Source organism: Bradyrhizobium sp. KB893862 SZCCT0404, from assembly GCF_018130885.1.
Taxonomy (GTDB): domain Bacteria; phylum Pseudomonadota; class Alphaproteobacteria; order Rhizobiales; family Xanthobacteraceae; genus Bradyrhizobium; species Bradyrhizobium stylosanthis.
Window position 1 is genome coordinate 333750 of record NZ_JAFCLT010000004.1, and the last position, 56174, is coordinate 389923.

Here is a 56174-nt window from a genome sequence, read left to right on the forward strand (position 1 = left end):
TGTCAGCCATAGTGTCTCCATAGCTTTCAGCGGCCGGCGCAACGGCCGGTCGATGGCTATTTCAACATGTCGTTCTGACGTGTGCAGCACGTTTGAAGCTGATGTGGTGGGAAATTACCACGCACAATCACAGCAGGTGTTTTGTCGCATGATGGAGGGGAGCGTGCGTGTGAAGGGGTTCACAGGCTGGGTGCGACAAATTGGGCAGCGGGGATGAAGGACTTCGGGATCGGTGGCGATGGTCGAGGGTGGCCGCGACCGACACGACGGACTCCGGACAAGACAATCCGAATGTCGTAGCAGCGGGGATGCTGCAATTCCCTCCGCCGCTAGGCTTGACACTTCCAGAATTAGCCCACTCAATACAACTTTAAATCGCAACGCTCAGATTGGAGAATCTTCGTGGCTCGCCGCGAACGTTTTCTCACTGTACGGGCTCGTTTCAGAAGCGCCCTCGCACTGTAAGACTCCAAGCAAGCGGTCTTTATTGATTCGAGCAACTTCGGAACGGCATGCAAATTGGCAACGAAGAACTGGGTGCCAATATGCCTGCAAGTCGATCGACCCGCGTGCGACAACTCACTTACAAACTTCTCTGGATCAGAATAGAATCCAAACTTCTTACCTGCGCTGGATAATTCCTTCTTTACGACCCGAGCACGTGCCATTCGCTCATCTAAATCGTCCCGAAAAATCGTCCGCACATGATCTTCAAAATCGGGACCGTAGTCCGAGTAAAGAATGGCAACATCGATAGGCGTTGAAATATCATCCAGCGCCGCTGCCGACTTTACGAGCTGGATGTTCACACTTCGATTGAGCAGGCGTAGCGGTGCATTCGTTACAAGTATGCTTGTAAAAAAGATTCCGTTTCTTTCTTCCAGATGCCCGTTATAGAGATCAAAGTCGACCATGCGCCGCAGCAGCGCGGGGGCGGCAAATCTTAGCTGCTGAATGCCGTGTCGAACTTCCTCTTCGATGGCACCGCCATCAAAAATCTCAACACCCTTGTAGACATACGGCAGTTCCTGTTCCATCGCCACAAACCCATTTAGTGGTAGATGAAAAGGCGCGAAGGCATCAAAGCTCGCTACGGTCCCCCCCAAGGTGACAGGCGAGAATTCTTCGTTGGGATCCTCGAGCAATAAAAGCGTCTTCTCAGGTGATCGGTATTTGCACTCCACAAGAGTATGAAGCTCAAAGCCCACGTCATTCTCTGATGGACCATAAAATTGGGCAGCGATATCGACAGATAGCTCCTTTAACCCAGCAATATCGCGACGCATGAAGGGAAAATCGGCTTCGACAGCCATCCCGGCCTGGGACATCGCTGAGGCAACTTCGTATTCCAGCGGCACACCGGACTTCAGGAGATGGTCTTTCCAAGATTTCATCGTGCCGCGGGCCCGCCCCCTACTCCCACTCAATCGTCCCAGGCGGCTTGCTGGTCACATCATACACCACCCGGTTCACGCCCTTCACCTCGTTGATGATGCGCGTGGCCGTCTCGCCCAAAAACTTCATGTCGAACTGGTAGAAGTCCGCGGTCATGCCGTCCGTTGACGTGACGGCGCGCAGGCCCACGACGTAGTCGTAGGTCCGGCCGTCGCCCATGACGCCGACGGTCTTCACCGGGAGCAGCACGGCAAAGGCCTGCCAGATGTCGTCGTAGAGGCCGTGCTTGCGGATCTGGTCGATGTAGACGGCATCGGCCTTGCGCAGGATGTCGAGCTTGTCCCTGGTGATGTCGCCGGGGCAGCGGATGGCGAGGCCGGGGCCCGGGAACGGGTGGCGGCCGACGAAGATTTCGGGAAGGCCCAGCTCGTAGCCGAGCTTGCGGACCTCGTCCTTGAACAGCTCGCGCAAGGGCTCGACGAGCTTCATGTTCATGCGCTCGGGCAGACCGCCGACATTGTGGTGCGACTTGATCGTCACCGAAGGGCCGCCGGTGAAGGAGACGCTCTCGATCACGTCGGGATAGAGCGTGCCCTGCGCCAGGAAGTCGGCGCCGCCGAGCTTCTTGGCTTCCTGCTCGAACACCTCGATGAAGAGGCGGCCGATGGTCTTGCGCTTCACTTCCGGGTCGGTGACGCCTTCGAGCTCGCCGAGGAATTGCTTGGACGCATCCACGTGGACGAGCGGGATGTTGTAGTGGTGACGGAACAGGTCGACGACGGTCTTGGCCTCGTCGAGGCGCAGCATGCCGTGGTCGACGAAGACGCAGGTGAGCTGGTCGCCGATGGCTTCGTGGATCAGCACGGCCGCGACGGCGGAATCGACGCCGCCGGACAGGCCGCAGATCACCCTGCCCTTGCCGACCTGCTGGCGGATCTTCTGGATCTCCTCCTCGCGGAAGGCGCGCATGGTCCAGTCGCCGGTGAGGCCGGCGATCTTGCGCACGAAGTTGCGGATCAGCTTGGCACCGTCGGGCGTGTGCACCACTTCGGGGTGGAACATCAGGCCGTAGTACTTGCGCTTCTCGTCCTGGATGATCGCGAAGGGCGCGTTCGGCGAGGTGCCGGCGACGGAGAAGCCCGGCGGCATCTTGGTGATGCGGTCGCCATGGCTCATCCAGACCTGGTTCTTGCTGCCTGACGACCAGACGTCCTCGAACAGCTTGCTGTCGGCTTTGACCTCGACATCGGCGCGGCCGAATTCGCGGTGATGGCCGCCCTCGACGGTGCCGCCAAGCTGCTCCGCCATGGTCATCTGGCCGTAGCAGATGCCCATCACGGGCACGCCGGACGCGAAGATCAATTGCGGGGCGCGGGGCGAGCCGGCTTCGTGCACCGACTCGGGGCCGCCGGAGAGGATCACCGCTTTCGGCTTCATCTCCTTGAAGGCCTCTTCGGCCTTGTTGAACGGGACGATCTCGCAATAGACGCCGTCCTCGCGCACGCGACGCGCGATCAGCTGCGTCACCTGGCTGCCGAAGTCGACGATGAGAATCTTGTCATGCGCCGAGGCCACCGAGGGCGTCGACGCGGAGCGGTCGTTCTGTGCTGCTGTCATGGCAAGCAGATACGCGATGAGCCCCCTGCCCGCAACCGCGCTCGCTCGCGCGCCCACATGCTTCTTTGGGCATGGACAAATGGATATAGGTAAGTATTATTGACCTAATTTGCCCCACCAGCAAACAGGGGCCGATCAGGGAGGAATGCCATGTCTTTGCATCATCAGCCATCGACGCTCGCCGCGCTCGGCCGGACCTGGGTCAAGGCCTGGAATACGCGCGACCTCGAGCGCGTGCTGACGCTCTACGACGAGGCCGCCGTGATGACCTCGGACCGGATTCCGGCGCTGGGGTTCGATGCCAGCGGCACGGTGCGCGGCAAGGACGCGCTGCGGGCCTATTGGGGCAAGGCGCTGGGGCTGCTGCCGGGGCTGCACTTCACGCTGATCGATGTGTTCGTCAGCCCCGACAGCGTGGTGGTGTTTTACGAGAATGAGCGGGGGAAGAGGATCTGCGAATATCTGCGGGTGAACGAGGCGGGGCTGATCGTGCAGGGATCGGCTAATCATCTGCCGCATTGATGCTAGCACGCGTTGCTCTCGCAGCCGCGCGCCTGTCGTGTGAGGCCAGCGCGCGCCCCACCCACCGCGTCATTCCCCGCGAAGGCGGGGAATCCAGTACGCCGCGGCCTATCGGCTCAATCACGCCCGCTGGTGGAATACTGGATCGCCCGCCTTCGCGGGCGATGACACCGTGTGAGAGGCGCGAGCGCGCCCCACATCGTCATTGCGAGGAGCCCTTGCGACGAAGCAATCCAGACTGCGGCCGCGGATGCATTTCTGGATTGCTTCGCTTCGCTCGCAATGACGGAGGCGACAGCGTGCGCTAACACTGCCCGCCGGCTCTGACACAGGATTCCCCGATGAAACTCCCCACCTCCCCCTTCACCGTCACCGACTGGAGCAAGGTCGAGGCCACCACGCATGCCGGCGAGACCGGCAAGGCCACGTGGCGCACGCTCAATATCGGCGATCTCCGGGTGCGGATGGTCGAGTATTCGCCGGGCTATCTCGCCGATCACTGGTGCGATCGCGGCCACGTGCTCTACGTGCTCGCGGGCGAGCTCGATTCCGAGCTGCGCGACGGGCGCAAGTTCAAGCTGACGGCGGGGATGAGCTACCAGGTCTCGGACTTCGGCGACGCCGCGCACCGGTCCTCGACGGCCACCGGTGCCACGCTTTTCATCGTCGATTGAGGTGCGCCAGGACGGTTAATTTGCACCGCAAAATAGCAAAGTTTCGCGGCATCCCGAGCCACGGGTGGTGCCTTGAAGTGGCCCCAAATTCTCGCTATATTGTGATCATCGATACTTGGCCGAACGACTGGGCCGCTTCGCTTCGTTTCAGACGGGCGCGCACGTTTCCAGATGAATTCTCCAAACATCGACTCATCAGGGCTATGGGCGCAATGCTGCGCACCGGCCCACGTGCGTAACCTCATCTAACTAACTAAAGGAAATTCCCATGGCTATGGGCACCGTGAAGTGGTTCAACACCCAAAAGGGTTATGGTTTCATCCAGCCGGACGACGGCCAGAAGGACGTGTTCGTGCACATCAGCGCCGTCGAGCGCGCTGGCCTCTCCTCGCTCAACGAGGGTCAGAAGGTCTCGTTCGACATCGTCGCCGACCGCCGCAGCGGCAAGTCGTCGGCTGACAATCTCCGCGTCGGCTAACGCCTGCGCAACGTTCTGACCGCGGACGTACCGGCAGAACGCTAGAACAAGAAAGCCCCGCGACCGGGACCGGTCTGCGGGGCTTTTGCTTTTCGGCGCGAATGACAACGTCGATCAAAGGTGATGGCGCCTGGATCGCGGTGCCCGTAGGGCGGGCAAAGGCGCTCTTGCGCCGTGCCCACCACCTTTCGCCGTCATTGCGAATGGTGGGCACGCTTCGCTTTGCCCACCCTACGGGAGCCGCGCGTTGCGAAGCGGCGGTGCCGTAGGGCGGATTGGCGCAGCGTAATCCGCCAACGCATGCAACGCCGGCGAGAGACGTGGTGGATTACGCCGTCGGATGCGCGTTGCGCAGCCGCCGGCTAATCCACCCTACGGCACCTAGGATTTCTTCAGCACCGATACGAAGAACCCGTCCGTCCCGGTGCGCCGCGGCGTCATCAGCCAGCCCTCGCCCGACTGCAGCGCGGCGTCGGCAAACGCCTCGGCCTTGTCCCAGAGCACGCTCGCGGTCTGCTCGGGCGGCACCACCGAAAACTCCGGATGGCGAGCGACGAACGCCCTCACCTGATCGCCGTTCTCTTCCGCCAGCACCGAGCAGGTGATGTAGGCGATGCGGCCGCCTTGCTTGACCAGCGGAACCGCACGCTCCAGCACCTCGGTCTGGTCGCGGAGGCGGATCTCCAGCGCGCCCGGGCGCATGCGCCATTTGGCGTCGGGGTTGCGGCGCCAGGTTCCCGTGCCCGTGCAGGGCGCGTCGATCACGACGAGGTCGGCGCTGCCGCTGATGTCCTGGAGCGGATCCGCCTCGCCCTTGGGCGTGCGGATATCGGCATTGTGCACGCCGGCGCGCGACAGGCGCTCGTGGATCGGGGCGAGCTGGCGCTTGTCGCGGTCGGTCGCGATCAGCCGGCCCTTGCCCTGCATCAGGGCTGCGAGCGCCAGCGTCTTGCCGCCGGCGCCGGCGCAGAGGTCGATCACCTGCTCGCCGGGTTTTGCCGCGGTGAACTGGGCCGCAAGCTGCGATCCCTCATCCTGCACTTCAACGCCGCCCTTGATGAAATCCTCTTCGGCCTGGATGCCGGGATTGCGCGCATCGGCGGAAAGCTCGATGCGGAGGCCCGTTGCCGACCACGGCGACGGTTTCGCATGAAGATGAGCAAGCGCCTTCAGCACCTTGTCGCGATTGGATTTTAGCGTGTTGACGCGCAGATCGAGCGGAGCCCGGCTCGCCATCGCGGCGGCTTCCGCGGCGCGGTCCTCGCCGAACACTTTTGCAAGATACGGGTCGAGCCATTCGGGATAGTCGCCGGCAACGGGCGCCGGTGCATCCTTGAGCGAGCGATGGCCGAGCGCCGCCTGCTCGGCCTCGGTGAGCGGCGACGGCGCAAAGCGGCTCCCGTCGAACATGGCGGACATCGTCGCCGCGTCCATCTCCCGCTCGAGGCGGAGCATGCCGATCAGCCTCGCGCGCGCGGTGTCGGCGTCCATCAGCCAGGCGCTCGAGGCGTAGCGGCGCAGCACGTCCCAGACGAGGCCGGCAATCGCGGCGCGGTCGCCGGAGCCGGCGAAGCGGTGCGCGGTGCCCCACTCCTTCAGCGCCTTGGCCGCGGGCACGCGGTCCTTCTCGATGGTGTCGATCAGTTCAATGGCTGCGGACAGCCGGGCAGCGGGGGTCATTTGAATCTTTCAGATTAGACCTGGTCACGCGATCTTAGGATCGCGCTCCAAGAGTTTGTTATTGCGCATGATCTTGTCGGAAAACCGGTGTCCACTTTTCCGGATCATGCGCGCAGCTCAGATCACCAACAGCATTCTCAGCGCGAAGTAGATCCACATCGCGAGCAGCACCAGCACGCCGGCGAGCCAGATCGTGGAGCGGCGGCCGAGATCGTTGGAGGAGACGAACACGCCGGCATGGGCAAAGCGCGTCACCACGAACACCCAGGACATCAGCACGATGAAGAGATCGGCATGGCGCAGCGGCAGCGCCAGCGCGATCAGGGCGTAGAACAGCACCGGCAGCTCGAACTGGTTGCGGTAGCAATTGCCGATCTGGGTGGCGCCCTGGGGCCAGTTCGGCTCGCCGAGCGCGATGTCGCGGGCCTTGGTCTCGCCCGAGACCAGCGAGCGGCGGCGCGCGAAGGCCATGCCGATCAGGAGCGCGAAGGTGAGACCGACCTGCACGAAGACAGGCAGCAGGACCATTTGGACGGACATCGGAACTTTCCCGTAAGGCGTAACGCCGCGACCGTCATTAGCCGCGACTCCTGACGCTGACAATCAGCCAGTTGAACCGGTGTTCCCGCATCTGCGACCAACCAGCGATTGTCAAAGCTATTTCCGCCCCTTTTCCGGGGCAAAAGGCGAGAGACCGCCATGAACGGCTTGATTGGCTCTTCGATCGGCTCCTGGGCCGAACCCGCTGACGGCCAGCTCGGCATCCTGATGTCGGCGCTGGCGGGCATCGCAACCGCGCTGGCGGTGGCGCTGGCGATGACGGTGTATTTCCGCCTGAGCTACCGGAGCTGGCGCGACGTCGCCAGGCATGGTCTTGCCACGCTGGCCGCGCTCGTCCTGCTCGCCTTTGCCGCATACGACATGCGCCACGCCGCGCTCGCCTATCTCGGGCTCAATCCGTCCAAGCCGGCGGTCGAGTTCGAGATCCGCATGCCCCGGGAAACGCTGACGACCGTCAACGACAGCCAGATCGAGCTGCACACCGACCGCAACCAGACGCTGGCGCTGGTGGACGGCGTGCGGGACCTCAATGACGGACGTGCGGTGCTGCGCGGCGCGGTCGCGCTCAACCACCGCACCGCGGACCGCGTGCTGGTCGTGAACCTGCCCGGCAAGGGCACCTTCGAATTCCGCCTGCGCCTCGCCGCCGAGCCGCATCGCACCGTCGAGTTCGGCCCCTGGCACCTCGCCGACCGCATCGCCTCGCCGGCGGTCGGCAGCATCGCTCCGCAGGACGCCTACACCATCCGCTATCGCGTGCTTTGACCAATGCCTCCTGGCAGATCCGGCGCAGCAACGGCGCTTGCCTTCGCGGCCCTCCTTTGCTCCACACCGTTGTCGGCCATCGCCGCGCCAGCCGATATCGCCGCCTGTGACCGACTTGCCGCCCATCCGACCGATCCGGACAGGCCTGCCGATGTGAAGGGCACGCTCGACATCGCCGACGTCCCGGCCGCGCTGAAGGCGTGCAAGGCGGCGGCAGCTGCGTCCGATGCCCCGCGCCGCGTCTGGACGGAGCTCGGCCGCGCCCATGAATTCAACCGGCAGACCACTGAAGCCGCCAACGCCTATCGCAAGGCGGCCGACGCCGGCAGCTCCACCGCGATGGCCGGCCTCGGCGTGCTGCTGATCAACGGCAACGGCATCAGGAAAAACATCGCCGAAGGACGGACGCTGATCGAGAAGGCGGCGAATGCCGGCGATGTCGAAGGCATGATCAATCTCGGCTCGCTCTACGGTGCCGGCGTCGGCGGAACGGCCGATGTCGCGATGGCGCGCAAATGGTACGCCAAAGCCGTCGAGGCGAATTCGAGCGAGGCGATGTATCAGCTCGGCTTGATGACACAGGACGGCGACGGCGGGCCGAAAGACGATGTCGCCGCCAAAGCGCTGTTCGAAAAAGCCGCCGCGCTCGATCACGCCGATGCGCTGGAGCGGCTGGGTGCCTATGCCGAAGCCGGCCGCGCCGGCGAGAAGGACGCCAAGGCCGCCATCGCCTATTACAAGCGCGCTGCCGCGCTCGGCAATGAAGATGCCGGCAAGGCGCTGGAGCGCCTGCGCTGTCCGTACGTGCTCAAAGACCTCCGCGATGGCAAACGCGCCGGGCGGATTTGTTTCGACGGCGGATAGATTCCTCGTCGCCTGCTTCAAACGTTGCCTGCTTTAAACTTTGTTTCATCGCGGATTTAGCGCGCGCGTCATCGTTCCGACGCTTGGGCGCGCGATACTTCGGCCATGTCCGAATTTCGCCTCACGCAGATTTCCGACACGCATCTCGGCCGGCGCTTTCCCGGCCTGATCGCAAACTTCCACGCGGTCTGCGAGCACATCGACACCGAGCGGCCCGATCTCGTCGTCAACACCGGCGATGTCTCTTTCGATGGGCCGAGCGGCCGCGACGATGTCGTCTTCGCGAAGGGCCTGCACGACGCCCTGCCCGTCCCCTGCCGCTATATTCCCGGCAATCACGACATCGGCGACAATCCGACCGCGATCGGACCGGCGCCGAAGCCGCCGGTCACGGAGGCGCATCGCCGGCAGTTTTGCGACATCATCGGCGAGGACCATTGGTCGTTCGAAGCCGTCGGCTGGCGCTTCATCGGCCTCAACACGCTGGTGATGAATTCAGGTCTCGCCTTCGAGGCCGAGCAGTTCGACTGGTTGTCTCTAGAAAACTCGCGCGTGAACGGCCGGCCGGTCGCGCTGTTCGTGCACAAGCCGCTGTTCCTCGATCTGCCCGACGATCCAGAGACGCCGGAGACGTCGATCCGCTACGTGCCGCAGCCGGCGCGCGCGCGGCTGATCGAGATGTTCGCGCCTATCGACCTGCGTCTTATCGCCAGCGGTCACGTGCATCAGCGGCGCGACTTCACTTTCGGCCACACCCGCCACGTCTGGGCGCCGTCCGTCGGCTTCAGGATCAACGACGCCCGCCAGGACCGCATCGCGATCAAGGAGACCGGCTTCGTCGAGTACCGCTTCCGGCCCGACAGTCTTGAGGTCCGCCACCTCAGGGCTGCAGGCCAGGCCGATATCGATATCGAGGAAGTCCTCGCCCAGATGGGCGGCGAGCACTAGCTCGATCCGCGGCCAGCTCAATCCGGCGGCAGAAATCCTTATCTAATTACCTCTCTGCATCTAACTTGTCCCCATAATGGCTAGATTTGGCTGATGACAACGTTGTCATTCAGACATATCGTGGCCTGAGCGGTCGAAGGCCGCCGAGGGAGCGATGATGCAGTTCTTGTCCCCAAGGGATAGCCGCCTTTCGACGACCACGCGGGGCATCCCCATGGTCGATGGCCTCGCCACCGAGGACGTCGGCAGCCAGCGCTGGTCACCGTCGCGCGGCGATCTCGCGCTGCCTGCCCTCACCCTCGATGAAGCCGCCTTCGGGGCCAACCGCGACCTCTTCCTGAATTGGTGCAGGAGCGCCGGCGTCGCCGTCGCGCCGCACGCCAAGACGCCGATGTCACCGGAGCTGGCGCGCTCGCTGCGCGCAGCCGGCGCCTGGGGCACGACGGTTGCGAACATCCAGCAGGCCGCGGTGCTGCTCGCGAGCGGCGAGCGCCGCCTGCTGCTGGCCAACGAGATCGGCGGGCTCGCAGCCGGCCGGCGGCTCGGCGCGCTGCTGAGCGCCTATCCCGATGTCGACTTTCACGCCTTCGCGGACTCGCCCGTGGCGGTCGCAGCGCTCGCCGAAGCCGCGCGCATCGCCGGACGCAGCGAGCTCTCCGTGCTGGTCGAGCTCGGCGCGGGCCGTGCCGGCGCGCGCGATCCCGTGGCGGTCGCGGCCACGATCGCGGCCGTGCTTGGCGCCGAGCGGCTCGTGCTCGGCGGCGTTGCGACCTATGAGGGCGCAGCCGCAACGTCCGATGCCGAGGCGACGATGCGCGCGATCGCGACGCTGCTCGAGCGCACCGTCGAGACCTTCGCGCTGGTGCGCGCCACCGCCCCGCGACGGCCGCTGATCATCAGCGCCGGCGGCTCGGCCTATTTCGACATCGTCGCGCGCGCGTTGGCGCCGGTCGCCCAGGCGGACGGCAACGCCATCGTCCTGCTGCGCTCCGGCGCGCTGTTCTTCGCCGATCATGGCATCTATGCGCGCGCTTTCGCCGACATCGACCGGCGCGGCGGCCTCCTGGTCGACGGCCTGCACCATTCCGCCGCCAAAAGCTTTCGTCCCGCGCTGACGCTCTGGGCCGAGGTGCTGTCGCGGCCCGAAGCCGGGCTTGCGATCGCGGGCTTCGGCATGCGCGATGTTTCGTTCGATCAGGGCTTGCCCCTGCCCTTGCGCGTCTTCCGCGACGGCGTCGAGCAGCAGGAGCTCGCAGCTCAGCTCGCCGTGACCCGTCTCAACGACCAGCATGCGTTCCTCTCCGTTGCGCCCGAAGCCGCGCTCGCCGTCGGCGACATCATCGCCTTCGGCATCTCGCATCCCTGCACCTGTCTCGACCGCTGGCGCGTCGTCCTCGGCCTCGACGCCGACGGCGTCGTGACGCGCGCCTTCCCAACCCAGTTCGGCTGAAAGCGGGCGCGATGAATTTCCTGCCGCTGTGGCGCTACCAGAACCAGCTCATCGACGGCGCCATCGTCACGCTGGAGCTGACGGTGATCTCGGCGCTGGCGGGCCTCGTGATCGGCATCGCTGGCGCGGTCGCGCTGAAGGGGCGCATCACGCCGCTGCGTTGGCTGGTGCGCGGATATATCGAGCTGTTCCGCAACACGCCCTCGCTGATCCAGATCTTCATCGTCTTCTTCGTGCTGCCGAGCTTCGGCTTGAAGCTGCCGGCGTTCGAAGCCGCTTGCGTCGCGCTGTCGCTTTATTTCGGGGCCTATTCGGTCGAGATCATCCGCGCCGGCCTCGATTCCATTCCGCGCAGCCAGGTCGAGGCCGGCCAGTGCCTCGGACTCTCGGGCTGGCAGGTGTTCCGCCACATCATCCTGCCGCCGGCGCTGCGCAACGCCTATCCGGCCGTGACCAGCCAGTTCGTCCTGCTGCTGCTCGGCACCTCGCTCGCCTCCCAGGTCGCCACCGATGAGCTGTTTCACGTCGCCGGCTTCATCGAGAGCCGCACCTATCGCAGCTTCGAGGTCTATGCGGTGATCTGCGCGGTCTATTTCGCGATGGCGATGTCGTTCAAGGCGCTGTTCGCCATCATCAGCCTGGCCGCCTTCCGCTGGCCGCGGCGGCGCTGAGGGACAGGCCATGCGATCCTTCTCCCTCATCGATTTCGTCTCGCTGTTCACCGCGCTGCGCTGGACCGTCGCGCTGGTCGTGCTCGCGCTGCTGTTCGGTGCGCCGCTGGCGCTCGGGCTCGCCATGGGCCGCATCAGCCGCTTTGCCGGGCTGCGCTGGACGATGGCCGCACTCATCCAGGTGATCCAGAGCGTGCCGCTGCTCGGCCTCCTGTTCTTCTTCTATTTCGGCATGCCGGTGTTCCTGGGAATCCAGGTGCCGGCGCTTGTTGCCGTGACGGTCGCGTACACGCTCTACACCGCGGCGTTCCTCGGCGAGATCTGGCGCGGCGGGCTGGAAGCGGTGAAGCAGGCGCAATGGGAGGCCGGCGCCTGTCTCGGCCTCTCCGCCTGGCAGCAGTTCCGCCACATCATCGCGCCGCAGGCGCTGCGGCTGTCGCTGCCGCCGACCGTCGGCTTCCTGGTGCAGCTCATCAAGGGCACCTCGCTCGCCTCGATCCTCGGCTTCGTCGAACTCGCCCGCGCAGGGCAAGTGGTAAGCGCGGCGACGTTCCAGCCGCTGCTCACCTATGCGCTGGTCGCTGCGATCTATTTCGCGCTGTGCCTGCCGCTCACGCTCTGGTCCCGCTCCCTGGAGGCCCGCCTCGATGGCTCTCGTTGAAATCCGCGACGTGCACAAGACATTCGGCAAGGTCGAGGTGCTCAAGGGCGTCTCGCTCGATGTCGAAGAGGGCGAGATCGTTACCATCATCGGGCGCTCCGGCTCGGGCAAGTCCACGCTGCTCCGCTGCATCAACGCGCTGGAGAGCGTCGACACCGGCGAGATCCGGGTCGAGGGCCAGAAGGTCCATGCCAAAATGCCGGACCTGAAGAAATTCCGTCAGCGCGTCGGCATCGTATTCCAGGCCTTCAATTTGTTTCCGCATCTGAAGGTCGAGCGCAACATCACGCTGGCCCCCCTCCTCACCGGCCGCATCGACAAGGCGAAAGCACGGGCGCTGGCAGAGGACGTGCTGACCGGGGTCGGCCTCGCCGACAAGATTGACGCCTGGCCGGAACAGCTCTCCGGCGGCCAGCAGCAGCGCGTCGCCATCGCGCGGTGCCTGGCCATGGCACCTCACCTCATGCTGTTCGACGAGGTGACCTCGGCGCTCGACCCCGAGCTCGTCGGCGAAGTCCTGAAGGTGATGGAGGCGATGGCGAAGCAAGGCATGACCATGATCCTGGTCACCCACGAGATGGGCTTTGCCCGCAACGTCGCCAACCGCATCGTCTTCATGCATCAGGGCCGCGTCTGGGAACAGGGACCGCCGGCCAAACTGTTCGCCAACCCCGAGACACCCGAGCTCGCAAGCTTCATCGCATCTGCCAAGTAAACCCTTCCCCTTCCAGGAGAGAGCCATGAGACAATTGAAGTCCCTCTTCACCATCGCGGCGACGGCCCTCGCCGTCCTTGCCGCACCGAACCTCGCCAAGGCCGACAAGCTCCAGGACGTGCTCGGCTCCGGCAAGATCCGCGTCGGCATTCTCACCGACGCCGCGCCCTGGGGCTTCAAGGACGACAAGGGCGAGATCGCCGGCCTCGACGCCGACCTCGCCAAGCTGATCGCCACCGACATGGGCGTGAAGCTCGAGCTGGTGCCGGTGACGGGCGCCGCGCGCATCCCGAGCCTGCTCTCCGACAAGATCGACATGCTGATCGCCGGTCTCGGCGCGACGCCCGAGCGTGCCCAGCAGGTGATGTTCTCGCAGCCCTATGCGGTGGTGAATCTCGGCGTCTATGGCGCGAAATCGCTGCCCTCCGCCACCGGCAAGAAGCCGGACAATCTCGACGGCCGCAGCGTTGCCGTCGCCAAGGGCTCGACGCTCGACGTCTGGCTCACCGACAATGCGCCGAAGGTGAAGCTGGTGCGCTTCGAGGACACCCCGGCAGCGATTGCGGCCTATCTCGCCGGACAGGCCGACACCTTTGCGGAGAACAGCGCCATCGCGCTGAAGGTCCAGGACCAGAACCCGACCAAGGAGGTCGAGCTGAAATTCCTGATCCGCCAGTCGCCGGCCCATGTCGGCGTGCGTCAGGGCGAGCAGAACCTGCTCAACTGGATCAACACCGACATCTTCTTCAACAAGCTGAACGGCAAGCTCGGCGCCTTGCAGCTGAAATGGTTCAAGGAAGAGCAGTCGCTGCCGACGCTGTGAATTCACACGGCTCCCGCATCGGCGGGAGCCGACTTTCACGAGGAGAATTGAGATGATCAAACGTTATGTCGTCGGCTCGCGCATGAGCCAGGCCGTCGCCGCAGGCGGCATGGTACACATCGCAGGCCAGGTCGCCGATGATCGCAAGGCCGGCATCGTGTCGCAGACCCAGCAGGTGCTGGCCAAGATCGATGCGCTGCTGAAGGAAGCCGGCTCCGACCGCTCCAAGCTGATCGCGGTCAACGTCTTCCTGCCGCATATCACCGACTTCGACGCCATGAACTCGGTCTACGACGCCTGGATCGATCCGGCCAATCCGCCGGCGCGGGCCTGCGTCGAAGCCCGTCTCGCCGATCCCGATCTGCGTGTCGAGATGACCGCGGTCGCCTTGCTGTAGCAGCGCCGCTCTTCCTTCAACTTTCGGCCGCCGCCGGCAACGACGCGGCCCCGAGGCAAGCCATGCATACCGGACTGTTTCACGAGATCGACTTCGAGAAGGACCAGAAATGGTCCGGCCATCTCGGCATTCCCTTCTCGATCGACCGCTCTCCCTACTATCAGCTCAAGATCCCGATCTTCCGGATCAAGAACGGCGCCGGCCCGAAGCTGCTGTTGATGGCCGGCAATCACGGCGACGAATATGAGGGCGAGATCACGCTGACGCGGCTCTATCGCCGGTTAGATGTGAAGGACATCAAGGGCGAGATCACCATTCTCCCCTTCGCCAATTTGCCCGCCGTGATGGCGGCGCGCCGCCGCTCGCCGCTCGACGAGGGCAATCTCAACCGCGCCTTCCCGGGCGATGAAGCGGGCACGCCGACGTTTCGTCTGGCGCACTTCCTGGAGCACGCGCTGTTTCCGCGCCACGACGTCGTCTTCGACATCCACTCCGGCGGCACCTCGATGGCGCATGTGCCGTGCGCGCTGATCGAGCGGCAGGGCCCGCCCGAGATGTTCGGCCACGCACTGCGCCTGATGGAAGGGCTCGGGATGCCCTTCGCCTTCGTCGCCGAGAACGGCGCGACTGCGCCGACCTCGATGGCGGCCGCCGCCCGCGCCGGCGCGATCGGGCTCTCCGGTGAATTCGGCGGCGGCGGCACCGTCACGCCGCAGACGATGGCGTTCACCGCGCGTGCCGTCGACCGGCTGCTGCTTGCCCTCGGCCTCATTCAGGCCCCGGTGCTGGGGCCGCACGCGCCGGTCGAACGCGCCACAGAGCTGCTGGCGCTGCAAAGCCACGCCCAGGCGGTGTTCGCGACACGCCGCGGCTGGTTCGAACCCGCCGTCACCGTCGGCGCGCGGGTCAAGGCGGGCGACATCGCGGGCTGGTACCACGACTTCGAGCGTCCGGAGCTTGCGGAAGAGGTGCTGCGCTTCCCCGCCGACGGCATCGTGATCTCGCAGCGCCTGCACACCGACAGCCAGAGCGGCGACTGCCTGGTCCAGGTCGGTCGCGCCTTGAAGCGCGAGGAGGTTTTGTCGAAATGAGCTTTCGCCCCGGGGGCGCTGCACCTCTCCCGCTTGCGGGAGAGGTCGGTGCGAAGCGCCGGGTGAGGGTTTTCTCCTCTTGGGGGTTCTCGATTGCGGAGATACCCCCTCCCCAACCCTCCCCCGCAAGCGGGAGAGAGAGCGCACCGTCGTCGAGGTTGCAATCAAGTCCGATCTCATCATGCTCTAGCCAACGTGTCTCTCCAGGGATTCGATGACCGATCCGGCAAAGCCAGGCTATGACGACGTCGTGCGCATTCCGGCGCCGCCCGGCCGCAGCAATGCGACCGGACGGCCGCCGCGCATCGAGGAGGTCGCCGAGCGCGCCGGCGTCGCCCCGATCACGGTGTCGCGGGTGCTGCGCCACCCCGAAAAGGTCAATCGAGAGACCCGCGAGCGCATCCTCGGCGTGATCGAGGCGACCGGCTACGCCTCCAACCCGCACGCCCGCGCGCTGCGCTCGGGCCGGTCGAACGTGGTCGTCGCCTTTGTTTCCAACATCCTCAGCCAGCAGTTCGGCCTCGCCGTGCGGAGCTTCGCCGCGACGCTGGAGCCGGAAGGTTTCGAGGTGCTGGTCGGCCAGACCTCCTACTCCTATGCCAAGGAGGTCGCGATGATCCAGTCGCTGCGCGGCATCCGTCCCGCCGCGGTGATGTTCACCGGCGTGATCGAGCTCGAGGAGAACCGCGCGGCGCTGGCCGAGCTCGGCATTCCCGTGATCGAGACCTGGGCGTTCCCACGCGATCCCATCGACATGCTGGTCGGCCTGCCCAACGCGGATGCCGGCGCGATGGCGGCGAAGAGACTCGCCGAGGCCGGACGTCGGCGCCTCGCCTTCATCGGTCGCAGCAGCGGCCGCGGCGCGCTTCGCCGCGACGGGTTTCGCGCGGCAGCCGCACAGCTCGGCCTGGAGATCGTCCACGAGATCGGCGTCGGCGAGATCACGGGCCTCGTCGACGGCCGCGCCGCCTTCATCACCCTGCTCGGTCGCGGCGGCAAGGTCGATGCCGTGTTCTGCGCCAACGACCTGCTGGCGACCGGCGCATTGATCGAGGCGCGCGCCCGCGGCATCTCCGTGCCGCGCGATCTCGCCGTGCTCGGCTTTGGTGACAACGACGTTGCCGATCAGATCACGCCCGGCCTCACCACCATCTCGTTCGACGCGGCAGCCGTGGGACGCATTGCGGGCGAATTGCTGCTGGCGCGGCTCGCCGGCGCACCTGCGGCCGAGCAACGGCTCGCGGTCGAATTGTCCCTGATCGAGCGTGGCAGCGTCTGAGCCTTTGCGGCTTACGCGACGCTCTTGAGATCCTGCTGGATCGCGGCGAGCAGGGATTCCAGCGCCGCGCTGTTCACCGGCCTCGCATCAGCGATCGGAGGCTGGATGCTCGTGGGCTGAACGCCGGCAGGCCGCACAGCCTTGACCGGGCGCTTCGGGAACGGTGGCCGCGTCGGCATGGCGCCTTGCGTGAACTCGCCTTCCTCCTCGGCATGAACGAACTTGCCGTGGATGACGTCGTCACGGCGGCCCATGACGAACATCGTCGCCCAATAGCCCGCAGCCAGGAGGATTACGCTGAAAATACCAATCTCTAACATCGCAGCACCTGAAATATGCGCGATGATTCAATGCCTTCGCCGGCCCGTCAATGAACAGGGGGTCATACCTGCGGCTTTTGCGGGCAGGTGTGACCATTTGGTGACTCTTTCTTAACTATCCCCAGCCGCCATGTGGCTGTGGTGCAACGGGAGTCCTAGTCCCTGTCGCGCTAAGCCTTGTCGGGCCCGACCCGCACAAGCTGCTTGCCGAAATTGGCGCCCTTCAGCAGGCCCATGAAGGCGCCGGGGGCGCTCTCCAGGCCCTCGGTGACGAACTCCTTGTACTTGACCTTGCCGTCGCGGACCCAGGTGGACATGTCGCGCAGGAAGTCGCCATGGCGGGAGGCGAAGTCGGAGACGATGAAGCCGCGGAAGGTCAGCCGCTTGGTCAGCGTCGCGCGCATCATCGCTGCGGCCCATTTCGGCGGCTTGGCCTCGGTGTCGTTGTAATGGGCGATCAGGCCGCAGACCGGCACGCGCGCGAACGGATTGAGCAGCGGGAACACCGCCTCGAACACCGCACCGCCGACGTTCTCGAAATAGACGTCGATGCCCTTTGGGCAGGCATCCTTCAGCTTGGCGGCGAGATCGGGATCGCGGTGATCGATGCAGGCATCGAAGCCGAGCTCTTTGACCACGTATTCGCATTTGTCCTTGCCGCCGGCGATGCCGACTGCGCGCGCGCCCTTGATCTTCGCGATCTGGCCCACGGCCGAGCCGACCGCACCGGAGGCGCCGGCGACCACAACGGTCTCGCCTTCCTGCGGCTTGCCGATGTCGAGCAGGCCCGTATACGCGGTCATGCCGGGCATGCCGAGCACGCCGATGGAGGTCGAGATCGGGCCGAGCTTGGGATCGACCTTGATCAGGCCCTTGCCGTTCGAGATCGCATTGGTCTGCCAGCCGGTCCGCGCACGGACGATATCACCCTTGGCGAAGTCCGGATTGTTGGAGGCCGCGACCTCGCTGACCGCCTCGCCTTCCATCACGCCGCCGACCGGCACCGGCGCGGCGTAGGACGGCCCATCGCTCATGCGCCCGCGCATATAAGGATCGAGCGACAGCCAGATCGTGCGCAGCAGCACCTCGCCTGCGCCGGGCGTGGGGACAGCGAATTCCTCCAGGCGAAAATCAGACGATTTGGGTTCGCCGACGGGACGCGCGGCGAGAACGATGCGTTTGCCTTGGGACATGGCTTCCTCCGAATTGTTTCGACGTGGACGGAAGCGGAGCGCGCGAGGCGCGTCAATACAAAAGCAGCGGAGCGGTTCGACGCAGAGATGCGCGCAGCTCTGGTGTTCCGGACGCGCTGCAACGTGCAACGTTGCTGCGCAGAGCCGGGACCCAGAAAGCAGCACGGCAAGATGCGGAGACATGGGCCCCGGCTCTGCAGCGCATCACCGAAGAGGTGCTGCGCTGCGTCCGGGGCACGCGAGCGAACGCGACCGGCGCCCTGTATCCTTCTCTAGAATTTTAGGCAGCGGATTAAGGCCGCGATCAGCCCACTAGTCTAGGCTGCACCAGGAAGATCGCTTCGCCTCCGCCGTGCGCGGCCTCCTCACCAGCAAGATCAGAACGCAAAAACGACCATTGGACAAGCAATGACAGTGCTGAGGCGGCAAATCGGGCAGATGGGACTTGCTGCCCCCAAGAGCAGAGCCTGGAAAATAACAGCCGCCTTAGCTGCGTTGCCGATACTGATCTTGGTGGTCACCCCCACACTGATCGAGTGGTTCGGAGACGCTTCGCCTGATTTTCGTAAACCGGCAGTCGTCGTGGCAGGCCTGGTGCTCAACTTCCTGCCAACATGGATCGCGCTGTTTCTCAACCACCGCCACGTCGTCTACATTTTCTTGTCGAATCTTCTTTGCGTCTTGATGGCCGTCGTCGGATGGGCGGCCGACATGTCCGTCATCAGTTTCGGCTTCGGCGACGAATTTTTTTGGTCGTCAGTCGTGGGATGGCATGCCGTGCTGATCTGGTCGTTCATCAACGGCAAATGCAAGGACGCGGCGGAGCTGAATCAGTCCCCTCCGCCGATCCCTTCAATGACGACAATCATCACCTGACCTTGCGTCGGCGTAACTAGCCCCCGCCCGGATAGTTCGGGGCCTCGCGCGTGATCGTCACGTCGTGGACGTGGCTTTCGCGCAGACCCGCGCCGGTGATGCGGACGAACTGGGCCTTGTCGTGCAGCTCGTTCATGTCGCGTGCGCCGACATAGCCCATGGCGGCGCGCAGGCCGCCGGCGAGCTGGTGCATGACGTTGCCGACCGGTCCCTTGTACGGCACCTGGCCCTCGATGCCTTCAGGCACGAGCTTGAGCGTGTCCTTGATGTCCTGCTGGAAGTAGCGATCGGCCGATCCGCGCGCCATCGCGCCGACCGAACCCATGCCGCGATAGGCCTTGTAGGAACGGCCCTGCCACAGGAACACTTCGCCTGGGGTCTCGTCGGTGCCGGCGAGCAGCGAGCCGACCATGGCGATGTCGGCACCGGCCGCGAGCGCTTTCGCAAGATCGCCGGAGAACTTGATGCCGCCGTCGGCAATGACGGGGATGTCGGCCTTCTTCGCCGCTTCCACCGCATCCATGATCGCGGTGAGCTGGGGAACGCCGACGCCGGCGACGATGCGCGTGGTGCAGATCGAGCCCGGGCCGATGCCGACCTTGATGCAGTCCGCGCCCGCATCGATCAGGGCCTGCGTGCCCTCGGTGGTGGCGACGTTGCCGGCGACCACCTGCACGGAGTTGGAGAGACGCTTGATGCGGTTCACCGCGTGCAGCACGTGACGGGAATGGCCGTGCGCGGTGTCGACGACGACGAGGTCGACGCCGGCATCGATCAGCCGCTCGGTACGCTCGAAGCCGGTATCGCCGACCGTGGTGGCGGCGGCGACGCGCAGGCGTCCCTGGGCGTCCTTGCAGGCGAGCGGATGGGCGACCGCCTTCTCCATGTCCTTGACGGTGATCAGACCGACGCAGCGATATTGCTCGTCGACGACGAGTAGCTTCTCGATGCGATGCTGGTGCAGCATGCGCCGCGCCTCGTCCTGGCTGACGTTCTCGCGCACCGTGACGAGGCCTTCATGCGTCATCAGCTCGGAGACTTTTTGCCGGCGGTCGGTGGCAAAGCGGACGTCGCGGTTGGTGAGGATGCCGACCAGCTTGCCGGGCGTGTTCTTGCCGGCGCCGGTGACGACGGGAATGCCGGAGATGCCGTGATCGCTCATCAGCTTGAGCGCATCGTCGAGGCTCGCTTCGGGGCTGATGGTGAGCGGGTTCACCACCATGCCCGACTCGTAGCGCTTGACCTGCCGCACCTGGGCGGCCTGCCCCTCGGGGTCGAAATTGCGATGGATGACGCCGAGGCCGCCGGCCTGCGCCATGGCGATCGCCATGCGGGCTTCGGTGACGGTGTCCATGGCGGAGGCCATGATCGGGATGTTGAGCGGGATGGCGCGGGTGACGCGGGAGCGGATGTCGACCTCGCCAGGCATCACGTCCGACAGGCCCGGCTTCAACAGCACGTCGTCGAACGTAAAGGCTTCGCGGATGCCTTGTTGCACCGTGGCCATGTGCCAACTCCTTCCTGCGGCCCTGCCGCAAATAGCAATGGATGAGCGCCGCCCTCGGCGTACCTTGCGGCATCGCCGTCGAATCGGAGCCCATCGGTGGGGTTGACGCGGGTCGATAGCATGCCCGCGTGACGAATCAAAGCAATTCGGCCCGCTGGCCAGCCATGCACAGGCTTTTTATGTAAATTCGGCGTGGATAGCCCATGCTCGTCGTCATTCCCGGGCGCGCGCCAGCCGGCGCGCCCGGGAATGACGAGAGGCGAGACGGCGTGTCCCGCCCTCCGGCGCAACCTGGAAGTGAGGGTCACACCGTTGTTACGCAGGATTTAGGTGCTATGCGTCGATCCGCAATGGTCCGCACAAGGCGACGGTGATAAGCCGCAGGTCCACCCCTCCTTCTGATTTTCATTACCAATCCGTCATGGTCGACAAGCAACGCGTCATCCCGCTGATCGTGGCCACCGCGCTCTTCATGGAAAACATGGATTCCACGGTGATCGCCACCTCGCTGCCGGCGATCGCAGCCGACATCGGCACCAGCCCGCTGACGCTGAAGCTCGCGATCACCTCCTACCTGCTCTCGCTCGCGGTGTTCATCCCGGCGAGCGGCTGGACCGCAGACCGGTTCGGCGCGCGCATGGTGTTCGCGATCGCGGTCGGCGTGTTCATGGTCGGATCGATCGGCTGCGCGCTCTCGACCTCGGTCACCGATTTCGTGTTCGCGCGCATCCTGCAGGGCATGGGCGGAGCGATGATGACGCCGGTCGGGCGCCTCGTGCTGCTGCGCTCGGTCGACAAGAGCGCGCTGGTCAACGCGATGGCATGGGTGACCATCCCTGCCCTGATCGGCCCGGTGATCGGGCCGCCGCTCGGCGGCTTCATCACGACCTACGCCTCCTGGCACTGGATCTTCCTGATCAACATCCCGATCGGACTGCTCGGCATCTTCATGGCGCTGAAGTTCATCGATCCCATCAAGAGCGAGACGCAGGAGAAGTTCGATCTCTACGGCATGGTGCTCGCGGGGCTGGGTCTTGCCGGCATTGCGTTCGGCCTGTCGGTTGCCGGCCTCAATCTGCTGCCGTGGAGCACGGTCGCGGCCCTGGTGGTGGGCGGCGCGATCTCGATGACGCTCTACGTCATCCATGCACGGCGGACGGGATCGCCGGTGCTGGATTTTACGCTTTTGAAACTCCCCACGCTGCGCGCGGCGATTTTCGGCGGCTTCCTGTTCCGCCTCGGCATCGGCGCACTGCCGTTCCTGCTGCCGCTCTTGATGCAGATCGGCTTCGGGCTGTCGCCGTTCCATTCCGGCCTCGTCACCTTCGCCTCCTCGCTCGGCGCCATGGGCATGAAGACGCTGGCGGCGCGTCTCATCCGCACCTTCGGCTTCCGCAACTTGATGACGGTGAACGCGATTGTCAGCGCATTCTTCCTCGGCGTCTGCGCGCTGTTCACGGTGACGACGCCACTGCTGATCATCATGGTGATCCTGGTGGTCGGCGGCTTCTTCCGCTCGCTCGAGTTCACCGCGATCAACACGGTCGCCTATGCCGACGTCGAGAGCCCGCAGATGAGCCGCGCCACCACGCTCGTCAGCGTCAACCAGCAGCTCGCGGTCTCCGCCGGCGTTGCCGTCGGCGCCGCCTCGGTGGAGACGACGATGTGGCTCAGCCATGTCAGCGAGCTCAACGCCGCCGTGTTCATGCCCGCCTTCGTCGTGGTGGCGCTGACCTCGGCGGCCTCGAGCTGGTTCTTCTGGCAGATGCCGGCCGATGCCGGCCACGAGATCTCCGGCCGCAAGGCGGTGGAGATCGCCAGCCGCAAGGGCGCCGGCAAGGGCGCGGAGAAGGCAGCCGTGAAGGCCGCGACGGAAGATACGCAGAACGTGCGGGATCAGCGGTTGGGCTAACCTCGCTCCCTGTCATTGCGAGCGACGCGAAGCAATCCAGAATCTTTCCGCAGAGAGATTCTGGATTGCTTCGTCGCTTCGCTCCTCGCAATGACGGAGTCTGCGGCTACGGCTCAGCCCCGCCCCTAAACCCCGTCGCCAGCACGTAGCGCTCCGAGGAATCCTGCCGGCTTGCCGCGGGCTTCACGTGCCGCACCGTGGCAAAGTCGCGCTTGAGCTGGGCGAGCAGATCGGCGTCGGCGCCGCTCTGGAAGGTTTTCGCCAAGAACGTGCCGCCGGGCTTGAGCACGTCGCAGGCGAAGGCGGCCGCGGTCTCGACCAGGCCGACGATGCGGAGCTGGTCGGTCTTGCGATGGCCGGTCGTGTTGGCGGCCATGTCGGACATCACGATATCGGCGCCGCCGCCGAGCATCGCGGTGAGCTTGTCAGGGGCGCCGTTGTCCATGAAATCGAGCTGCGCGAAATCGACGCCGGGAATCTCGGGCATTTCCAGCAGGTCGATCGCGACGACCTTGCCTTTGCCTTCCGTGGAGCCGACACGCTTGGCGGCGATCTGGCTCCAGCCGCCGGGCGCGGCGCCAAGGTCGACCACGGCCATGCCGGGCTTCAAGAGGCGGAACTTGTCGTCGATCTCCAGCAGCTTGAACGCGGCGCGCGAGCGATAGCCCGCGGCCTTGGCCTTGGCGACATAGGGATCGTTGAGCTGCCGCTCCAGCCAGAGCTTCGACGACAATTTGCGCTTGCCGCCGGTCTTGACCTGGACGTGCAAGCGGCCGGTGGTGTCTTTCGCCATCTCACCAGCTCCTGAGCGCGCCGTCCTCGCGCATCATCTCGACCAGCATGCCCTCGCGCAGGCCCCGGTCGGCGACGCGCAGGCGCGGCAGCGGGAAGGCGCGGCGGATGGCATCGAGGATGGCGCAGCCGGCGAGCACGAGATCGGCGCGCTCGACGCTGATGCAGCTGTTGCCGGCGCGCTCCTCATAGCTCATGCCGAGCAGCTTGTTGATGGTCGCGGTGATGTCGGCATCGTTCATCCAGATGCTGTCGATGCGGCGGCGGTCATAGCGCGGCAGGTTGAGATGGATGCCGGCGAGCGTCGTTACCGTGCCCGACGTGCCGAGCAGGTGCATATCGGTGAGATCGCGGCCGTGCTCCGCCGCGAACGGGGTGACGTGGCTGGCCACTTCCCGCTCCATCGCGGCGTAGATCTCCGGCGTGACGTCGCGGCCGCCGAACTGCTCGGCGAGCGTGACCACGCCATACGGGATCGACATCCACGCTTTGATGCGCGGCTCCGGATTTTGAGCGTCGCGCTCGATCCGCACCAGCTCCGTCGAGCCGCCGCCGATGTCGAACAGGATCGCGCCCCTGCCCCTGGGATCGACCAGCGGCGAGCAGCCGACCACCGCAAGCGCGGCCTCGGTCTCGCGGTCGATCACCTCGAGCTCGATGCCGGTCTCGGCCGCGACGCGGCTGCGGAAACCTTCCGCATTCGAGGCGGCGCGGCAGGCTTCGGTCGCGATCAGCCGCAGCCGGCGCGCCTTGCGCAGGTTGATCTTGTCGCGGCAGATGCTGAGCGCGGCAATGGCCCGCTCGATCGCGGCCTCGCTGATGCACCCGGTCGCCGAGACCCCCTCGCCGAGCCGGATAATGCGCGAGAAGGAATCGACCACGCGAAAGCCATCCTGGGTCGGACAGGCGATCAGCAGCCGGCAATTGTTGGTACCGAGGTCCAGCGCCGCATAGACGCCGGTTCCCAGCGCCTGCGCGGGGACGGCCGGTTCGGTGGCCAACGCCACCGCCGCCATCGACCCCTCCAGCTCACCGTGCGGCGCATGGCCGTCGCGGAGCCGCGTGTGGTCATTCATACAAACTGTCTTTCCGAGGCCGCTCGGGCCGGTCAGGAATTGCTTTTTCGCCTGAAACATTAGCAGCGCGGCAGGCCTGCGCAACAACGCATCACATGGGACCATGTCCATTCGTGCGTTGTCGTGAACGGAGCCGTGGGTTATCTCAATGGGGTCCGGCCCCCACCAGGCGCCCCGCGAAATCGCGCAAATGCCGGCTTTTCAGGTCGATTCCATGCAAGAACACACCAAATCGTCCACGCTCGAAAACGCTATTGCACTGCAAAAATACGGTGTCGGTCAGCCGGTCCGCCGCAAGGAGGACGACACCCTGGTGCGCGGCAAGGGCCGCTACACCGACGATTTCAACCTGCCCGGCCAGGCCTATGCCGTGGTGGTCCGCTCGACCCATGCCCATGGCGTCATTCGCGGCATCGGCCTCGATGCCGCCAAGGCGATGCCGGGCGTGCTGGGGGCGTGGACCGGCAAGGACCTCGATGCCGCCGGTTACGGCCCCTTCACCTGCGGCCTGCCGCTGAAGAGCCGCGACGGCTCGCCCCTGCTCCAGACCAACCGCCAGCCGCTGGCGACCGACAAGGTCCGCTTCGTCGGCGATCCCGTCGCCTTCGTGGTGGCCGAGACGCTGGCGCAGGCGCGCGACGCGGCCGAAGCGGTTGAGCTCGACATCGAGCCGCTGCCGGCGGTGACGGACCCCGAGAAAGCCGCCAAGCCCGGCGCGCCGCAGCTTTACGACCACATCCCGAACAATGTCGCGCTCGACTACCATTATGGCGACATGGACAAGGTCAATGCGGCCTTCGCTGGCGCCGCCCACGTCACCAAGATCGACATCGAGAACACCCGCGTCGCAGTGGTCTCGATGGAGCCGCGCGTCGGCCTTGCCTCCTACGACAAGAAGTCCGAGCGCTACACGCTGCAGGTGCCGACGCAGGGCGTCGCGGGCAACCGCGCCAATCTCGCCAAGAACCTGAAAGTGCCGAACGAGAAGGTGCGTATCCTCACCGCCAATGTCGGCGGCTCCTTCGGCATGAAGAACATCAACTACCCCGAATACATGTGCATCCTGTACGCGGCGAAGGAACTGGGGAAACCGGTGAAGTGGCTCGACGAGCGCTCCACCAGCTTCCTCTCCGACAGCCACGGCCGCGCGCAGAAGATCCACGCCGAGCTGGCGCTCGATTCCGAGGGGCACTTCCTCGCGGCGAAACTGTCCGGCTACGGCAATCTCGGCGCCTACATCACCGGCGTCGCGCCGGGGCCGCTCTCGCTCAACACCGGCAAGAACTTCTCGAGCGTCTACCGCACGCCGCTGATGGGCGTCGACATCAAGACCGTGCTGACCAACACCACGCTGATGGGCGCCTATCGCGGTGCCGGCCGGCCCGAGGCCAACTACTACATGGAGCGGCTGATCGATCGCGCTGCCGACGAGATGGGCATCAACCGGCTCACCTTGCGCAAGCGCAACTTCATCAAGCCGAACCAGATCCCGTTCGCAGCCTCCTCGGGCGTCACCTATGACAGCGGCGACTTCCAGGCCGTGTTCAACAAGGCACTCGACATCTCCGACCACGAGAACTTCGCCAAGCGCAAGAAGGAGAGCAAGAAGGCCGGCAAGCTGCGCGGCATCGCCGTCGGCTCCTATCTCGAGGTCACCGCGCCGCCGAGCCCCGAGCTCGGCAAGATCGTGTTCGACGCCGACGGCACCGTGCAGCTGATCACCGGCACGCTCGATTACGGCCAGGGCCATGCCACGCCGTTCGCGCAGGTGCTGTGCGAGCAGCTCGGCGTGCCGTTCGAGAGCGTGAAGCTGGTGCAGGGCGACAGCGACATCGTCCACACCGGCAACGGCACCGGCGGCTCGCGCTCGATCACCGCGAGCGGCCAGGCCATCGTCGGCGCCGCCAAGCTCGTCATCGAGAAGGGCAAGCGCGCCGCCGCGCACATGCTGGAGGCGTCCGAAGCCGACATCGAGTTCGAAGGCGGCAGCTTCACCATCGCCGGCACCGACCGCAGCATCGACATCATGGAGCTCGCCAAGAAGCTGCATGACGGCAAGACGCCGGACGGCGTGCCCGACTCGCTCGACGTCGATCACACCAGCGACCCGGTCGCCTCGGCGTTCCCGAACGGCTGCCACGTCGCGGAGGTCGAGATCGATCCCGATACCGGCGTCGTGCAGATCGTGCGCTACAGCGCGGTCAACGATTTCGGCACGGTGATCAACCCGCTGCTGGTCGCGGGCCAGCTCCATGGCGGCGTCGTGCAGGGCATCGGCCAGGCGCTGATGGAGCACGTCCGCTACGACGAGAGCGGCCAGCCGATCACGGGCTCGCTGATGGACTACGCCCTGCCCCGCGCCGAGGACGTGCCGAACATGACGGTCGGCGATCACCCCGTGCCGGCCACGACCAACCCGCTCGGCAGCAAGGGCTGCGGCGAAGCCGGCTGCGCCGGCAGCCTGTCGACGGTGGTGAACGCGGTGCTCGACGCCTTGTCGGACTACGGCATCAAGCACATCGACATGCCGCTGACCCCGGAGCGCGTGTGGCGCGCGATCCAGGACGCAAAGGGCAAGGCGGCGTAAAGGGCTGGGTCTCCCCGCCAAACATGACACCATCGGTAATGGCGACATGCTGCGGCGGCTGAAGATCATCTTCCATTATTTCCGCGCCGACGCCGCCATGCGGCGCGATCAATTCGATCGCGCCGCGGAACGGCTGAACAAGGTGCTGGAGCTCGAACCCGGCAATCCCTACGCGCGCCATGACCGGGGCGTGGCGCTGCAGGGAATGGCGAACTATCGCGGATCGATCGCCGACTTCGACAGATCCATCGCCATCGCCCCGCGCATGGCGACCGCCTACGGCAGCCGTGGAATCTCCTGGAAGTTCCTCGGAGATTTCGATCGCGCCATTGCGGATCAACTCGCAGCCATCGCGCTATCCCCGCGTCTTGCAGACGCCCATACCGAGCTCGGGGTCGCCTATTTCTGCAAGCACGATTTCGACAGCGCCATCCGCAGCCTGACGGCGGCGATCGATCTGGCGCCCAAGGACCCCAATTGCCTCAAGCAGCGCGGCCTGGCTCACTTCTGCCGCGGCGATTTCAATGCCGCGATCCCGGACCTGCAACGCGCCTTCGAGATCGCGAACGACGCCTACGCCCTGCTGTTCCTGCATCTTGCGCGCACCAGGGCGGGCGAGGATGCGGCGGCGGCGCTGGAGACGGACGCAGCCAAGGTCAGAATCTGGCATTGGCCATCCGCCGTGGTCGGCCTTTACCTGGGACGGCTCGCGGCCGACACGACGCTCGCGGCAGCCAGCACGCCTGATGATGCCGGCGAAGCGCAATTCTATCTAGGCCAGTGGCACCTGCTCCGCGGCGAGCACGCCGAGGCAAGGACGGCATTGCAGGCGGCCGCCGAGGCCTGCCCGCCATGGTTCAACGAGCACGTCGTTGCGATGGCCGAATTGCAGCGGCTGGGGTAGTGCGGCCTCGCGGTGGCGGTACTTTGTGCCGCCGCCATCACCCCCACAGCTGTCATCGTCCGCATTTGCGCAATTGCGCACTGGGGCGGGCGATCCAGTACTCCGAAACGACCGTGATTGACCGATAGGCCGCGGCGTACTGGATCCCCCGCCTTCGCGGGGAATGACAGCGCCGTTGGAGTGAACAGTTCGCCCCTTCCCGCGACCTACGCTGCCGCCTGCTCGCGCGGCTGGTAGATTGCGGTGTGCTGGCAATGCGCGAGCGGGGTCGAGCCGTTGGCAACCACCAGCGCATCGAGCTCGACGAAGCGGTGGCCCTTCTTCTCGTAATTGCCGGTGACTTTTGCGCGTGCCGTGATCTCGTCACCGGCGCGCGCGGCTGACAGCAGCTGCATGCGGCTTCCGACATGGATCCACGGGCCCAGAATGGTGTTGTCGACGAGGAGGCGGTTCATGACGCGCTGGATCAGGCCGGGATGGCCGAGGCCCTCGCGCGCGAAGATCGGATCGGTTTCCCTGATGTCGGCGAGATAGTCGGCGGCGTCCTGCCCGGCCCAGCGGCGGGGCGTCGTGCCCAGCCATTTGCCGGTCTCGAACGTTGCCGGGCTGACCGGCTTGCGCTCGGCCACGGCAGGCACCGCCACATAGTCGCCCAGCGAAACCGCGGACACCGCCGCCGGCAGCGAGGCCGTCCCGGTGGCGCACAGCTCGGTGCGGCTGAAAACCTCGATCGTGAGCAGGCCGTTGTGCTCGGTCGCGTCGACATCGGCGGGCTCGCCGTCATAGACCGGCTTGATGAAGCGGGCCTCGACCAGCCCCTGGGAGAGGAAATCGCGGCCCCAGCGCGCCAGCGGCACGTGCATCATGTAGGCGAAGACATCGACGCCCGGGACCAGCCCGCCCGAGAAGCCGAAGCGGCGCGCCACCGTATCGTCATGCATCTTGTTTTCGGACTGTTTTGCGGTGTTGTAGGCCTCGACGCGCCAGGTTTCGAGCCGGTTCGGCATGGGTCATCTTCCCCGTATTTTTGTTGTTTCGGGTGTGATCGTAGGGCCCCGGGAACAGCGGTCAATCCCCTCGCCTTTGCGGCCCGAATGCGGTACCACGCGGCGGAATGACTGAGACCCCCACCCGCATCTATGTCGACGCCGACGCCTGCCCGGTGAAGGACGAAATCTATCGCGTGGCGCTCCGGCACGGCGTGCCCGTCAGCGTCGTCGCCGGCAATTTTATCCGCGTGCCGCAGGACCCGCTGATCGAGCGCATTGCCGCAGGTAGCGGCATGGACGCGGCCGACGACTGGATCGCGGAACGCGCCCGGCCCGGCGACGTGGTCATCACCTCCGACATTCCGCTGGCGAGCCGCTGCGTCAAGGTCGGCGCCGACGTAATCGCGCCGAACGGCAAGCCATTCACGGAAGAGTCGATCGGCATGACGCTGGCGGTGCGCAATTTGATGACGGATCTGCGCTCGGCCGGCGAAGTGACCGGCGGGCCGCGCTCGTTCTCGCCGCGCGACCGCTCGGCCTTCCTCTCCGCGCTCGACCAGACGCTGCGCCGGATCCAGCGCCGCCGCGCCGACCAAGCTGCAACGAGCCCGGGTTAGTCATGGCGCCGCCGCTGATCCAGCTCAAGGACATCACGCTGACCTTCGGCGGCACGCCGCTGCTGTCAGGCGTCGAGCTCAATGTCGCACCAGGCGAGCGCGTCTGCCTGATCGGCCGCAACGGCTCCGGCAAATCGACGCTGCTGAAGATCGCAGCCGGGCTCGTCGAGGCAGACGGCGGCACGCGCTTCGTGCAGCCCGGCGCCACCGTCCGCTATCTGCCGCAGGAGCCCGATTTCGGCGAGCACAAGACCACGCTCGCCTATGTCGAGGCCGGGCTCGCACCGGGCGACGATCCCTATCAGGCGCGCTATCTGGTCGAGCAGCTCGGGCTCACCGGCAACGAGAACCCGGCGAACGTCTCCGGTGGCGAAGCCCGCCGCGCCGCGCTCGCGCGGGTGCTGGCGCCCTCGCCCGACATCCTGCTGCTGGACGAGCCGACCAACCATCTCGATCTCTCCACCATCGAATGGCTGGAACAGGAGCTCGATGGCCGCCGCAGCGCGCTGGTGATCATCAGCCACGATCGCCGCTTCCTCACCAATCTGTCGCGCTCCACCGCCTGGCTGGACCGCGGCAGGATCAAGCAGATCGACCGCGGCTTCGCATCGTTCGAGAGCTGGCGCGACGAGGTGCTGGCGGAGGAAGAGCGCGACCAGCACAAGCTCGACCGCAAGATCGTCGACGAGGAGCACTGGCTGCGTCACGGCGTCTCCGGCCGCCGCAAGCGCAACGTCAAGCGCCTCGCCAATCTGCATGCGCTGCGCGACCAGCGCCGCGACTATCGCGGCACGGCCGGCACCGCCAGCCTCGCCGCGGCGGAGGCCGAACAATCCGGCAAGCTGGTGATCGAGGCCAAGGGCATCACCAAGGCCTATGGCGAGCGCAAGATCGTCGAGAACTTTTCGACCCGCATCCAGCGCGGCGACCGGCTCGGCATCATCGGACCGAACGGCGCCGGCAAGACCACGCTGGTCAACCTGCTCACCGGCGGGACGCAGCCGGACTCCGGCACCGTGCGGCTGGGCGCCAATCTTGAGACCGCAACGCTCGACCAGCACCGCGAAAGCCTCGATCCGAAATCGACGCTGGCTGAGGCCCTGACCGGCGGCCGCGGCGACCACGTTATGGTCGGCGGCAAGCCCAAGCATGTGGTCGGCTACATGAAGGACTTCCTGTTCGCGCAGGAGCAGCGCGGCACGCCGGTGGAGGTGTTGTCGGGCGGTGAGCGCGGCCGGCTGATGCTGGCACGCGCGCTGGCAAAGCCATCGAACCTGCTGGTGCTGGACGAGCCGACCAACGATCTCGATCTCGAAACCCTCGACGTGCTCGAGGAAATGCTCGGCGACTACGAGGGCACGGTCATCCTGATCAGCCACGACCGCGACTTCCTCGACCGCGTCGTGACCTCGGTGATTGCGCCCGAGGGCAACGGCAAATGGATCGAATATGCCGGCGGCTACAGCGACATGCTGAGCCAGCGCGGCGCGGACCTGAAGCGCGAGACGGCGAAGGCGCAACCGGCTGCCGAGAAGAAGGAGGAGCGCGCCACTGTTCCCTCCTCGGCGCCGAAACGGAAGCTGAGCTTCAACGAGAAGCACGCGCTGGAAACGTTGCCGAAGAAGATGGAAACGCTCCAGGCCGACATTGCGAAATTGCAGCGCGTGCTCGACGATCCCAACCTCTACGCCAGGGATCGCAAGACATTCGACGACACGTCAGCCGCCATCGCCAAGGCGCACGAAGAACTGTCCGCCGCCGAAGAGCGCTGGCTCGAACTGGAAATGCTCCGCGAGGAGATCGAACAGGCTTGACTTGTAGGATGGGTAGAGCGCAGCGAAACCCATCGCACAACGGAAATTGGTTCTGATGGGCTTCGCTGCGCTCTACCCATCCTACGGGGCCGGAAACAGAGAGATCACATGACCACTCCCCTCGCCGCAAAAATCGCCCGTGAATACGGTACGCCCTGCGCCGTCATCGACATGGACAGGGTCGAGCGCAACATCGCGCGCATCCAGAAGGCCTGCGACGACGCCGGCATCGCCAACCGTCCCCACATCAAGACGCACAAGAACCCGACCATCGCCAAGATGCAGGTCGCGGCCGGCGCCAAGGGCATCACCTGCCAGAAGATCGGCGAGGCCGAGATCATGGCCAATGCCGGGATCGACGACATCCTGATCAGCTACAATCTGCTCGGCGAAGAAAAGATGGCGCGGCTCGGCGCGCTGAATGCCAAGGCCAACATGACGGTTGCGGCCGACAATTCCACCGTCGTCGCGGGCTTGCCCAAGGCCGCCGCGGCGTCGGGCCGTCCGCTCTCGGTCGTGGTCGAGTGCGATACCGGCCGCAAGCGCGCCGGTGTCGAGACGCCGGCGGAAGCGATTGCGCTGGCACGCGAGATCGCGGCGTCCAAGGGGCTGCAGTTCGCCGGCTTCATGCTCTACCCCACCGAGACCGGCTGGGGCGATGCGCAGAAGTTCTTCGACGAAGCATTGGCCGGCGTGCGCGCGCACGGACTCGACGCCAAGATCGTCTCGACCGGCGGCACGCCGAACCTCGTCAACATCGGCAAGCTCAAGGGTGGCACCGAGCACCGCTTCGGCACCTACATCTACAATGACCGCATGCAGGTGGCTGCCGGCTCGGCCACCTGGGACGACTGCGCGCTGCACATCTATTCGACGGTGGTGAGCCGCGCCGCGCCCGAGCGCGGGATTCTGGACGCCGGCTCGAAGACGCTGACCACCGATACCGGCGGCCTCGATGGCCACGGCCTGATCCTGGAGCACCCCGAAGCCAAGATCGCGAAGTTCGCCGAGGAGCACGGCTTCCTCGACCTCTCCCGCAGCAACACCAGGCCGAATGTCGGCGATGTCGTCCGCATCGTGCCGAACCACGTCTGCGTCGTCGTCAACATGATGGACGAGGTGGTGATGGTGCGCGGCGAAGAGATCATCGGCACGCTGCCGGTCGCGGCGCGGGGGAAGCTGCGGTAACCGCTGCGGAGTGCCCGCGCATCCTTCGAGACTCCCGGCGCGACGCCTTGCATCGCGCCGTTCGCACCTCAGGATGACTCTCTCTCTCTCTCTCTCTCTCTCTCTCTCTCTCTCTCTCTTCTGCGATGTCTCGCTCGCGGCTCTTTCGTAGCCGTCACCCTGAGGTGGCCGCTTGTTCAGCGGCCCTCGAAGGGCGGCGGCGTTCTAAGAACGCATCAGCCACCCCAACACGCCCCGACCCGCCGCAGCTCCCGTCGCAAACGAGGCTTGCAGCAGATACCCGCCCGTCGGCGCTTCCCAGTCGAGCATCTCGCCGGCGGCGAACACGCCGGGCAGCTTGCGGAGCATGAAGTTCGCGTCGAGCTCGTCGAAAGACAGTCCGCCCGCCGTCGAGATCGCCCGGTTGATCGGGGCGACGCCGGTGAGCTGAACCGGAATGGCATTGATCAGGGTCGCAAGCTCGGCCGGCGACAGCGCCGCAAGCGACCGGCCCGACGCAATGGCCGCCTCCTGCATCAGGCCGATGCCCACCGGCGACAATTGCGCCGCCTTGCGCAGGAAGTTCGCGAGCGACTGCTTGCCGCGCGTCCCTGATAGCCGCGTGGTCAGCCCTGATGTGTCGAGGTCGGGCCGCAAGGCGATGCTCAGCGTCGCCTGCCCCAGACCGAGCACCGCCTCGCGCAGCTCCGCCGAAAGCGCGTAGATCGCTCCGCCTTCGATGCCGCTGCGGGTGATCATCGCCTCGCCGCGCACTGTGTGCGTGCCGATGGTCAGCGCCACGCCCTTGAGCGGCTGGCCCTCGAAACGGTCGCGGAACACATCGGACCATGCGACCGTGAAGCCGGAATTGGCCGGCCGCAGCTTCGAGATGGCCACACTCTTCGCCGCGAGGATATCGGCCCAGCCGCCATCCGATCCGAGCCGCGGCCAGCTCGCGCCGCCGAGCGCGAGCACCGTGGCGCTCGCCGCAACGGTGGCGTTGCCGCCGGGCGTCTGAAACTCCAGCTGCCCCTCCACATCCCATCCGGTCCACCGATGGCGAAAGGCAAAGCGGACGCCGGCGGCATCGAGCCGCCGCAGCCAGGCACGCAGCAAGGGCGAGGCCTTGAACGCCTTCGGAAATACCCGCCCGCTGCTGCCGACGAATGTCGGCTCGCCCAGCGCCTCGCTCCAGGCGCGTAGCGCGTCAGGCGAAAAGGCGTCGATTGCCTGTTGCAGCTTCGGTGCAGCCTCGCGGTAGCGCGCCATGAACTGCGGCAGCGGCTCGCTGTGGGTGAGATTGAGTCCGCCGCGGCCCGCCATCAGGAATTTGCGGCCCGCGGACGGCATGGCGTCATAGACGGTGACGCGGGCGCCGCCTGACGCGAGCACCTCCGCCGCCATCAGCCCGGCGGGGCCGGCACCGATGACGGCGATGTGAGTGTCCGTTGTGGTCATGATGAGAATTTAGAGCACACCCGCGCTGCGGAACAGGTCGTCATGCCCGGGCTTGTCCCGCCTGCGCGGCCGAAGCCGCTTCGGCGAGGCAAAGGCCCGGGCATCCACGAGAGCCGCGCAAGCGGTGCCAGGAACGTCGATGGCCGGGACAAGCCCGGCCATGACGGAGAGTAGGTTCCAGAGCTCACGCTTCGCGACGCTCCGGAATGACGGCTCACTTAGAGCTTGATCCCCGCCCGCGCCGCGGCCTGCGCCACGTATTTCTGCGTCTGCTCGAACGCGCCCTGCAGCGCCTTGGCCTTCGACATGTCGCTGATCTCGGCGAAATGCGCGGCGACCGCGTCGGGCGTCCATTCGGACTCCGGCAGGTTGATGCCTTCGCTCTCCATAATCTTGATCACGGCGAAGGAGCCGGCGCCGGCGCCCATGATGGTGCGGGTCGGTGCGTCCTCGCTCAGCATGTACTCGACTGCGGGCGTGATCGCGTTCGGCTTCATCAGCTGCAGAGCCTGCGGCGGCAGCAGCTCTTCGGTCATGCGGGTTGCCGCCGTCGGCGAGATGATGTTGACGCGGATGTTGTTCTTCCGGCCTTCCTCGGCGAGCACGTTCATCAGGCCGACCATGCCCGATTTCGCCGCGCCGTAATTGGCTTGGCCGAAATTGCCGTAGAGGCCTGACGACGAGGTGGTCAGCACGATGCGGCCGTAATTGCGGTCGCGCATACCGGCCCAGGCGGCCTTGCAGCAATAGAAGGTGCCGACGAGATGCACGTCCAGCACCTTCTGGAAGTCGGCCGCTTCCATCTTCCCGAACGACTTGTCGCGCAGGATGCCGGCGTTGGCGCACACGAGGTCGACACTGCCCCACTCCTTGGTGGCACGCTCGATCATCGCGGTGACCTGCTCGAAATTCGACACGTCGGCGCCATCGGCCATCGCGGTGCCGCCGGCTTTGCGGATCTCCTCGACCACCGCTTCGGCCGGCGACAGCGAGCCGCCGGTGCCGTCACGCGCGCCGCCGAAATCGTTGACTACGACCTTGGCGCCGCGGCTGGCCAGCCCCAGGGCGTGCGCCTTGCCGAGACCATTGCCCGCGCCGGTGACGATGGCGACGCGTCCGTCGAACCTGATTGCCATTGTGCTTCCTTTCTTCCTTCTCCCCTTGCGGGAGAAGGTGGCATAGGCGGCCTACGGCCGCCGTCCTAAGAGATGCCGACGCGTAGCGTCGGCTACGGCCGGATGAGGGTTATCTCGGCAGGCGAGTCCGCGGAGAGATACCCCTCACCCGGCTTCGCTTTCGCGAAGCCACCCTCTCCCGCAAGGGGAGAGGGTAAGAAAGCTCCGCGCGATTTGGACAGCTTTTGAGCAGCGATGGGTTGCCGGGTCAAGCCCGGCAACGACGCGCGGTATCAGGCGAAATAGGTCAACCCGAGCCATTCCGCGACCAGCGCGGGCTTGTCTTCGCCTTCGATCTCCACCGTGACGTTGGTGCGAGTTTGAAATTCGCTGGGCTTGCGCAGCCTGGCTTCGGCGAGCACGAAACGGCCGCGGACACGCTTGCCCGAGCGCACCGGCGAAATGAAGCGCAGCTTGTCGAAACCGTAGTTCACGCCCATCGTGGCGCCCGCAACCGCCGGCATCACCTATAGGACATCACCGACAGCAGCGACATCGTCAGGAAGCCGTGCGCGATCGTGGTGCCGAAGGCCGTCTCCCTCGCCTTCTGGGGATCGACGTGGATGAACTGGTGATCCTCGATCACGTCGGCATAGGTGTCGATGCGGGGCTGATCGATCAGGTGCCACGAGGACACGCCGATCTCCTTGCCGACCATGGCCTGATAGGCCTCGAGCGCGATCGGCGGCTTCTTCCAGACTTCGTTCACTTAGGTCTCACTCCGTGTTTTCGGCAGTTCCGGAAAATCCTCCTCGCGGAATTCCCGGCCGCGCAGCGGATCGTTGCGATCATCATCGCGTTCGAGCCGTCGTAGCTGCACGCGGCGGATTTTGCCAGAGATGGTCTTCGGCAGCTCGGTGACGATTTCGAGGCGACGGATACGCTTGAACGGCGCAAGCCGCGTGTGCAGGTGCTTGAAGATGGAGAGCGCGGTTTCCGGGCTGCGCTCCGCGCCCGAGGTCAGCAGCACGAAGGCCTTGGGAACAGCGAGCCGGATCGGATCGGGGCTGGGCACCACCGCCGCCTCGGCGACGAGCTCATGCTCGAGCAGGACGCTTTCGAGCTCGAACGGACTGATGCGATAGTCCGAGGATTTGAAGACGTCGTCGGAGCGACCGACGAAGGTGAGATAGCCGTCCTCATCCGCGAACACGACGTCGCCGCTGCGATAGAGCGTGCCCTCCGCGCCCGAGAGCTTGCCGTCGTCGCCCTGATAGCCCTGCATCAGGCCCGCGGGGCGGTCGGCACCCAACACCAGGGCCACCTCGCCCTCCCTAGCCGGATGGCCGTCGGCATCGCTGACCTGGACGCGATAGCCGGGCAGCGGCCGGCCCATCGAGCCGATCTTGATCGGCTGCCCCGGCGAGTTGCCGGCGAGCGCGGTCGTCTCAGTCTGGCCGTAGCCGTCGCGGATGGTGAGGCCCCAGGCGGCCTGCACCTGGTCGATCACCTCAGGATTGAGCGGCTCGCCGGCGCCGCAGACTTCGCGCAAGGCCACCTTGAACGAGGCGAGGTTCTCCTGGATGAACAGGCGCCACACCGTCGGCGGCGCGCACAGCGTGGTGACGCCGCAGCGGCCGATGGTGGCGAGCAGGCCTTTCGCATCGAAGCGCGGCTGGTTGACCACGAACACGGTGGCGCCCGCATTCCACGGCGCGAAGAAGCAGCTCCAGGCGTGCTTGGCCCAGCCGGGCGAGGAAATATTGAGATGGACGTCGCCGGGCTTGAGCCCGATCCAGTACATGGTGGAGAGATGGCCGACGGGATAGCTGCGCTGGCTGTGCAGCACGAGCTTCGGCTTCGCGGTCGTGCCCGAGGTGAAATAGAGCAGCATCGGATCGTCGGCGTTGGTCACACCGTCAGGCGCAAAACTCTCCGGTGCTTTCGCCGCCGCATCATAGGCTAGCCAGCCTTCGGCGGCGGCGCCGACCACGATGCGTACGATGTTTTCGGCACCGAGGCTTGCGAATTTCGCGACCTGATCCTCGGCGGCCACCACCGCCTTCGCCTTGCCGCGATCGAGCCGGTCGCGCAGCTCGTCGGCGGTGAGCAGCGTGGTCGCGGGGATCACGACCACGCCGAGCTTCATCGCCGCCAGCATGGTCTCCCACAGCGGTACCACGTTGCCGAGCAGCAGCAGCAGATGGTCGCCGCGCTTCAGGCCCTGCGCGCGGAGGAAGTTCGCGACCTGGTTCGAGCGCTTCGAGAGTGCAGCGAATGACAGCTTGGTCTGCCTGTCCTGCGCCGCATCGACGATCCAGAGCGCGGGGCGATCCTTGCTGTCCGCATTCGCCGCCAGTTCGGCGTCGAACCAGTCGAGCGCCCAGTTGAAGGGAACCGGATCGGGCCAGCGGAACTCCCGGACCGCGGTCTCGTAGTCCGTGCGGTTATGAAGCAGAAACGCGCGCGCTTCCAAAAATGTCGTCATGATCCGGGCCCGTCGAATTGGTCTTCGAACGTAGCCCGGATGGAGCGGAGCGCAATCCGGGGCCGGTCGCGCCAGTCGAGGGGATTATCCCGGATTTCGCTTCGCTCCATCCGGGATACGAAGCCTCGCTATTTTCCGGCGAGGCTGCGAACGTGCTTGATAATTCCGGAAAAATCCACCCCGCCTTGGCCTGCTGCGTCGAAAGACTGATAGATCTCCTGCGCATGCTTGCCGAGCGGCGTCGCCGCGCCCGCGGCCCTGGCGGCGTCCTGCGCCAGCGTCAGATCCTTCACCATCAGCGCGGAAGCAAAACCCGGCTTGTAGTCGTTGTTGGCGGGCGAGGTCGGCACCGGCCCCGGAACCGGACAATAGGTCGTGAGCGACCAGCATTGGCCCGACGAGGTCGAGGCGACGTCGAACAGCGCCTGATGCGAGAGCCCGAGCTTCTCAGCCAACGCAAAGGCCTCGCTGACCGCGATCATGGAAATGCCGAGGATCATGTTGTTGCAGATCTTGGCCGCCTGCCCCGCGCCAGCGCCGCCGCAATGGACGATCTTCTTGCCCATCTTCTCCAGCACGGGCTTGGCCGCCGCGAACGCACCCTCCTCGCCGCCGCACATGAAGGTGAGCGTGGCGCCCTTGGCGCCGCCCGTGCCGCCGGAGACCGGCGCGTCGACCGAGAGCACGCCGCTCTTGGCCGCGAGCGCATGCGCCTGACGCGCGCTCTCGACGTCGATGGTGGAGCTGTCGATGATCAGCGCGCCCTTGGCCATGGCAGGCACGACCTCGTTCCAGACGCCGAGCACGTGCTTGCCGGCGGGGAGCATCGTGACGACGACATCGGCGCCCTTCACCGCGCCCGCGGCGCTGTCGGCAATACCGGCGCCGTCGGCCTTGGCTTGCGCCCGCGAGGCCTCGACGAGGTCGAACGCCACCACCTTGTGGCCGGCCTTGACGAGGTTGGCCGCCATCGGGCCGCCCATGTTGCCCAGACCAATGAATGCGATCGTGGCCATTGTCGTTTCCTCCGCTGTCGTATTGTTAGTTGAACTTCAATTCGTCGGCGCCGATCTCGGCGAGATACGGCGCCAGCATCTCTGGCGTCACATCCTCGATCCGCGGCGGCGACCAGGTCGGGTTGCGGTCCTTGTCGATCACGGCGGCGCGCACGCCTTCGCGGAAATCGTCGCTGCGAAACACTTCGAGCGCCGCGCGATACTCGCGCACGAGACACTCTTCCAGGCTCGATGCAGCGCGCGCGAGGCGCAAAAGCTTCAGCGTCACGACCATGCCGCGCGGGGACTTTTCGTTGAGCGTCTTCAGCGTCGCCAGCGCGAACTCCGAGCCGTCGCGCGCGAGCGCGGCAAAGATGTCCTCCATGCGATCGAAGCCGAACAGAGCATCGATGAGCGGCTCCTTCGCCGCCACCGGCCCCGCGGTCTCACCGGTCGCAAAGCCGTTGATGAGCTTGCTGACATCGGCCGTAGTCGCGCCCGGACGAGCCCTGGTCAGCGCCTCCCGCAGCGCCGGCCATCTGGCCACCGGCACAACGGCGTCGGCGAATTTGGCGTGGACCGCGTCCGGCCCATTCATGGTCTGGCCGGTCAGGCCGAAATAGGTGCCGATCTCGCCGGGCGAGCGCGACAACAGATAGGTGCCGCCGACATCGGGGAAGAAGCCGAGGCCGACCTCGGGCATCGCAAGCTTGGTGCGGTCGGTGACGATGCGGTGGCTGGCATGCGCGGAAAGGCCAACGCCGCCGCCCATCACGATACCGTCCATGAAGGCGACATAGGGTTTTGGGAATTTCTTGATGCGGGCGTTGAGGATGTATTCCTCGCGCCACAGGATCTTGCCGAGGTCACCGTTGACCTTGGAGCTTTCCCAGAGCGTGCGGATGTCGCCGCCGGCGCACAGCCCGCGCTCGCCGGCGCCCTCCAGCACGATCACGGCCACGGCCGGATCGGCCTCGAAGCGGTCGAGCGCCTTGTCGATGTCGCGAAACATCTCCAGCGTCACCGCATTGATGGCTTTGGGGCGGTTGAGCCTGATGATGCCGGCCGCGCCCTCGACGCGGGCGACAAGATCGCCCTCTTCCACTGAATTCATCGCGCGCCCTCGATCAGTTTGCGCGCCACGATGAGCCGCATGATTTCATTGGTGCCTTCGAGGATCTGGTGCACGCGCAGATCGCGCACGATCTTCTCGATGCCGTATTCGCTGAGATAGCCGTAGCCGCCATGAAGCTGCAGCGCATGGTTGGCGACCTCGAAGCCGACATCGGTGCCGAAACGCTTGGCCATCGCGCACAGCATGGTGGCATCAGGGTCTTTCCGGTCGAGCGCAGCGGCGGCGCGCCACAGGAACGTGCGCGCGGCTTCCAGCTCGATCGCCATGTCGGCAAGCTTGAATTGCAGCGCCTGGAATTCGTCGAGGCGCTTTCCGAAGGCCTTGCGCTCCTTCATGTAGGCACGCGCCTTGTCGAGCGCCGTTTGTGCTCCACCAAGAGAACACGCCGTGATGTTGAGGCGGCCGCCGTCGAGGCCGGCCATCGCGATCTTGAAGCCGACGCCCTCCTCGCTCAGGCGATTGGCCACGGGCACGCGGGCGTTCTCGAACATGACAGCGCGGGTCGGCTGCGCGTTCCAGCCCATCTTGCGCTCGTTGGCGCCGAAGGAGACGCCCGGCGTCTTGCCGTCGATGACGAGGGTGGAGATACCGCCGGGGCCGTCACCGCCAGTGCGCACCATCGCGACCAGCAGGTCGGTGCCGCCGGCACCCGAGATGAACTGCTTCTGACCGTTGAGGACGTAATCGTCGCCGTCGCGCACCGCGCGAGTGCGGAGCGCCGCCGCGTCCGAACCGGCGCCCGGCTCGGTCAGGCAGTAGCTCGCGATCAGCTCCATGCTGCAGAGCTTTGGCAGCCATTTGTGGCGCTGGGTGTCGCTGCCGAAGGCATCGATCATCCAGCTCGCCATATTGTGGATGGAGATGAAGGCCGAGGTGGTCGGGCAGCCCGTCGCCAGTGCCTCGAAGATCAGCGCCGCGTCGAACCGCGACATCGCCGATCCCCCGACATCGTCGCGGATGTAGATGCCGCCCATGCCGAGGCTCGCCGCCTCGCGCATCACGTCGACGGGGAAATGCTTCTCCTCGTCCCAGCGCAGCGCGTGCGGCGCGATCTTCTCCGCCGCAAACGCCAACGCCATGTCGCGAACCGCGACCTGATCCTCGTTCAGAGCGAACTGCATGTGAGCCTCGCTCTCTGGAGGATTACTTCATCAGCGGGATCGAGAACTCCGCACCTTCCTTGACGCCGGACGGCCAGCGCGAGGTCACCGTCTTGGTCTTGGTGTAGAAGCGGACCGAGTCCGGGCCGTGCTGGTTGAGATCGCCGAAGCCCGACTTCTTCCAGCCGCCGAAGGTGTAATAGGCGATCGGCACCGGGATCGGCACGTTGATGCCGACCATGCCGACGTTGACCTTGGCCGCGAAGTCGCGCGCGGCATCGCCGTCGCGGGTGAAGATGGCAACGCCGTTGCCGTAATCATGGTCGGACGGGAGCGCCAGCGCTTCCTTGTAGTCGTGCGCGCGCACGACCGAGAGCACCGGGCCGAAGATCTCTTCCTTGTAGATCCGCATGTCCTTGGTGACGTTGTCGAACAGTGAACCGCCGAGATAGAAGCCGTTCTCGTAGCCCTGCATCTTGAAGCCGCGGCCGTCGACGGCCAGCGTCGCGCCTTCCTTGATGCCGATGTCGATGTAGCTCTTGACCTTCTCGACCGCCTCGCGCGTCACCAGCGGACCGTAATCGGCAGACGGATCGATCGAGGTGCCGATCTTGAGCGACTCGACGCGCGGGATCAGCTTTTCCATCAGGCGGTCGGCAGTGGACTTGCCGACGGGAACGGCGACCGAGACGGCCATGCAGCGCTCACCGGCCGAGCCGTAGCCGGCGCCGATCAGCGCGTCCACGGCCTGGTCCATGTCGGCATCCGGCATGATGATGGCGTGGTTCTTGGCGCCGCCGAAGCACTGGCAGCGCTTGCCCGTCTGGGCGGCGCGCTCGTAGATGTACTGCGCGATCGGCGTGGAGCCGACGAAGCCGACGGCCTTGATATCGGGATCGTCGAGGATGGCGTCGACCGCTTCCTTGTCGCCGTTGACGACGTTGAGGATGCCGGCCGGCAGGCCCGCCTCGATCATGAGTTCGGCGAGCAGCATCGGCACGCCGGGATCGCGCTCGGACGGCTTGAGGATGAAAGCGTTGCCGCAGGCGATCGCCGGGGCGAACTTCCACATCGGGATCATGGCCGGGAAGTTGAACGGCGTGATGCCGGCGACGACGCCGAGCGGCTGACGCATCGAATAGATGTCGATGCCGGGGCCGGCGCCTTCGGTATACTCGCCCTTCATCAGGTGCGGAATGCCGCAGGCGAATTCGGCGACCTCGAGGCCGCGCTGGATGTCACCCTTGGCGTCGGGCACGGTCTTGCCGTGCTCGCGGGCGAGCAGTTCGGCGAGCTTGTCGTAATCGCGCTGAACCAGCTCGACGAATTTCATCATCACGCGGGCGCGGCGCTGCGGGTTGGTCGCGGCCCATTCGGGCTGTGCGGCGCGCGCGTTCTCGACGGCCGCGCGGACCTCGGCCTTGGACGCCAGCGCGACCTTGGCCTGGACGTCGCCGGTCATCGGCTCGAAAACGTCGGCAGTGCGGCCGGAGGTGCCCTTAACTTCCTTGCCACCGATGAAATGTCCGACTGAACGCATGGAATGATCTCCTTGAGGTCGAGCTTGAACGCTTTGACAAATCCTATCGACCTGCATTTATTGGGATTCAAGTCTGAGATAATGCACCATAGATGTGCGAAAATGCTGGATCAAGGTACCATCGACTGGGACGACTTTCGCTTCGTGCTGGCCATCGTCAGGGGCGGCTCGGTGTCGGCTGCGGCAAAACAGCTCGGCGTCGATCATGCCACCGTGATCCGCCGTGTGGACCGGCTGGAGAAGCACCTTTCGGCCAAGCTGTTTGACCGGCGCAAGACCGGCTATTTGCTCACCGAGGCCGGCCAACGCGTCGCCGACAGCGCGGAAGCCATGGAATCCACCATCGTCGCCAACCAAGAGCAGGTCGGCGGATCCGTGGCGCGGCTGACCGGGACGGTGCGGATCGGCGCACCCGACGGGTTCGGCACCGCCTTCCTGGCGCCGCGGCTGGCGCCCTTCGCGGACCGCTACCCCGATCTCGATCTGCAACTTGTCGCCACCGCGCGGCTGTTCAGCCTCTCCAAGCGCGAGGCCGATATCGCCATCAGCCTGACCATGCCGAAGGAAGGCCGCATCGTCGGCCGCAAGCTGCTCGATTACCGCCTCGGGCTCTACGCCTCCCCCGCCTATCTCGACCGCTTCCCGAAGATCGCCTCGAAGCAGGACCTGCCCCAGCACCGCTTCGTCGGCTACATCGAGGAGCTGCTGTTCACGCCGGAGCTCGATTATCTTCCCCAGGTGTCGCCCCGGATCTCCGCGCGCTTCCGCAGCGCCAATCTGATCGCGCAGCTCAATGCCACCCTCTCCGGCTTCGGCATCGCGGTGCTGCCGCATTTCATGGCGAGCGACTATCCGCAGCTTAAGGCGGTGTTGCCGGAGGAGATCTCGATCACGCGAACGTTCTGGATGCTGATGCACGCCGACAGCAAGGACCTCGCGCGGATCAGGGCGGTGGCGGATTACGTCAGTGAGATCGTGGAGCGCGAGCGGGCGCTGTTTGCGGGGCGGTAGCACCGTTCCCGTAGGGTGGGTTAGCGAAGCGTAACCCACCACTGTGTTCATCAGCGGAGACAGAAGTGGTGGGTTACGCCTTCGGCTAACCCACCCTACGGCACCTCGCCTAGCTCAGCTTCGTCTTCTTCGCGGCCGCCGCCTTCGGCTCGCGCTTCGCACCCTCGAGCGCGCTGTCCTTGCCGGCCTTCAACACCTCGTCGGACAATTCGCTGGAGCCGGCGATGCGCGCCAGCAGCATGGTGCCGGCCATGGTCGCGAGCGTCGCGATTGCCTGCTTGCGGGCGGCCTTGCGCGGCACGTTCGGGATGTAGTCGGTCATCATCTCGATCATCTCGTCGAGCTTGCCGGCGAAGGCCTTTCGCGTCTTCGGGCTCTCGCGGGCGATCTCGGCACCAAGCGCTGGGATCGAGCAGCCATGGCCGGGATTGTCGCGGTGCAGCGTCGAGAGATAGGCCTCCGCGATCAGCGCCAGCCGCTTCTCCGGCGAGGCCTCGCCGGTAATCTTGCGCCAGTGCTCCATCGAGCGGTCCATGGCGTAGGCAAAGGACTCGATCACCAGCGCCTCGCGCGAATCGAAATGCGCGTAGAAGCCGCCATGGGTCAGACCCGCCTCCTTCATGAGGTCGGCGACGCCGATGCCGTGGGCACCCTTTTCGCGCAGCCGCACCGAGGCCTTTTTCACGATGCGATCGTGGGTTTCCTGCTTGTGTTCCCGGGAATAGCGCATGGACGTCTCATTGAATGTCGGAGATCATCTCATAACACAGAAATGGACCAGGCAGTGAATTAATTCGTGTTCAGCCGTTTCCGATCATGGAAAAGGTTGCAGTTGCATGGACCGCGAGCGCGCCCTTGCCGTCGCGGACGAAACCTTCGGTGTAGCTGGTCTGGCGCCCCAGCTTGATGATCTTGCCTTCGGCCGAGATCAGCCCCGAACGAACCGACAGCGGGCGCAGGAACGTCATTTTCAGGTCGAGAGTGACGGACGATTGCCCGGCCTCCAGCCGCGTCGAAATCGCGCAGCCCATCGCAGTGTCGATCAGCGCCGCCGCGGTCGCACCGTGCAGCAGGCCGATGGTATTTTCGAGGTCCTCGCGCGGTTCCAGCTCCATCACGATCCGGCCCGGCTCGACCACCGCCATGGTGAAACCGATCAGCTTGGCGAAGGGCGGCGGCGGCAGCCGGCCGTCTCGGATGCCGAGCATGGCGTCCATTCCCGACAGTCCCATTGCCACTTTGGCAACCGGCGCAGGCGCCTGCCAGTCCACCAGGCGTTCGCGCCGTTGCGCAGGCGAAAAAAGGTCCAATTGATCGTGACTGGTCATGGCGGCCTCATTAGATGATATGTATCATACTATGTCACGGACTTCGCGCTGGCAACTCCGTCTGTCCTGCCCGCTTGACAAGGACGGCATTTCGCCCCGGAAGTGATGGCGGCCGGCGCGCCTCGCGCAGGTCCACGAAACTCCGAGATCCCAAAATGGAAATGCTCAACAACCACTGCGGCATCACGCGCGATGCGCGCGGCGTCGTCCATGTCGCGATCTGCAATGCCGGCTCGCTGAATATTCTGGGCTCGCCCGTGACCGACGCGGTGCGCGAGGGCCTGCAGACGCTCGCCACCGACCGCAGCATCCGCGTCGTGGTGCTGCGCGGGCAGAGCGAGAAGAGCATGATCGGCGGCGCCGACATCAAGGAGATGGCCAGGCTCGACCAGACATCGGCCGAGGCCTTCATCAGCCGCCTGCGCGATCTCTGCGAGGCGGTGCGCCAGTTCCCTGCCCCGGTGATCGCGCGCATGCCCGGCTGGTGCCTCGGCGGCGGGCTCGAGGTTGCGGCGGCCTGCGATTTCCGCATCGCGGCGCATGACGCCCATTTCGGCATGCCCGAGGTCCGCGTCGGCATTCCCTCGGTGATCCATGCCGCCCTGCTCCCGCGCCTGATCGGCTGGGCCCGCGCACGCTGGCTGGTGATGACGGCGGAGAACATCGACGCCCCCACCGCGCTGGCCTGGGGCCTGGTCGACAAGGTTGCCCCGGCGGGCGGATTGGACGCAGCCGTCGAGCACCTCGTGAATGGGCTGCTCGAATGCGGCCCCGAGGCGCTGCGCTCGCAGAAGGCGCTGCTGCGGCAATGGGAAGAGTTGCCGCTGACGGAGTCGGTGAATCTCAGCGTCAAGGTGTTCGGCGAGTCGTTTCTGACCGACGAACCGACGCGGCTGATGGGCGCGTTTGTGAATCGGAAGCGGTAGGCACGGGGAACACAGGCCCCGCATAACTGAGCCGCCGCCCCACCGCAGGTGTCATGCCCCGCGAAGGCGGGGCACCCAGTATGCCGCGGCGCCAATGGTGAGAGCGAGGCCGCCAACGCAAGCCTCTGGAATACCGGATTGCCCGCCTTCGCGGGCAATGACAGTGTGCTGCAGGCGGCACCTCCTCCGATCGCACGAGCAAATCTCATGCGAACGGCAAGATTTTCTCATCCCTGCCGTGGTTGCATTTTTTGCGCCGCATCATATGATGTCCATCATCTTACACGCCATCGCCAGGGAGCCCCGTCATGGCCGAAGCCGCCGATCCCGTCGTCATCGTCTCCGCTGCCCGCACCCCGCTCGGCCGTTTCATGGGCGAGCTTTCGCCGCTTGCCGCGCACAAGCTCGGATCGCACGTGATCGGCGCGGCGCTCGAGCGCGCCAGGCTCGCCCCGGAGAAGGTCGACGAGGTCTTCATGGGCTGCGTGCTGCCGGCAGGCCAAGGTCAGGCACCGGCGCGCCAGGCGGCGCGCGCTGCCGGCCTGCCCGACGCCACCGGCGCCACCACCGTCAACAAGGTCTGCGGTTCCGGCATGAAGGCAACCATGCTGGCGCACGACATCATCCGCGCCGGCTCGGCCGACATTGTCGTCTCCGGCGGCATGGAGAGCATGAGCAACGCGCCCTACCTGCTGGCAAAGGCGCGCGGCGGCTATCGCGCCGGCCACGACCGCATCATCGACCACATGATGATGGACGGCCTTGAGGACGCCTACGAGACCGGCCGTTCCATGGGCGATTTCGGCGAAGCCACCGCGGAGGCCTATCAGTTCACCCGCAAGGACCAGGACGCCTATGCGATGGAGACGCTCAGCCGCGCACGCAAGGCGGTCGAGGGCGGCGCCTTCAAGGCCGAGATCGCGCCGATCACTTTGACCGAGAAAGCGGGTCCCCGCATCATCGCCAATGACGAGCATCCGCTGAAGGTTGACCCCGCAAAGATCCCCGGCTTGAAGCCGGCGTTTCGCGCCAACGGCACCATCACGCCGGCGGCTTCCTCCGCCAATGCCGACGGCGCCGCCGCGCTGGTGCTGACGAGGCGCTCGCTCGCGGATCGTAATGGCCTTCCGGCCATCGCCGAGATCAAGGGCCACGCCACGCACAGCCAGGAGCCGCAATGGTTCACCACCGCGCCGATCCCGGCGATCAGAAAACTTCTCGACAAGGTCGGCTGGAGCGCAGGTGATGTCGACCTGTTCGAGATCAACGAGGCGTTCGCGGTGGTGGCGATGGCGGCGCAGCGCGATCTCGGCATTCCCCGCGAGAAGCTGAACGTCAATGGCGGCGCCTGCGCGCTCGGCCACCCCATCGGCGCGACCGGCGCACGGCTGATCGTGACGCTGCTGCACGCACTGGAGGCGCAAAACCTCAAGCGCGGTGTCGCGGCACTCTGCATCGGCGGCGGCGAGGCTACCGCGATCGCGGTGGAGCGCCTCGCGCACTAGCGCTGATGTCCGAAATTGAGGGAAGTCTGGCATTTTAGACTTCACTTCTTTGTGTCAGATTGCAACGATGACGCGGGCCCCAAATGCTCGCCAACAACATTGAGGCCCAATGATCTCGAACTGGCTCGCGGCAGCGCTTTCCCGCCGCAACATTCACTACGGCTGGGTGATGGTCGGCGTCACTTTCCTCGCCGCGCTGATCAGCGCCGGCACGGTCGGCGCGCCCGGCGTGTTCATCGTTCCCCTGCAGAAGGAGTTCGGCTGGAGCACCGCGCAGATCTCCTCCGCGCTGTCGATCCGCTTCATCCTGTTCGGGCTGATGGCGCCGTTCGCTGCCGCCCTGCTCAACCGCTACGGCCTGCGCAACATCACGCTGACCGCGCAGCTCATCGTCGTCTCGGCGCTGGTGCTCTCGCTCGGCATGACCGAGATCTGGCAGCTCATCGCGCTGTGGGGCGTCGTGATCGGCATCGGCACCGGCATGACCGCGCTGGTGCTGGGCGCCACCATCGCCACGCGCTGGTTCGCGGCGCGGCGCGGCCTCGTGATCGGCATCATGACCGCGAGCGTCGCCACCGGCCAGCTCGTGTTCCTGCCGCTGCTGGCGAGCCTCACCGAGCGCTTCGGCTGGCGCCTTGCGCTCGGCTTCGTCTGCATCATGCTCGGCGTCTCCGCGCTGGCGGTGCTGCTCGCGATGCGCGACCGGCCGAGCGATCTCGGCCTGCGTCCGTTCGGTGACGAGGGCACCGAGCCCCTGCCCGCGCCGCCCGTCAGCCACGGCTCGATTACGGCGGTGGCGCTCGGCACGCTGCGCGACGCCTCCAAGTCGACCGCGTTCTGGATCCTGTTTGCCACCTTCTTCGTCTGCGGCGCCTCGACCAACGGCCTCGTCCAGGTCCACCTGATCCCGATGTGCCTCGATTTCGGTATCCCGCAGGTGCAGGCGGCGAGCCTGCTCGCCGCGATGGGCATCTTCGACTTCTTCGGCACCATCATGTCGGGCTGGTTGTCGGACCGCTACGACAACCGCTATCTGTTGTTCTGGTACTACGGCCTGCGCGGGCTCTCGTTGATCTTCCTGCCGTTCAGCGATTTCTCGTTCTACGGCCTCTCGATCTTCGCGATGTTCTACGGCCTCGACTGGATCGCGACGGTGCCGCCGACGGTGCGGCTCACGGCGCAGAAGTTCGGGCCCGAGCGCGCCAATCTGGTGTTCGGCTGGATCTTCGCCGGCCATCAGCTCGGCGCGGGCACAGCAGCGTTCGGCGCGGGCTTTTCGCGGACGGTCTATGAGAGCTATCTGCCCGCCTTCTTCATCGCGGGGGCGCTCTGCGTGTTCGCCGCGCTGATCGTGCTGGCGCTGTCGCGGCAGCCGAAGCCGCAAGCAAAGCCTGCGATGGCTTAGTACCTGATCGTGGTGGTGACGCCGAACACTGCGGCGTCACCGATCCGCGACACGCCGGTCGGATCGTTCGGGTTCGGGATGCCGCCGGAAGGACGCCATACGTACTGGAAGTACGGCGCGATCAGCCAGCCCGGCTTGATGTGCGCTTCGTAGATCATCTCGAGCAGCGTCTCGTTGCTGCGCACCGGCCCCTGCACGCCGGTGTACACATTCGTGTCGACGTCGAGCGCGCGGGCGGTGTTGGAGATCCGCATGTAGGCCATCGCGACGCCGAACCGGTCGAGGGGACGGCCGGGCGTGAAGCCGACGAAGCCGATGCCGCCGTCCACATAGAGGTCGATCAGATTGCGGTCAGGCGGGCTGTAGGCGATGCGGCCGAACGCCGTGATGCCCGGGAGCGAGGCCGAGGTGCTGTTCTCCCTCACCTCCGGCGGGCGGTAGAGCACCTGCTCGATCACTGCGAAGATGCCGTAATTGCCTTTGAGCCTTGCCGCAATGCCGCTGCCTGAGGGATCGGCGATCGACTGGCCATCCGCCGTGAACCGCTGGCTGTCGAACGAGCCATAGTGCTTCCAGGCGCCCGGCGTGAAATTGCCGGCGAGCGGACGCCCCCCGATATCGATGTCGTAGCTGAAGCGGGCCTGCCCGATCAGCCAGGGCGGATCGTTGACGCGAAACGCGAGGCCATGGTGGTCGCGTATCTGCGGGTCCTGATCGCCCGGCCCCGAGGGATCGCCGTTGAAGACAGCGCCGAACAGCGTGACCTGGTCCGACAGCGTGGCCTTGACGCGGATACCCGGCACCGCGATCGGCGGCGCCGGGCCGCCGGCCGGAAGATTGCTCGCCTTGATCGCGGGCCAGCCGAAGGTGCCGTTGATGAAGAGGTCGTCGGTCTGGCTGTCGAAGAACTCGACGTCGGCGGCCTGCTGGCCGGCCCTGATGTTCAGGCGGTCGCCAAAGAAGCTCTGCTCGAAATAGGCGTTGTAGAGCCGCTGGTCGGGCAGCGCCTCGATCTCGCTGATAGTTGCGAGATTCAGCACGTAGTTGCGGGAGAGCCCCTGGCCATAGATCACGAAGGCATTGGCGTAGAAGCGCCCGCCGGTCCAGCCGACCAGCTTGTCGAGATCGGCATCGACGGACAGGTCGAGCCGGCCGAAATGGATCGCGCCACGCTTCACGCCGCCGGAGACGTTGGCGATGTTGTCGGCGATATAGGTGGCGCCGAAATTGAGGCCCTTGTTGGCGAGCCCGTCATGCCATTCGTTGAACCATTTGGGCGCCAGCCATTCGGCCGCGCTCTCGTCCTTGGCGCCGGCGAACGCGCCCGTGCCGGCCGCCGTGCAGGCCACCGCGACCGCAGCCGCCAGGGATTTTCGGGTACTCCAACTCACGATCGGCGCGCGCTATTTGAAGATGCCCGTGCGCCGCATGAAGAGATAGGCCGCGCCGACGGACGAGGCCATCAGCACCGCCGCCCACAAAAATCCGCTCTCGACGTCGGTGAGCGGCAGGCCTTTCGTGTTCATACCAAAAATGCCGGTGATCAGCGTCGGCGGCAGCAGCAGCGAGGTCACGATCGAGAGCGTATGGAGGTGGTGGTTGCTCTCCTCCTCGTTCTTGAAGCGCAGCTCCTCCTCGAGCAGGCGGCTGCGCTCGCGCAGCTCGACGATGTCGTGGTCGAGTCCGTCGAGACGCTGCGCGAGCTTGCCGGCGTGGATGCGAAGCGCTGGCGAGAGGTGGTCGGTGTTCTTCTGGTCGAGACGGTGAAACAGCACGCGCAGGCCCGTGAGCTGGCGATGCAGCCGGACGCAGGTCCGGCGCAGGCGGCCGAGGTTGCGGCGCATCTCGGGCTTGGCGTCGTCGGCCAGGATCCGTTCCTCGGTGTCGTCGATCTCCTGGCCGAGCTTGTCGACCATCCTGTCGAGCGTGTCGGCGACCTCGTCGACGATCTTCTCCAGGAGATGGGCGACATTGTCGACGCGGTAGCCGCCTTCCAGCACACGGCGCGTCGCGTCGGCCGAGCACAGCGCCTGATGACGGCCGCTGACCAGAAGCCGCTCGGTCATGGCAAAGCGCAGGAACGCGGTCTCCTCGGTCGCGCTGTCGATCTCGCGCACGAGATCGGAGAACACGCCGTAGACGCAATGGTCGATGACGTGAAGCTGCTGGAAGGTGTCGTTCGAGAGCAGCAGATCGCGCGCCAGCGGCGGCAGGCTGGACGCCGCGATCCAGGGACGCACGCGCGCGTCCGTCAGGTTGAAGTGCAGCCAGAGCCGGCCGTCATGGCTGAACTCGATCGGCTGGTCGATCGGCAGCGGCTCGGCGCTGCCGTCGCTGTGCAGGCGGAACGCCCACACCAGACCCGGAATGGCAGGCACAGCCTCCGATATCGCGCTGACAAGCTTCGCCGGCTCAGCCATGCGGACCCCCACGTCCATGCAGCCCATGTCCGGAAGGGCCGCCAGCGGCCTCTTCCGGATATCTCGCGGGTACTCAATTACGCCAGTGTTACAGTTTGATGATGACGCCCTACTCTGCGGCCATCCCCGTCGCGGCGATCGCTTCCGCCTCCTTGACATAGTCGTGCACGACGCGGCCGAACGGCAGTGTCAGGTCGGCGATGTAGTGATGCGCGCCGAGGCAGCGGCGGACCGGGAAGTCCGCGACCGGTGCATTGACATGCGGCACCAGATGCAGCCGGCCGGGTCCCATCCAGGAGCCCTTCGGCACGATGTCGGTGAGGTTGATCGCAACGAGCTGGCAGACCTCGAGACGGCCGTCGACGCCCGGGATCATCTTCAGATTCACCTGGGTCTTCGACAGCGTGGCGCGGGTGAGATCGCCGTTGCCGGCCATGCTCTCGTGCTTGTAGCCCATGGTGCCCATGGCGACGAGCTGGCCGGCATATTCCAGCGTGCCCGTCAGCGTGTCCTTGACGATCTCAAGCTTGGGATGGGCGTACTTCTTGGGAAAGCCCCAGATCTCGCGGCCGGCGGAGATCGGCGGATCGTCGTCGAGATACATCTGCGAGACGAAGTTGACCTCCTCGCCGTTGAGGCGCGCGGGGATGACGAGGCCGGACTCGGTGTAGCTGCCGAAGCCGGAGGAGTCCGGCATCTTGATCCATTCGTAGTGCACGACGGGCTGGTCGATCGGCTCCAGCGGCTCAGGCAGGCCGGCACGGATCAGCTCCGGGTCGGTCTCGTAGGTGATGACGAGGAATTCGCGGTTGACGAAGCGATAGGGCCCGGCCGGATAGCTCGGCCCAGCCGCCGGCATGGACGGAAGTCTCAGCACATCTTCCCTGCGCATCGCTGCTCTCCTGTGTGATGTCTGTGATGTCGGCTCGGCAGATCAAGCGTACAGCAAATTGCTAGCCGCCGTCATTGACTGCGATGTGACCGATTTCCGTCAGCGCAACGACCTCCCCCATTCACCCCGCGGTCACCCTGCATGCGGGCGATGCATCCGCGCTCACCTTGTCATCACGCCGTCACCGCGCGACGCAATCGTTGAGGACTTGATATTGGAGCATGATCCTTTCGGAAAACCGCTGCGCAATTTTCCGGATCATGCTCAGCAGGAGGCATCGCCATGGACGCCCGCACGTCGCAACCGACCTATCAGACCCATCAGCCGCCGTCGCGCGGCTGGCGGCCCGAGCGCTGCGACCGCGTCGCGCTGGTGCTGCAGGGCGGCGGCGCGCTCGGCGCCTACCAGGCCGGCGTCTACCAGGCGCTGCACGAGGCCGGCATCGAGCCCGACTGGGTCTGCGGTGTTTCGATCGGCGCCATCAACTCCGCGATCATCGCCGGCAACAAGCCGGAGAAACGGCTGGAGGCGCTGCGCATCTTCTGGGAGCGCATCACCAACCGCAAGATCTGGCACTACACGCCCGACGGCGACGTCTTCCGGCAGTGGCGCAACCTCACCAGCGCCTGGATGACGTCGGCGATGGGCCAGCCCGGCTTCTTCACCCCGCACCAGGTCAATCCCTGGTTCAGCCCGGTCGGCGCCAAGACCGCCACCAGCTATTACGACACCATGCCGCTGAAGGAGAGCCTGCGCGAGCTCGTCGACTTCGATCTCATCAACGAGAAGAAGGTCCGCTTCGCGGTCGGCGCGGTCAACGTGCTCTCCGGCAACTTCATCTATTTCGACAACGCCCATGACGAGATCGAGCCGGAGCACATCATGGCCTCCGGCGCCCTGCCCCCGGCGCTGCCGATGGTGCGGATCGGCACCGATCATTTCTGGGACGGCGGCATCGTCTCCAACACGCCGCTGCAGCACCTGCTCGACCAGGAGGACGCGCTCAACTCGCTGGTCTTCCAGGTCGACCTGTTCAGCGCCCGCGGCGTGCTGCCACGCTCGATCCAGGACGTGATGGCCCGCCACAAGGACATCATGTATTCCTCGCGCACGCGCCACAACACCGACGTCTATCGCCGCACCCACAATCTCAAGGTCCTGCTCTACAAGGCGCTGGCGAAGCTGCCCGACGAGCAGCTCTCCGACGAAGAGCGCAAGCTGAAGGCGAGCCTGTGCCACATGCCGGAGATCGCGATCCTGCACCTGATCTATCAGCAGAAGGCCTATGAGGGCGACGCCAAGGACCACGAGTTCTCGGGCACCTCGATGCGCGAGCACTGGACAAGCGGCTATGAAGACACCAAGCGCACGCTGAAGCGGCGCGACTGGATCAAGATGCCCGACGAAGGCATGGGCCTCGTTGTGCACGACGTGCACCGGGAGACGGAGAGCGCGTAGCGCTCTCAAACAAAAGTTCGAAAACAACCCCATGCACAGTAGAAGGGGCGTGGCGGATCAATGGCTTAGAGTGTCCGCCCCGGTCATTTGACCCGTCGGGCAAAACAGGGGCACGATGGCACCATTCCGCGCTGCTGATCGCCTCACCCCGCGAGCCACGGACAGGCCTCGCTCAGGCGTTTCTGCGTTGCCAGGATGTCCGGAACGTATTGAGCGGTCAGCGCAAATTCGTCCACGCCCTGGACGATCATCTCCAGCCCCATCTCGTCCGCGACGAATGAACCGATGGCCTGGTCGCCGGCCGCGATGCGGCGCGCGACGAGGTCGATCGACATTTGCAGCGGCCGGGGGCGGCTCAAGGCGCTGACGATGCGGGCATGGGTCGCTGCATCGACCCTCGCGGGCAACAGATGGTTCTTGTAGGCGTTCTGCTCGAAGATCTCGGCAAAGCTCCTCGCAATGACCGCGCGGAAACCATAGTCCAGCAAAGCCCATACGGCGACTTCACGCGAGGAGCCGCAGCCAAAATTCTCGCCGGCAAGCAGGATCGGTGCTCCCGCGAATTGCCTATCGTTCAGCACGAAGTCCGGCCTGGGCTGACCCGCAGCGTCGAAGCGAAATTCATGGAAGAGCACCTCACGCAAGCGGTCGCGACCGCCGCCATTGATCCGCTTGTGCGGTGCCGCCGGGACAAGGGCGTCGGTGTCGACGTTGTCCCACAGCAGCGGGACGGCGGTGCCTTCGATGCCGGTGGGCTTGCCGGTCATGCGAACGTCCTGACATCGGTGATCGCGCCATTGACGGCCGCGGCGGCCACCATCGGCGGGCTCATCAAATGGGTGATCGATCCCGGGCCTTGCCGGTTCTCGAAGTTCCGGTTCGAGCTGGAGGCGCATCGCTTGCCGCGGCCGACGACATCGGGCCCGAGCGCAGCACAGAGAGAGCACGCGGACTCGTGCCATTCGAAGCCGGCGGCACGGAAGATCCGGTCGAGCCCCTCGGCCTCGGCCTGCCGTTTCACGCCTGACGATCCCGGGACCACCAGCGCGCGCACAGCGGGAGAGACCTTGTGTCCGTCGACGATGCGCGCCGCCGCCCGAAGATCGGACAGCCGGGCATTGGTGCAGGAGCCGATGAACGCGACGTCGATCGGTGTGCCCAATATGGGTTTACCGGCCTCGAGATCGGCATAGACGAGCGCCCGCTCCCATCGGGACCGCTGCGATCGATCCCGCGCCGTCCCGGGATCGGGGACGGCGCCATCGACGGGAATAGCGTCTTCCGGGGCTGGTGCCCCAGCTCACCATGGGTGCGATCGACCGCGCGTCGATGGCGTACTCCTTGTCGAAATGCGCCTCGTCATCGCTGGCAAGACCGCGCCAGGCGGCCATCGCTGTATCGAACGCGGCTCCCTTTGGCGTTCGCGGACGCCCCTCGAGGTAGGAGAAGACCGCATCGTCAGGCGCGACCAGCCCGATCCGTGCGCCGAATTCGATGGAGAGATTACAGAGCGTCATCCGTTCCTCGACCGAGAGCGCGAGGATGGCGCTGCCGGCATATTCGACGGCGCAGCCGGTGCCGCCATCCGTCGAGAAGCGCGAGATGATCGCCAACGCGATATCCTTGCCGCTGACCCACGGGTCGAGAACGCCGTCGACGGTCACGCGCAATGATTTCGGCCGCGGCAGCCAGAGCGCCTGATAGGCGAGCGCATGCGCAATCTCCGTGCTGCCGATGCCGAAGGCGATCGCCCCCAGCGCGCCGTTGGTGCAGGTATGGCTGTCGCCGCAGACCGCCGTCATTCCCGGAAGGACGGCGCCCTGCTCCGCGGCGACGACGTGGACGATGCCCTGCGCGGGATCTCCGAGCCCGATCAGGGGAATGCCGCGTTCGGTCACTTCCCGCCGGAACGCGCGCACCGTCGGCGCCATGACGGGATAGGTTTCCTCCGTCCGGCCCGGCGCGGTCGCGACGGTGTGGTCGATTACCGCCAGGGTGCGCGCCACGTCGGCCACGGCGAGGTTGCGCGCGCGCAGGGTCTCGAAGGCAGGCAGCGAGGTCATGTCGTGAAGGAAGACGCGATCCAGCGTCAGCAAGTCCCGCGTCCCGTAGGTCCTCGCCGTATGGGATTGCCAGATCTTCTCGAACAGCGTCCGCGGCATGCCCCTACTCGCCCGTGATGCCGAGCGTGCGGACCAACTCGCCCCGCGCCTTGTAGTCCATGTCGATCTGGCGCTTGAACTCGTCCTGGCTGCCGCCCATTGCGACCATGCCCTGCTTGTCGAGCCATGCGCGCATGGTCTCGGTCGTGAGGATCGTGTTGATCTCCTTGTTGAGCGCAGCGATCACGGGGGCCGGCGTCTGCTTCGGCAGCATAAGCCCGATATAGCTGATGATCTTGAAGCCGGGATACGTCTCGCTGATGGCGGGCACACCCGGCAGCAATGGGAAACGCTGTTCGGAGGTGACGCCGAGCAGCTTGATCTGGCCTGCCGTCGCCAGCGGCTCCACGGCCGTCGGTGCACCGAAGACCAGCGGTATCTGCCCCGCAAGGAGGTCGCTCACCGATGCCGCCGTTCCCTTGTAGGGAATGTGGGTCATGCTGAATCCGCCGGACTTCTGCAGCATCTCGCCGGCGAGGCGATGCGGCGTCGACGCGCCGGAGCTGCCGAAGCTGAGCGCCTGCGGCTTCTGCTTGCCGTAAGCGACGAGCTCGGCGACGGAATTGGCCGGCAAGTCTTTCGCAGCGGCCAGCAGCAGCGGCGACCAGGCGACGCTGACCACCGGCTCCATCACCTTCGACAGATCGAAATGGTTGCTGGTGGCAAGATGCGGATCGATGGTGAGCATCGCATCCGTCACCAGCAGCACCGTGTATCCGTCCGGCTCCGCACGCGCCGCCGCCTGCGCCGCGATCATGCCGTTGGCGCCGGTCTTGTTCTCGATCACGACGGGGATCTTGAAGGTCTCGCCGAGCTGCTTGCCGATGATCCGCGCCAGCGCGTCGCCCTGTCCGCCCGGCGAATAGCCGACCAGGATCGTGATCGTCCGCG

50 protein-coding genes and 3 pseudogenes (2 of these 53 cut by a window edge) are annotated in these 56174 nt (G+C 65.7%); 26 read left to right on the forward strand and 27 right to left on the reverse strand.

Going from position 1 to position 56174, the window contains the following annotated elements; translation table 11 throughout:
* The 3 genes from JQ617_RS19490 to guaA all read right to left on the reverse strand — a co-directional run.
* Positions 1 to 10: the 5' portion of a hypothetical protein gene (locus tag JQ617_RS19490; RefSeq protein ID WP_212027707.1), read on the reverse strand. Its footprint begins 287 nt before the window's first position; only the first 10 of its 297 coding nucleotides appear in the window; the start codon lies at positions 8 to 10; its stop codon lies off the left edge, out of view.
* 349 nt (positions 11 to 359) lie between these two features.
* Positions 360 to 1394, reverse strand: a complete 1035-nt coding sequence (locus JQ617_RS19495) for a hypothetical protein (protein WP_212027708.1) — start codon at positions 1392 to 1394, stop codon at positions 360 to 362.
* A gap of 19 nt (positions 1395 to 1413) precedes the next feature.
* Positions 1414 to 3012 carry a glutamine-hydrolyzing GMP synthase gene (gene guaA / locus JQ617_RS19500; protein ID WP_212027709.1) on the reverse strand — a complete coding sequence of 533 codons (1599 nt, stop codon included), beginning with the start codon at positions 3010 to 3012 and terminating at the stop codon, positions 1414 to 1416.
* A 150-nt stretch (positions 3013 to 3162) separates the two neighbouring features.
* Here guaA and JQ617_RS19505 point away from each other — a divergent pair, with 150 nt between their 5' ends.
* From JQ617_RS19505 to JQ617_RS19515, 3 genes are all read left to right on the forward strand, one after another.
* A complete protein-coding gene (locus JQ617_RS19505) occupies positions 3163 to 3534 on the forward strand; it encodes a nuclear transport factor 2 family protein (RefSeq protein ID WP_212027710.1) in 372 nt (123 codons plus the stop codon).
* Positions 3535 to 3875: 341 nt separating this feature from the next.
* A complete protein-coding gene (locus tag JQ617_RS19510; protein WP_212027711.1) occupies positions 3876 to 4208 on the forward strand; it encodes a DHCW motif cupin fold protein in 333 nt (110 codons plus the stop codon).
* Positions 4209 to 4476: 268 nt separating this feature from the next.
* The gene (locus JQ617_RS19515) at positions 4477 to 4686 is read left to right on the forward strand and encodes a cold-shock protein (RefSeq protein WP_008141931.1); all 210 of its coding nucleotides are present in this window, start codon (positions 4477 to 4479) and stop codon (positions 4684 to 4686) included.
* Positions 4687 to 5067: 381 nt separating this feature from the next.
* Here the strand turns inward: JQ617_RS19515 and JQ617_RS19520 are convergent, their stop codons facing one another.
* Together JQ617_RS19520 and JQ617_RS19525 are read right to left on the reverse strand one after the other, a co-directional pair.
* The gene (locus JQ617_RS19520) at positions 5068 to 6366 is read right to left on the reverse strand and encodes an RsmB/NOP family class I SAM-dependent RNA methyltransferase (protein WP_212027712.1); all 1299 of its coding nucleotides are present in this window, start codon (positions 6364 to 6366) and stop codon (positions 5068 to 5070) included.
* Positions 6367 to 6483: 117 nt separating this feature from the next.
* Positions 6484 to 6906, reverse strand: a complete 423-nt coding sequence (locus JQ617_RS19525; RefSeq protein WP_212027713.1) for an MAPEG family protein — start codon at positions 6904 to 6906, stop codon at positions 6484 to 6486.
* 159 nt (positions 6907 to 7065) lie between these two features.
* On the opposite strand from JQ617_RS19525, the gene JQ617_RS19530 reads away from it, so the two are divergent.
* The 11 genes from JQ617_RS19530 (at position 7066) to JQ617_RS19580 (ending at position 16591) form a co-directional block, all read left to right on the forward strand.
* Entirely contained in the window at positions 7066 to 7692 is a 627-nt protein-coding gene (locus JQ617_RS19530; RefSeq protein WP_212027714.1) for an acriflavin resistance protein, read from the forward strand.
* Between the two features lie 3 nt (positions 7693 to 7695).
* Positions 7696 to 8556, forward strand: coding sequence for a tetratricopeptide repeat protein (locus JQ617_RS19535; protein WP_212027715.1), 861 nt, complete (start codon positions 7696 to 7698; stop codon positions 8554 to 8556).
* A gap of 105 nt (positions 8557 to 8661) precedes the next feature.
* Entirely contained in the window at positions 8662 to 9504 is an 843-nt protein-coding gene (locus JQ617_RS19540; protein ID WP_212027716.1) for a metallophosphoesterase family protein, read from the forward strand.
* Between the two features lie 157 nt (positions 9505 to 9661).
* Positions 9662 to 10954 (forward strand): alanine racemase, encoded by a 1293-nt coding sequence (locus JQ617_RS19545; RefSeq protein WP_212027891.1) that lies wholly within the window; start codon positions 9662 to 9664, stop codon positions 10952 to 10954.
* Between the two features lie 11 nt (positions 10955 to 10965).
* Positions 10966 to 11625 carry an amino acid ABC transporter permease gene (locus JQ617_RS19550; protein ID WP_212027717.1) on the forward strand — a complete coding sequence of 220 codons (660 nt, stop codon included), beginning with the start codon at positions 10966 to 10968 and terminating at the stop codon, positions 11623 to 11625.
* A 10-nt stretch (positions 11626 to 11635) separates the two neighbouring features.
* Positions 11636 to 12286 carry an amino acid ABC transporter permease gene (locus JQ617_RS19555; protein WP_063684347.1) on the forward strand — a complete coding sequence of 217 codons (651 nt, stop codon included), beginning with the start codon at positions 11636 to 11638 and terminating at the stop codon, positions 12284 to 12286.
* Positions 12273 to 13001 (forward strand): amino acid ABC transporter ATP-binding protein, encoded by a 729-nt coding sequence (locus tag JQ617_RS19560; RefSeq protein WP_212027718.1) that lies wholly within the window; start codon positions 12273 to 12275, stop codon positions 12999 to 13001. The genes JQ617_RS19555 and JQ617_RS19560 overlap by 14 nt, the downstream gene beginning before the upstream one ends.
* A 25-nt stretch (positions 13002 to 13026) precedes the next feature.
* Positions 13027 to 13824 (forward strand): transporter substrate-binding domain-containing protein, encoded by a 798-nt coding sequence (locus tag JQ617_RS19565; protein ID WP_212027719.1) that lies wholly within the window; start codon positions 13027 to 13029, stop codon positions 13822 to 13824.
* 52 nt (positions 13825 to 13876) lie between these two features.
* On the forward strand, positions 13877 to 14221 hold the full coding sequence (locus JQ617_RS19570) for a RidA family protein (RefSeq protein ID WP_212027720.1): 345 nt from the start codon (positions 13877 to 13879) through the stop codon (positions 14219 to 14221).
* Between the two features lie 62 nt (positions 14222 to 14283).
* Positions 14284 to 15312, forward strand: a complete 1029-nt coding sequence (locus JQ617_RS19575; RefSeq protein ID WP_212027721.1) for a succinylglutamate desuccinylase/aspartoacylase family protein — start codon at positions 14284 to 14286, stop codon at positions 15310 to 15312.
* Positions 15313 to 15526: 214 nt separating this feature from the next.
* Positions 15527 to 16591: a LacI family DNA-binding transcriptional regulator gene (locus JQ617_RS19580; protein ID WP_212027722.1), complete on the forward strand. Its 1065-nt coding sequence runs from the start codon at positions 15527 to 15529 to the stop codon at positions 16589 to 16591.
* 11 nt (positions 16592 to 16602) lie between these two features.
* Here the strand turns inward: JQ617_RS19580 and JQ617_RS19585 are convergent, their stop codons facing one another.
* Together JQ617_RS19585 and curA are read right to left on the reverse strand one after the other, a co-directional pair.
* On the reverse strand, positions 16603 to 16911 hold the full coding sequence (locus JQ617_RS19585; RefSeq protein ID WP_212027723.1) for a hypothetical protein: 309 nt from the start codon (positions 16909 to 16911) through the stop codon (positions 16603 to 16605).
* Between the two features lie 170 nt (positions 16912 to 17081).
* Entirely contained in the window at positions 17082 to 18104 is a 1023-nt protein-coding gene (gene curA / locus JQ617_RS19590; RefSeq protein WP_212027724.1) for an NADPH-dependent curcumin/dihydrocurcumin reductase, read from the reverse strand.
* A 408-nt stretch (positions 18105 to 18512) separates the two neighbouring features.
* On the opposite strand from curA, the gene JQ617_RS19595 reads away from it, so the two are divergent.
* Entirely contained in the window at positions 18513 to 18980 is a 468-nt protein-coding gene (locus tag JQ617_RS19595; protein WP_212027725.1) for a hypothetical protein, read from the forward strand.
* Between the two features lie 16 nt (positions 18981 to 18996).
* Here JQ617_RS19595 and guaB read toward each other — a convergent pair whose 3' ends face one another.
* Positions 18997 to 20487 carry an IMP dehydrogenase gene (guaB, locus tag JQ617_RS19600; protein WP_212027726.1) on the reverse strand — a complete coding sequence of 497 codons (1491 nt, stop codon included), beginning with the start codon at positions 20485 to 20487 and terminating at the stop codon, positions 18997 to 18999.
* A gap of 421 nt (positions 20488 to 20908) precedes the next feature.
* Here guaB and JQ617_RS19605 point away from each other — a divergent pair, with 421 nt between their 5' ends.
* Positions 20909 to 22399, forward strand: a complete 1491-nt coding sequence (locus JQ617_RS19605; RefSeq protein ID WP_212027727.1) for an MFS transporter — start codon at positions 20909 to 20911, stop codon at positions 22397 to 22399.
* A gap of 106 nt (positions 22400 to 22505) precedes the next feature.
* On the opposite strand, the gene JQ617_RS19610 is transcribed toward JQ617_RS19605, so the two are convergent.
* Positions 22506 to 23192, reverse strand: a complete 687-nt coding sequence (locus JQ617_RS19610) for an RlmE family RNA methyltransferase (RefSeq protein ID WP_212027728.1) — start codon at positions 23190 to 23192, stop codon at positions 22506 to 22508.
* 1 nt (position 23193) lies between these two features.
* Complete coding sequence (locus tag JQ617_RS19615) at positions 23194 to 24267, reverse strand: Ppx/GppA phosphatase family protein (protein WP_212027729.1); 1074 nt, start codon at positions 24265 to 24267, stop codon at positions 23194 to 23196.
* 214 nt (positions 24268 to 24481) lie between these two features.
* Between JQ617_RS19615 and JQ617_RS19620 the strand changes: the two genes are divergently transcribed.
* Together JQ617_RS19620 and JQ617_RS19625 are read left to right on the forward strand one after the other, a co-directional pair.
* Positions 24482 to 26854, forward strand: a complete 2373-nt coding sequence (locus JQ617_RS19620; protein WP_212027730.1) for a xanthine dehydrogenase family protein molybdopterin-binding subunit — start codon at positions 24482 to 24484, stop codon at positions 26852 to 26854.
* Positions 26855 to 26900: 46 nt separating this feature from the next.
* Entirely contained in the window at positions 26901 to 27758 is an 858-nt protein-coding gene (locus tag JQ617_RS19625; RefSeq protein WP_212027731.1) for a tetratricopeptide repeat protein, read from the forward strand.
* Positions 27759 to 27964: 206 nt separating this feature from the next.
* Here JQ617_RS19625 and JQ617_RS19630 read toward each other — a convergent pair whose 3' ends face one another.
* The gene (locus tag JQ617_RS19630; RefSeq protein ID WP_212027732.1) at positions 27965 to 28765 is read right to left on the reverse strand and encodes a hotdog family protein; all 801 of its coding nucleotides are present in this window, start codon (positions 28763 to 28765) and stop codon (positions 27965 to 27967) included.
* 107 nt (positions 28766 to 28872) lie between these two features.
* On the opposite strand from JQ617_RS19630, the gene JQ617_RS19635 reads away from it, so the two are divergent.
* The 3 genes from JQ617_RS19635 to JQ617_RS19645 all read left to right on the forward strand — a co-directional run bounded on the left by JQ617_RS19635 (position 28873) and on the right by JQ617_RS19645 (position 32366).
* Complete coding sequence (locus JQ617_RS19635) at positions 28873 to 29364, forward strand: YaiI/YqxD family protein (protein WP_212027733.1); 492 nt, start codon at positions 28873 to 28875, stop codon at positions 29362 to 29364.
* A gap of 2 nt (positions 29365 to 29366) precedes the next feature.
* Entirely contained in the window at positions 29367 to 31178 is a 1812-nt protein-coding gene (locus JQ617_RS19640; protein ID WP_212027734.1) for an ABC-F family ATP-binding cassette domain-containing protein, read from the forward strand.
* Between the two features lie 108 nt (positions 31179 to 31286).
* Complete coding sequence (locus JQ617_RS19645) at positions 31287 to 32366, forward strand: D-TA family PLP-dependent enzyme (RefSeq protein ID WP_212027735.1); 1080 nt, start codon at positions 31287 to 31289, stop codon at positions 32364 to 32366.
* Positions 32367 to 32570: 204 nt separating this feature from the next.
* Here the strand turns inward: JQ617_RS19645 and JQ617_RS19650 are convergent, their stop codons facing one another.
* The 8 genes and pseudogenes from JQ617_RS19650 to JQ617_RS19685 form a co-directional block, all read right to left on the reverse strand.
* On the reverse strand, positions 32571 to 33803 hold the full coding sequence (locus tag JQ617_RS19650) for a BaiN/RdsA family NAD(P)/FAD-dependent oxidoreductase (protein ID WP_212027736.1): 1233 nt from the start codon (positions 33801 to 33803) through the stop codon (positions 32571 to 32573).
* A 218-nt stretch (positions 33804 to 34021) separates the two neighbouring features.
* Positions 34022 to 34939, reverse strand: a complete 918-nt coding sequence (locus JQ617_RS19655; RefSeq protein WP_212027737.1) for an SDR family NAD(P)-dependent oxidoreductase — start codon at positions 34937 to 34939, stop codon at positions 34022 to 34024.
* A gap of 272 nt (positions 34940 to 35211) precedes the next feature.
* Positions 35212 to 35687 (reverse strand): annotated as a pseudogene (locus JQ617_RS19660) (MaoC family dehydratase).
* The gene (locus tag JQ617_RS19665) at positions 35688 to 37406 is read right to left on the reverse strand and encodes an AMP-binding protein (protein WP_212027738.1); all 1719 of its coding nucleotides are present in this window, start codon (positions 37404 to 37406) and stop codon (positions 35688 to 35690) included.
* A gap of 128 nt (positions 37407 to 37534) precedes the next feature.
* Positions 37535 to 38437: pseudogene (mmsB, locus tag JQ617_RS19670) on the reverse strand (3-hydroxyisobutyrate dehydrogenase); the annotation flags it as partial.
* 10 nt (positions 38438 to 38447) lie between these two features.
* Entirely contained in the window at positions 38448 to 39515 is a 1068-nt protein-coding gene (locus JQ617_RS19675; RefSeq protein WP_212027740.1) for an enoyl-CoA hydratase/isomerase family protein, read from the reverse strand.
* The gene (locus tag JQ617_RS19680; protein WP_212027741.1) at positions 39512 to 40657 is read right to left on the reverse strand and encodes an isobutyryl-CoA dehydrogenase; all 1146 of its coding nucleotides are present in this window, start codon (positions 40655 to 40657) and stop codon (positions 39512 to 39514) included. Before JQ617_RS19680 ends, JQ617_RS19675 begins: the two co-directional genes overlap by 4 nt.
* A gap of 22 nt (positions 40658 to 40679) precedes the next feature.
* A complete protein-coding gene (locus JQ617_RS19685) occupies positions 40680 to 42176 on the reverse strand; it encodes a CoA-acylating methylmalonate-semialdehyde dehydrogenase (protein WP_212027742.1) in 1497 nt (498 codons plus the stop codon).
* A gap of 102 nt (positions 42177 to 42278) precedes the next feature.
* Between JQ617_RS19685 and JQ617_RS19690 the strand changes: the two genes are divergently transcribed.
* Positions 42279 to 43187, forward strand: coding sequence for a LysR family transcriptional regulator (locus tag JQ617_RS19690; RefSeq protein ID WP_063684384.1), 909 nt, complete (start codon positions 42279 to 42281; stop codon positions 43185 to 43187).
* Positions 43188 to 43296: 109 nt separating this feature from the next.
* Here JQ617_RS19690 and JQ617_RS19695 read toward each other — a convergent pair whose 3' ends face one another.
* Positions 43297 to 43917 (reverse strand): TetR/AcrR family transcriptional regulator, encoded by a 621-nt coding sequence (locus JQ617_RS19695; RefSeq protein ID WP_212027743.1) that lies wholly within the window; start codon positions 43915 to 43917, stop codon positions 43297 to 43299.
* A 70-nt stretch (positions 43918 to 43987) separates the two neighbouring features.
* A complete protein-coding gene (locus tag JQ617_RS19700; RefSeq protein ID WP_212027744.1) occupies positions 43988 to 44515 on the reverse strand; it encodes a PaaI family thioesterase in 528 nt (175 codons plus the stop codon).
* Positions 44516 to 44670: 155 nt separating this feature from the next.
* On the opposite strand from JQ617_RS19700, the gene JQ617_RS19705 reads away from it, so the two are divergent.
* The 3 genes from JQ617_RS19705 (at position 44671) to JQ617_RS19715 (ending at position 48351) form a co-directional block, all read left to right on the forward strand.
* The gene (locus JQ617_RS19705) at positions 44671 to 45441 is read left to right on the forward strand and encodes an enoyl-CoA hydratase (RefSeq protein ID WP_212027745.1); all 771 of its coding nucleotides are present in this window, start codon (positions 44671 to 44673) and stop codon (positions 45439 to 45441) included.
* A gap of 308 nt (positions 45442 to 45749) precedes the next feature.
* Positions 45750 to 46946 (forward strand): acetyl-CoA C-acyltransferase, encoded by a 1197-nt coding sequence (locus JQ617_RS19710; protein WP_212027746.1) that lies wholly within the window; start codon positions 45750 to 45752, stop codon positions 46944 to 46946.
* A gap of 109 nt (positions 46947 to 47055) precedes the next feature.
* Complete coding sequence (locus JQ617_RS19715; protein ID WP_212027747.1) at positions 47056 to 48351, forward strand: MFS transporter; 1296 nt, start codon at positions 47056 to 47058, stop codon at positions 48349 to 48351.
* Here the strand turns inward: JQ617_RS19715 and JQ617_RS19720 are convergent.
* The 3 genes from JQ617_RS19720 to JQ617_RS19730 form a co-directional block, all read right to left on the reverse strand.
* Positions 48348 to 49745 carry a carbohydrate porin gene (locus JQ617_RS19720; protein ID WP_212027892.1) on the reverse strand — a complete coding sequence of 466 codons (1398 nt, stop codon included), beginning with the start codon at positions 49743 to 49745 and terminating at the stop codon, positions 48348 to 48350. The genes JQ617_RS19715 and JQ617_RS19720 overlap by 4 nt on opposite strands.
* A gap of 9 nt (positions 49746 to 49754) precedes the next feature.
* Positions 49755 to 50771: a transporter gene (locus JQ617_RS19725; protein WP_212027748.1), complete on the reverse strand. Its 1017-nt coding sequence runs from the start codon at positions 50769 to 50771 to the stop codon at positions 49755 to 49757.
* A gap of 109 nt (positions 50772 to 50880) precedes the next feature.
* On the reverse strand, positions 50881 to 51663 hold the full coding sequence (locus tag JQ617_RS19730) for an acetoacetate decarboxylase (RefSeq protein ID WP_212027749.1): 783 nt from the start codon (positions 51661 to 51663) through the stop codon (positions 50881 to 50883).
* A 282-nt stretch (positions 51664 to 51945) separates the two neighbouring features.
* Here JQ617_RS19730 and JQ617_RS19735 point away from each other — a divergent pair, with 282 nt between their 5' ends.
* Entirely contained in the window at positions 51946 to 53121 is a 1176-nt protein-coding gene (locus JQ617_RS19735; RefSeq protein ID WP_212027750.1) for a patatin-like phospholipase family protein, read from the forward strand.
* 143 nt (positions 53122 to 53264) lie between these two features.
* Here the strand turns inward: JQ617_RS19735 and leuD are convergent, their stop codons facing one another.
* The 3 genes and pseudogenes from leuD to JQ617_RS19750 form a co-directional block, all read right to left on the reverse strand.
* Positions 53265 to 53888 (reverse strand): 3-isopropylmalate dehydratase small subunit, encoded by a 624-nt coding sequence (leuD, locus tag JQ617_RS19740; RefSeq protein WP_212027751.1) that lies wholly within the window; start codon positions 53886 to 53888, stop codon positions 53265 to 53267.
* Positions 53885 to 55283: pseudogene (gene leuC, locus JQ617_RS19745) on the reverse strand (3-isopropylmalate dehydratase large subunit). Before leuC ends, leuD begins: the two are co-directional and overlap by 4 nt.
* 4 nt (positions 55284 to 55287) lie before the next feature.
* A protein-coding gene (locus JQ617_RS19750; RefSeq protein ID WP_212027752.1) for a Bug family tripartite tricarboxylate transporter substrate binding protein crosses the window boundary here: on the reverse strand, positions 55288 to 56174 show its 3' portion. Its footprint extends 109 nt past the window's final position; only the last 887 of its 996 coding nucleotides appear in the window; the start codon falls outside the window, past its right edge — the gene reads right to left on this strand; the stop codon is at positions 55288 to 55290.

Excerpts from the sequence above, each read along its gene's own strand:
- JQ617_RS19495 (WP_212027708.1), bottom strand. The coding sequence starts at position 1,394 with ATGAAATCTTGGAAAGACCATCTCCTGAAGTCCGGTGTGCCGCTGGAA.
- guaA (WP_212027709.1), bottom strand. The coding sequence starts at position 3,012 with ATGACAGCAGCACAGAACGACCGCTCCGCGTCGACGCCCTCGGTGGCC.
- JQ617_RS19505 (WP_212027710.1), top strand. The coding sequence starts at position 3,163 with ATGTCTTTGCATCATCAGCCATCGACGCTCGCCGCGCTCGGCCGGACC.
- JQ617_RS19510 (WP_212027711.1), top strand. The coding sequence starts at position 3,876 with ATGAAACTCCCCACCTCCCCCTTCACCGTCACCGACTGGAGCAAGGTC.
- JQ617_RS19515 (WP_008141931.1), top strand. The coding sequence starts at position 4,477 with ATGGCTATGGGCACCGTGAAGTGGTTCAACACCCAAAAGGGTTATGGT.
- JQ617_RS19520 (WP_212027712.1), bottom strand. The coding sequence starts at position 6,366 with ATGACCCCCGCTGCCCGGCTGTCCGCAGCCATTGAACTGATCGACACC.
- JQ617_RS19525 (WP_212027713.1), bottom strand. The coding sequence starts at position 6,906 with ATGTCCGTCCAAATGGTCCTGCTGCCTGTCTTCGTGCAGGTCGGTCTC.
- JQ617_RS19530 (WP_212027714.1), top strand. The coding sequence starts at position 7,066 with ATGAACGGCTTGATTGGCTCTTCGATCGGCTCCTGGGCCGAACCCGCT.
- JQ617_RS19535 (WP_212027715.1), top strand. The coding sequence starts at position 7,696 with ATGCCTCCTGGCAGATCCGGCGCAGCAACGGCGCTTGCCTTCGCGGCC.
- JQ617_RS19540 (WP_212027716.1), top strand. The coding sequence starts at position 8,662 with ATGTCCGAATTTCGCCTCACGCAGATTTCCGACACGCATCTCGGCCGG.
- JQ617_RS19545 (WP_212027891.1), top strand. The coding sequence starts at position 9,662 with ATGCAGTTCTTGTCCCCAAGGGATAGCCGCCTTTCGACGACCACGCGG.
- JQ617_RS19550 (WP_212027717.1), top strand. The coding sequence starts at position 10,966 with ATGAATTTCCTGCCGCTGTGGCGCTACCAGAACCAGCTCATCGACGGC.
- JQ617_RS19555 (WP_063684347.1), top strand. The coding sequence starts at position 11,636 with ATGCGATCCTTCTCCCTCATCGATTTCGTCTCGCTGTTCACCGCGCTG.
- JQ617_RS19560 (WP_212027718.1), top strand. The coding sequence starts at position 12,273 with ATGGCTCTCGTTGAAATCCGCGACGTGCACAAGACATTCGGCAAGGTC.
- JQ617_RS19565 (WP_212027719.1), top strand. The coding sequence starts at position 13,027 with ATGAGACAATTGAAGTCCCTCTTCACCATCGCGGCGACGGCCCTCGCC.
- JQ617_RS19570 (WP_212027720.1), top strand. The coding sequence starts at position 13,877 with ATGATCAAACGTTATGTCGTCGGCTCGCGCATGAGCCAGGCCGTCGCC.
- JQ617_RS19575 (WP_212027721.1), top strand. The coding sequence starts at position 14,284 with ATGCATACCGGACTGTTTCACGAGATCGACTTCGAGAAGGACCAGAAA.
- JQ617_RS19580 (WP_212027722.1), top strand. The coding sequence starts at position 15,527 with ATGACCGATCCGGCAAAGCCAGGCTATGACGACGTCGTGCGCATTCCG.
- JQ617_RS19585 (WP_212027723.1), bottom strand. The coding sequence starts at position 16,911 with ATGTTAGAGATTGGTATTTTCAGCGTAATCCTCCTGGCTGCGGGCTAT.
- curA (WP_212027724.1), bottom strand. The coding sequence starts at position 18,104 with ATGTCCCAAGGCAAACGCATCGTTCTCGCCGCGCGTCCCGTCGGCGAA.
- JQ617_RS19595 (WP_212027725.1), top strand. The coding sequence starts at position 18,513 with ATGACAGTGCTGAGGCGGCAAATCGGGCAGATGGGACTTGCTGCCCCC.
- guaB (WP_212027726.1), bottom strand. The coding sequence starts at position 20,487 with ATGGCCACGGTGCAACAAGGCATCCGCGAAGCCTTTACGTTCGACGAC.
- JQ617_RS19605 (WP_212027727.1), top strand. The coding sequence starts at position 20,909 with ATGGTCGACAAGCAACGCGTCATCCCGCTGATCGTGGCCACCGCGCTC.
- JQ617_RS19610 (WP_212027728.1), bottom strand. The coding sequence starts at position 23,192 with ATGGCGAAAGACACCACCGGCCGCTTGCACGTCCAGGTCAAGACCGGC.
- JQ617_RS19615 (WP_212027729.1), bottom strand. The coding sequence starts at position 24,267 with ATGAATGACCACACGCGGCTCCGCGACGGCCATGCGCCGCACGGTGAG.
- JQ617_RS19620 (WP_212027730.1), top strand. The coding sequence starts at position 24,482 with ATGCAAGAACACACCAAATCGTCCACGCTCGAAAACGCTATTGCACTG.
- JQ617_RS19625 (WP_212027731.1), top strand. The coding sequence starts at position 26,901 with ATGCTGCGGCGGCTGAAGATCATCTTCCATTATTTCCGCGCCGACGCC.
- JQ617_RS19630 (WP_212027732.1), bottom strand. The coding sequence starts at position 28,765 with ATGCCGAACCGGCTCGAAACCTGGCGCGTCGAGGCCTACAACACCGCA.
- JQ617_RS19635 (WP_212027733.1), top strand. The coding sequence starts at position 28,873 with ATGACTGAGACCCCCACCCGCATCTATGTCGACGCCGACGCCTGCCCG.
- JQ617_RS19640 (WP_212027734.1), top strand. The coding sequence starts at position 29,367 with ATGGCGCCGCCGCTGATCCAGCTCAAGGACATCACGCTGACCTTCGGC.
- JQ617_RS19645 (WP_212027735.1), top strand. The coding sequence starts at position 31,287 with ATGACCACTCCCCTCGCCGCAAAAATCGCCCGTGAATACGGTACGCCC.
- JQ617_RS19650 (WP_212027736.1), bottom strand. The coding sequence starts at position 33,803 with ATGACCACAACGGACACTCACATCGCCGTCATCGGTGCCGGCCCCGCC.
- JQ617_RS19655 (WP_212027737.1), bottom strand. The coding sequence starts at position 34,939 with ATGGCAATCAGGTTCGACGGACGCGTCGCCATCGTCACCGGCGCGGGC.
- JQ617_RS19665 (WP_212027738.1), bottom strand. The coding sequence starts at position 37,406 with ATGACGACATTTTTGGAAGCGCGCGCGTTTCTGCTTCATAACCGCACG.
- JQ617_RS19675 (WP_212027740.1), bottom strand. The coding sequence starts at position 39,515 with ATGAATTCAGTGGAAGAGGGCGATCTTGTCGCCCGCGTCGAGGGCGCG.
- JQ617_RS19680 (WP_212027741.1), bottom strand. The coding sequence starts at position 40,657 with ATGCAGTTCGCTCTGAACGAGGATCAGGTCGCGGTTCGCGACATGGCG.
- JQ617_RS19685 (WP_212027742.1), bottom strand. The coding sequence starts at position 42,176 with ATGCGTTCAGTCGGACATTTCATCGGTGGCAAGGAAGTTAAGGGCACC.
- JQ617_RS19690 (WP_063684384.1), top strand. The coding sequence starts at position 42,279 with ATGCTGGATCAAGGTACCATCGACTGGGACGACTTTCGCTTCGTGCTG.
- JQ617_RS19695 (WP_212027743.1), bottom strand. The coding sequence starts at position 43,917 with ATGCGCTATTCCCGGGAACACAAGCAGGAAACCCACGATCGCATCGTG.
- JQ617_RS19700 (WP_212027744.1), bottom strand. The coding sequence starts at position 44,515 with ATGACCAGTCACGATCAATTGGACCTTTTTTCGCCTGCGCAACGGCGC.
- JQ617_RS19705 (WP_212027745.1), top strand. The coding sequence starts at position 44,671 with ATGGAAATGCTCAACAACCACTGCGGCATCACGCGCGATGCGCGCGGC.
- JQ617_RS19710 (WP_212027746.1), top strand. The coding sequence starts at position 45,750 with ATGGCCGAAGCCGCCGATCCCGTCGTCATCGTCTCCGCTGCCCGCACC.
- JQ617_RS19715 (WP_212027747.1), top strand. The coding sequence starts at position 47,056 with ATGATCTCGAACTGGCTCGCGGCAGCGCTTTCCCGCCGCAACATTCAC.
- JQ617_RS19725 (WP_212027748.1), bottom strand. The coding sequence starts at position 50,771 with ATGGCTGAGCCGGCGAAGCTTGTCAGCGCGATATCGGAGGCTGTGCCT.
- JQ617_RS19730 (WP_212027749.1), bottom strand. The coding sequence starts at position 51,663 with ATGCGCAGGGAAGATGTGCTGAGACTTCCGTCCATGCCGGCGGCTGGG.
- JQ617_RS19735 (WP_212027750.1), top strand. The coding sequence starts at position 51,946 with ATGGACGCCCGCACGTCGCAACCGACCTATCAGACCCATCAGCCGCCG.
- leuD (WP_212027751.1), bottom strand. The coding sequence starts at position 53,888 with ATGACCGGCAAGCCCACCGGCATCGAAGGCACCGCCGTCCCGCTGCTG.